General features: G+C 36.2%; 56 protein-coding genes (1 of these 56 running past the window's edge). 9 read left to right on the top strand and 47 right to left on the bottom strand.

Annotation, left to right across the window (positions count from 1 at the left end; genetic code table 11):
• Window positions 1-85, bottom strand: the 5' end (the start) of a protein-coding gene (locus IGJ02_RS00280) for a sigma 54-interacting transcriptional regulator (protein WP_430602759.1). 2813 nt of this gene lie to the left of the window's left edge; only the first 85 of its 2898 coding nucleotides appear in the window; the start codon lies at window positions 83-85; its stop codon lies beyond the left edge, outside the window.
• Between the two features lie 264 nt (window positions 86-349).
• Here IGJ02_RS00280 and IGJ02_RS00275 point away from each other — a divergent pair, with 264 nt between their 5' ends.
• Entirely contained in the window at window positions 350-1981 is a 1632-nt protein-coding gene (locus IGJ02_RS00275; protein ID WP_010762085.1) for an ABC-F family ATP-binding cassette domain-containing protein, read from the top strand.
• A gap of 109 nt (window positions 1982-2090) precedes the next feature.
• Here the strand turns inward: IGJ02_RS00275 and IGJ02_RS00270 are convergent, their stop codons facing one another.
• The 14 genes from IGJ02_RS00270 to IGJ02_RS00205 all read right to left on the bottom strand — a co-directional run bounded on the left by IGJ02_RS00270 (window position 2091) and on the right by IGJ02_RS00205 (window position 18162).
• Complete coding sequence (locus IGJ02_RS00270) at window positions 2091-2702, bottom strand: ImmA/IrrE family metallo-endopeptidase (RefSeq protein ID WP_430602758.1); 612 nt, start codon at window positions 2700-2702, stop codon at window positions 2091-2093.
• A 242-nt stretch (window positions 2703-2944) separates the two neighbouring features.
• Window positions 2945-4117, bottom strand: coding sequence for a hypothetical protein (locus IGJ02_RS00265; protein ID WP_430602757.1), 1173 nt, complete (start codon window positions 4115-4117; stop codon window positions 2945-2947).
• On the bottom strand, window positions 4110-4586 hold the full coding sequence (locus IGJ02_RS00260; RefSeq protein WP_430602756.1) for a hypothetical protein: 477 nt from the start codon (window positions 4584-4586) through the stop codon (window positions 4110-4112). The genes IGJ02_RS00265 and IGJ02_RS00260 overlap by 8 nt, the downstream gene beginning before the upstream one ends.
• A complete protein-coding gene (locus IGJ02_RS00255; protein ID WP_430602755.1) occupies window positions 4576-4767 on the bottom strand; it encodes a hypothetical protein in 192 nt (63 codons plus the stop codon). The genes IGJ02_RS00260 and IGJ02_RS00255 overlap by 11 nt, the downstream gene beginning before the upstream one ends.
• Before the next feature lie 4 nt (window positions 4768-4771).
• The gene (locus tag IGJ02_RS00250) at window positions 4772-5428 is read right to left on the bottom strand and encodes a hypothetical protein (RefSeq protein ID WP_010762090.1); all 657 of its coding nucleotides are present in this window, start codon (window positions 5426-5428) and stop codon (window positions 4772-4774) included.
• Window positions 5429-5433: 5 nt separating this feature from the next.
• A complete protein-coding gene (locus IGJ02_RS00245; RefSeq protein ID WP_430602754.1) occupies window positions 5434-8010 on the bottom strand; it encodes a phage tail tip lysozyme in 2577 nt (858 codons plus the stop codon).
• A gap of 4 nt (window positions 8011-8014) precedes the next feature.
• On the bottom strand, window positions 8015-8797 hold the full coding sequence (locus IGJ02_RS00240; RefSeq protein ID WP_430602753.1) for a hypothetical protein: 783 nt from the start codon (window positions 8795-8797) through the stop codon (window positions 8015-8017).
• A 2-nt stretch (window positions 8798-8799) separates the two neighbouring features.
• Complete coding sequence (locus IGJ02_RS00235; RefSeq protein WP_010762093.1) at window positions 8800-9381, bottom strand: hypothetical protein; 582 nt, start codon at window positions 9379-9381, stop codon at window positions 8800-8802.
• 43 nt (window positions 9382-9424) lie between these two features.
• Window positions 9425-10345 carry a hypothetical protein gene (locus IGJ02_RS00230; RefSeq protein ID WP_430602752.1) on the bottom strand — a complete coding sequence of 307 codons (921 nt, stop codon included), beginning with the start codon at window positions 10343-10345 and terminating at the stop codon, window positions 9425-9427.
• A 17-nt stretch (window positions 10346-10362) separates the two neighbouring features.
• Window positions 10363-11280, bottom strand: coding sequence for a hypothetical protein (locus tag IGJ02_RS00225; RefSeq protein WP_430602751.1), 918 nt, complete (start codon window positions 11278-11280; stop codon window positions 10363-10365).
• 16 nt (window positions 11281-11296) lie between these two features.
• Entirely contained in the window at window positions 11297-12379 is a 1083-nt protein-coding gene (locus tag IGJ02_RS00220; protein ID WP_430602750.1) for a hypothetical protein, read from the bottom strand.
• 360 nt (window positions 12380-12739) lie between these two features.
• Window positions 12740-12949 (bottom strand): hypothetical protein, encoded by a 210-nt coding sequence (locus IGJ02_RS00215; RefSeq protein ID WP_430602749.1) that lies wholly within the window; start codon window positions 12947-12949, stop codon window positions 12740-12742.
• A 118-nt stretch (window positions 12950-13067) separates the two neighbouring features.
• Window positions 13068-13562 carry a hypothetical protein gene (locus IGJ02_RS00210; RefSeq protein WP_430602748.1) on the bottom strand — a complete coding sequence of 165 codons (495 nt, stop codon included), beginning with the start codon at window positions 13560-13562 and terminating at the stop codon, window positions 13068-13070.
• Window positions 13563-13683: 121 nt separating this feature from the next.
• The gene (locus IGJ02_RS00205; RefSeq protein ID WP_430602747.1) at window positions 13684-18162 is read right to left on the bottom strand and encodes a hypothetical protein; all 4479 of its coding nucleotides are present in this window, start codon (window positions 18160-18162) and stop codon (window positions 13684-13686) included.
• Between the two features lie 471 nt (window positions 18163-18633).
• Here IGJ02_RS00205 and IGJ02_RS00200 point away from each other — a divergent pair, with 471 nt between their 5' ends.
• Window positions 18634-19350: a hypothetical protein gene (locus IGJ02_RS00200; protein WP_430602746.1), complete on the top strand. Its 717-nt coding sequence runs from the start codon at window positions 18634-18636 to the stop codon at window positions 19348-19350.
• Between the two features lie 90 nt (window positions 19351-19440).
• On the opposite strand, the gene IGJ02_RS00195 is transcribed toward IGJ02_RS00200, so the two are convergent.
• The 11 genes from IGJ02_RS00195 to IGJ02_RS00145 form a co-directional block, all read right to left on the bottom strand.
• Window positions 19441-19662: a hypothetical protein gene (locus IGJ02_RS00195; protein ID WP_174270363.1), complete on the bottom strand. Its 222-nt coding sequence runs from the start codon at window positions 19660-19662 to the stop codon at window positions 19441-19443.
• An 83-nt stretch (window positions 19663-19745) separates the two neighbouring features.
• Complete coding sequence (locus IGJ02_RS00190) at window positions 19746-20303, bottom strand: hypothetical protein (protein WP_430602745.1); 558 nt, start codon at window positions 20301-20303, stop codon at window positions 19746-19748.
• A gap of 143 nt (window positions 20304-20446) precedes the next feature.
• On the bottom strand, window positions 20447-21769 hold the full coding sequence (locus IGJ02_RS00185; protein WP_430602744.1) for a hypothetical protein: 1323 nt from the start codon (window positions 21767-21769) through the stop codon (window positions 20447-20449).
• A 15-nt stretch (window positions 21770-21784) separates the two neighbouring features.
• Entirely contained in the window at window positions 21785-21934 is a 150-nt protein-coding gene (locus tag IGJ02_RS00180) for a hypothetical protein (protein ID WP_010762105.1), read from the bottom strand.
• Between the two features lie 159 nt (window positions 21935-22093).
• Window positions 22094-22336 (bottom strand): hypothetical protein, encoded by a 243-nt coding sequence (locus IGJ02_RS00175; protein WP_430602743.1) that lies wholly within the window; start codon window positions 22334-22336, stop codon window positions 22094-22096.
• A gap of 45 nt (window positions 22337-22381) precedes the next feature.
• Complete coding sequence (locus IGJ02_RS00170) at window positions 22382-22687, bottom strand: hypothetical protein (RefSeq protein ID WP_430602742.1); 306 nt, start codon at window positions 22685-22687, stop codon at window positions 22382-22384.
• Between the two features lie 504 nt (window positions 22688-23191).
• Window positions 23192-23611: a transcriptional regulator gene (locus tag IGJ02_RS00165; protein ID WP_430602741.1), complete on the bottom strand. Its 420-nt coding sequence runs from the start codon at window positions 23609-23611 to the stop codon at window positions 23192-23194.
• 375 nt (window positions 23612-23986) lie between these two features.
• Window positions 23987-24628 carry a DUF421 domain-containing protein gene (locus IGJ02_RS00160; RefSeq protein WP_430602740.1) on the bottom strand — a complete coding sequence of 214 codons (642 nt, stop codon included), beginning with the start codon at window positions 24626-24628 and terminating at the stop codon, window positions 23987-23989.
• 21 nt (window positions 24629-24649) lie between these two features.
• Entirely contained in the window at window positions 24650-25093 is a 444-nt protein-coding gene (locus IGJ02_RS00155) for a DUF3290 domain-containing protein (protein WP_430602739.1), read from the bottom strand.
• 199 nt (window positions 25094-25292) lie between these two features.
• The gene (locus IGJ02_RS00150; RefSeq protein WP_430602738.1) at window positions 25293-26159 is read right to left on the bottom strand and encodes a DegV family protein; all 867 of its coding nucleotides are present in this window, start codon (window positions 26157-26159) and stop codon (window positions 25293-25295) included.
• 161 nt (window positions 26160-26320) lie between these two features.
• Window positions 26321-27613, bottom strand: a complete 1293-nt coding sequence (locus IGJ02_RS00145) for an adenylosuccinate synthase (protein WP_010762112.1) — start codon at window positions 27611-27613, stop codon at window positions 26321-26323.
• 307 nt (window positions 27614-27920) lie between these two features.
• Between IGJ02_RS00145 and IGJ02_RS00140 the strand changes: the two genes are divergently transcribed.
• Complete coding sequence (locus IGJ02_RS00140; RefSeq protein ID WP_010762113.1) at window positions 27921-28403, top strand: AmiS/UreI family transporter; 483 nt, start codon at window positions 27921-27923, stop codon at window positions 28401-28403.
• 60 nt (window positions 28404-28463) lie between these two features.
• On the opposite strand, the gene dnaB is transcribed toward IGJ02_RS00140, so the two are convergent.
• The 6 genes from dnaB to rpsF all read right to left on the bottom strand — a co-directional run bounded on the left by dnaB (window position 28464) and on the right by rpsF (window position 33953).
• Complete coding sequence (gene dnaB / locus IGJ02_RS00135; protein WP_010762114.1) at window positions 28464-29837, bottom strand: replicative DNA helicase; 1374 nt, start codon at window positions 29835-29837, stop codon at window positions 28464-28466.
• A gap of 209 nt (window positions 29838-30046) precedes the next feature.
• Complete coding sequence (gene rplI / locus IGJ02_RS00130; protein ID WP_010762115.1) at window positions 30047-30499, bottom strand: 50S ribosomal protein L9; 453 nt, start codon at window positions 30497-30499, stop codon at window positions 30047-30049.
• Window positions 30500-30598: 99 nt separating this feature from the next.
• Complete coding sequence (locus tag IGJ02_RS00125; RefSeq protein ID WP_010762116.1) at window positions 30599-32575, bottom strand: DHH family phosphoesterase; 1977 nt, start codon at window positions 32573-32575, stop codon at window positions 30599-30601.
• Window positions 32576-32785: 210 nt separating this feature from the next.
• Window positions 32786-33025 (bottom strand): 30S ribosomal protein S18, encoded by a 240-nt coding sequence (gene rpsR / locus IGJ02_RS00120; RefSeq protein ID WP_010762117.1) that lies wholly within the window; start codon window positions 33023-33025, stop codon window positions 32786-32788.
• A gap of 25 nt (window positions 33026-33050) precedes the next feature.
• Window positions 33051-33602 (bottom strand): single-stranded DNA-binding protein, encoded by a 552-nt coding sequence (gene ssb / locus IGJ02_RS00115; protein WP_010762118.1) that lies wholly within the window; start codon window positions 33600-33602, stop codon window positions 33051-33053.
• A gap of 48 nt (window positions 33603-33650) precedes the next feature.
• On the bottom strand, window positions 33651-33953 hold the full coding sequence (gene rpsF, locus IGJ02_RS00110) for a 30S ribosomal protein S6 (RefSeq protein WP_010762119.1): 303 nt from the start codon (window positions 33951-33953) through the stop codon (window positions 33651-33653).
• A 304-nt stretch (window positions 33954-34257) separates the two neighbouring features.
• On the opposite strand from rpsF, the gene IGJ02_RS00105 reads away from it, so the two are divergent.
• Window positions 34258-35787, top strand: a complete 1530-nt coding sequence (locus IGJ02_RS00105; protein ID WP_430602737.1) for an AMP-binding protein — start codon at window positions 34258-34260, stop codon at window positions 35785-35787.
• Between the two features lie 50 nt (window positions 35788-35837).
• Here IGJ02_RS00105 and menC read toward each other — a convergent pair whose 3' ends face one another.
• The 6 genes from menC to menB all read right to left on the bottom strand — a co-directional run bounded on the left by menC (window position 35838) and on the right by menB (window position 43385).
• Window positions 35838-36947, bottom strand: coding sequence for an o-succinylbenzoate synthase (gene menC / locus IGJ02_RS00100; protein ID WP_430602736.1), 1110 nt, complete (start codon window positions 36945-36947; stop codon window positions 35838-35840).
• A 216-nt stretch (window positions 36948-37163) separates the two neighbouring features.
• Window positions 37164-37994, bottom strand: coding sequence for a 2-succinyl-6-hydroxy-2,4-cyclohexadiene-1-carboxylate synthase (menH, locus tag IGJ02_RS00095; RefSeq protein ID WP_010762122.1), 831 nt, complete (start codon window positions 37992-37994; stop codon window positions 37164-37166).
• Window positions 37991-39715, bottom strand: coding sequence for a 2-succinyl-5-enolpyruvyl-6-hydroxy-3-cyclohexene-1-carboxylic-acid synthase (menD, locus tag IGJ02_RS00090; protein WP_430602735.1), 1725 nt, complete (start codon window positions 39713-39715; stop codon window positions 37991-37993). The genes menH and menD overlap by 4 nt, the downstream gene beginning before the upstream one ends.
• A complete protein-coding gene (locus IGJ02_RS00085; protein WP_430602734.1) occupies window positions 39712-41082 on the bottom strand; it encodes an isochorismate synthase in 1371 nt (456 codons plus the stop codon). Before IGJ02_RS00085 ends, menD begins: the two co-directional genes overlap by 4 nt.
• Window positions 41079-42551: an o-succinylbenzoate--CoA ligase gene (locus tag IGJ02_RS00080; RefSeq protein WP_430602733.1), complete on the bottom strand. Its 1473-nt coding sequence runs from the start codon at window positions 42549-42551 to the stop codon at window positions 41079-41081. The genes IGJ02_RS00085 and IGJ02_RS00080 overlap by 4 nt, the downstream gene beginning before the upstream one ends.
• Window positions 42552-42569: 18 nt before the next feature.
• Window positions 42570-43385 (bottom strand): 1,4-dihydroxy-2-naphthoyl-CoA synthase, encoded by an 816-nt coding sequence (gene menB / locus IGJ02_RS00075; RefSeq protein ID WP_010762126.1) that lies wholly within the window; start codon window positions 43383-43385, stop codon window positions 42570-42572.
• A gap of 368 nt (window positions 43386-43753) precedes the next feature.
• On the opposite strand from menB, the gene IGJ02_RS00070 reads away from it, so the two are divergent.
• Entirely contained in the window at window positions 43754-43933 is a 180-nt protein-coding gene (locus IGJ02_RS00070) for a hypothetical protein (RefSeq protein ID WP_034683609.1), read from the top strand.
• Between the two features lie 119 nt (window positions 43934-44052).
• On the opposite strand, the gene IGJ02_RS00065 is transcribed toward IGJ02_RS00070, so the two are convergent.
• Window positions 44053-45570 carry a zinc ABC transporter substrate-binding protein AdcA gene (locus IGJ02_RS00065; protein WP_430602732.1) on the bottom strand — a complete coding sequence of 506 codons (1518 nt, stop codon included), beginning with the start codon at window positions 45568-45570 and terminating at the stop codon, window positions 44053-44055.
• A 255-nt stretch (window positions 45571-45825) separates the two neighbouring features.
• On the bottom strand, window positions 45826-46209 hold the full coding sequence (locus IGJ02_RS00060) for a YccF domain-containing protein (RefSeq protein ID WP_010762128.1): 384 nt from the start codon (window positions 46207-46209) through the stop codon (window positions 45826-45828).
• A 179-nt stretch (window positions 46210-46388) separates the two neighbouring features.
• Between IGJ02_RS00060 and IGJ02_RS00055 the strand changes: the two genes are divergently transcribed.
• Both IGJ02_RS00055 and IGJ02_RS00050 read left to right on the top strand, forming a co-directional pair.
• Window positions 46389-46733 (top strand): hypothetical protein, encoded by a 345-nt coding sequence (locus tag IGJ02_RS00055; RefSeq protein WP_010762129.1) that lies wholly within the window; start codon window positions 46389-46391, stop codon window positions 46731-46733.
• Between the two features lie 19 nt (window positions 46734-46752).
• Complete coding sequence (locus IGJ02_RS00050) at window positions 46753-47124, top strand: PaaI family thioesterase (protein WP_010762130.1); 372 nt, start codon at window positions 46753-46755, stop codon at window positions 47122-47124.
• A gap of 131 nt (window positions 47125-47255) precedes the next feature.
• On the opposite strand, the gene IGJ02_RS00045 is transcribed toward IGJ02_RS00050, so the two are convergent.
• The 5 genes from IGJ02_RS00045 to yaaA all read right to left on the bottom strand — a co-directional run bounded on the left by IGJ02_RS00045 (window position 47256) and on the right by yaaA (window position 53670).
• Entirely contained in the window at window positions 47256-47687 is a 432-nt protein-coding gene (locus IGJ02_RS00045) for a hypothetical protein (RefSeq protein WP_430602731.1), read from the bottom strand.
• Between the two features lie 144 nt (window positions 47688-47831).
• The gene (gene gyrA, locus IGJ02_RS00040) at window positions 47832-50348 is read right to left on the bottom strand and encodes a DNA gyrase subunit A (RefSeq protein WP_430602730.1); all 2517 of its coding nucleotides are present in this window, start codon (window positions 50346-50348) and stop codon (window positions 47832-47834) included.
• A gap of 19 nt (window positions 50349-50367) precedes the next feature.
• A complete protein-coding gene (gene gyrB / locus IGJ02_RS00035) occupies window positions 50368-52317 on the bottom strand; it encodes a DNA topoisomerase (ATP-hydrolyzing) subunit B (protein ID WP_010762133.1) in 1950 nt (649 codons plus the stop codon).
• On the bottom strand, window positions 52314-53441 hold the full coding sequence (gene recF / locus IGJ02_RS00030) for a DNA replication/repair protein RecF (RefSeq protein ID WP_430602729.1): 1128 nt from the start codon (window positions 53439-53441) through the stop codon (window positions 52314-52316). The genes gyrB and recF overlap by 4 nt, the downstream gene beginning before the upstream one ends.
• Complete coding sequence (gene yaaA / locus IGJ02_RS00025; protein ID WP_010762135.1) at window positions 53428-53670, bottom strand: S4 domain-containing protein YaaA; 243 nt, start codon at window positions 53668-53670, stop codon at window positions 53428-53430. Before yaaA ends, recF begins: the two co-directional genes overlap by 14 nt.
• 312 nt (window positions 53671-53982) lie before the next feature.
• Here yaaA and IGJ02_RS00020 point away from each other — a divergent pair, with 312 nt between their 5' ends.
• Complete coding sequence (locus IGJ02_RS00020) at window positions 53983-54291, top strand: PadR family transcriptional regulator (RefSeq protein ID WP_430602728.1); 309 nt, start codon at window positions 53983-53985, stop codon at window positions 54289-54291.
• Between the two features lie 9 nt (window positions 54292-54300).
• Window positions 54301-54903 (top strand): DUF2812 domain-containing protein, encoded by a 603-nt coding sequence (locus IGJ02_RS00015; protein ID WP_430602727.1) that lies wholly within the window; start codon window positions 54301-54303, stop codon window positions 54901-54903.
• A gap of 93 nt (window positions 54904-54996) precedes the next feature.
• On the opposite strand, the gene dnaN is transcribed toward IGJ02_RS00015, so the two are convergent.
• On the bottom strand, window positions 54997-56127 hold the full coding sequence (gene dnaN / locus IGJ02_RS00010; protein ID WP_430602726.1) for a DNA polymerase III subunit beta: 1131 nt from the start codon (window positions 56125-56127) through the stop codon (window positions 54997-54999).
• Window positions 56128-56327: 200 nt separating this feature from the next.
• Entirely contained in the window at window positions 56328-57671 is a 1344-nt protein-coding gene (gene dnaA, locus IGJ02_RS00005; protein WP_010762139.1) for a chromosomal replication initiator protein DnaA, read from the bottom strand.

Raw genomic sequence — 57671 nt, 5'->3', positions numbered from 1 at the left:
GACCGCTTCCTAAAGAGACATCGCTTGATGTGAGATTTTCAGTCTGCTCTTTTACATAAAGATAAATTCGGTCTATACGCTTCATGTCATTACTCCTTCCAATTTAAAAGCGAAATCAATAAATGATACACTAATTTTATGTGTATCATACAGTGTATCGATTCAAAAGTACACTAATAACCTTTTTATTAAAATGTTTCACATGAAACAACGATTTTATAAAAAGGACTCACATTTTAGTAAAAACCATAAGGGATTTCTGAAAAAGTCTGAAATTCCTTGAAAAATATGGGTTTCCTCGCTATAATGCAGAGAGGTTTAACTATTCTATATGAAGTGAGGAAAACAATTGATTACTGTAAATGATGTAAGTTTGCTATTTTCTGACCGCAAACTTTTTGATGATGTAAATATTAAATTCACACCTGGTAACTGTTATGGTTTGATTGGTGCTAATGGTGCCGGTAAATCAACATTCTTAAAGATTTTATCTGGCGATATTCAGCCAACAACTGGAAATGTTGCTTTAGGCCCTGATGAACGTTTGGCTATTTTGAAACAAAATCACTTTGACTTTGAAGAAAATACGGTTTTAGAAACGGTTATCATGGGTCACAAACGTTTGTACGAAGTAATGAAAGAAAAAGATGCTGTCTACATGAAAGAAGATTTCACTGATGAAGATGGGATCAAAGCAGCTGAGCTTGAAGGTGAATTTGCCGAGTTGAATGGTTGGGAAGCTGAACCCGAAGCAGCCGTTTTGCTACAAGGCTTGAACATTCCTGAAAGCTTGCATGACCAAAAGATGAGTGAATTAACAGCTGGTCAAAAAGTGAAAGTATTGCTTGCTCAATCTCTATTTGGTAAACCTGATGTTTTACTACTAGATGAGCCGACCAATGGTTTAGACACTCGTTCAATCAATTGGTTAGAAGAATTCTTGATCAACTTTGAAAATACTGTTATCGTCGTTTCCCATGACCGTCACTTTTTAAATAAAGTATGTACGCACATGGCCGATCTTGATTTCGGTAAAATCAAATTATATGTTGGGAACTATGATTTCTGGTTGGAATCAAGCCAATTAGCGGCAAAATTACAATCAAATGCTAACGCAAAAAAAGAAGAACAAATCAAAGAATTACAAGACTTTATCGCTCGTTTCAGTGCGAACGCATCGAAATCAAAACAAGCAACTTCTCGTAAAAAAATGTTGGATAAAATCACATTAGATGACATTCAACCATCTTCACGTCGTTATCCGTTTGTTGGTTTTACTCCAGATAGAGAAATCGGAAATGATTTACTTCACGTGGAAAATGTCTCTGTGACGATCGATGGTAAGAAGATCTTAGACAACATCTCATTCTCTTTAAATAATGTTGATAAAGTGGCATTCATTGCAGATAATGATATCGTTACAACAACTTTATTCAAAGTAATCATGGGTGAAATCACGCCTGATACAGGTAGCGTACGTTGGGGTGTTACAACAACTCAAGCATACTTACCAAAAGATAACAGCAAAGATTTTGACACTAATTTAACTATTTTAGATTGGTTACGTCAATTTGCAAGTAAAGAAGAAGATGACAATACATTTTTACGTGGATTCTTGGGAAGAATGTTATTCTCAGGTGAAGACGTACTGAAATCAGTTAACGTGCTTTCAGGGGGCGAAAAAGTTCGTGTGATGTTATCTAAATTGATGTTATCTAAATCAAACGTGCTTGTTCTAGATGATCCAACGAATCACTTGGATTTAGAATCAATCACTGCTTTGAATGATGGACTAATGGCATTTACTGGTGCAATTTTATTCGCATCACATGACCACCAATTTATTCAAACATTAGCAAATCGCATCATCGCTGTTTCTGACAAAGGTGTTGTCGATCGTGCGGATACAACGTATGACGAATTCTTAGAAAATAAGGATGTTCAAAAACAATTAGATGAATTGTTTTCTGGTGAATATTAATTTTTAAAATGCCTATAAAGAGGATGGAACAAACTCTATGTCCTCTTTATGGCTTTTTTGTTATTTTAAAGAACTTAAACCAACTGTTGCGGCTATTTTAATCAATAGTCTAATTCATTTGCAAATTGGACTGCGGATGTCCTTCTTTTGCCATTGAATACACTTTAGCAGATTTAAAAGAATCCCATAAATTGGCTTGCCTCATTAAAATCAAACGACTAGTAAGAGCTTCCTCTGATAGTCCAAAAGTAGTAGATATCTGAGAAATATTCCACCCTTTTTCTAATGAGTAAAATAACACACTATCTGGAATCAAAATCATAGATGCACCTATATTTGCTTGAAATTCGTGCAGTTCCTGATGATGCCATTGCTTCATGTTCTTTGCTGTATCAAAAAAAAGCTGATTTTTGCCATCCATGTGGAACAAATAATGAATGATCTCATGACTTATCGCGAAATTTTTACTTTTTTCATCTAGCTCTTGATTAAATCCAATTGTAGTTTCTAATCGATCTTGAATGAGTAGTCCGGCAATCGGCCCACTTGCGATATCATTAAATTTAAATCCTCTAATCGTCACACCTTGAGATTGTACCAGCTCCCATATTTGAGAATACTTATACTCCTCACAGCTTATCCCATTATCTAACATAAACGTTGAAATATAATCATTTAGTTTAACAGAAAAATCAACATATTCTTTCATATATTTGAACATCTACCATCCCACCTTTTTTTATTTTTCTCCTTGTGCTTTGTAGAATACACATTCTCACGTTTATACGCTCCTTTTTGTAAACTAATCGTAATACATTTGTAATGTTTCTGTAATCAGACCTAAGACCTATTTTTTTGTCTCTATCCTGATTATCAAATTTTTAAAATCAGCTACAATTCAATCTAAAAAAGGCTTCCTTAACTCATATACGTCCAAAAATTTATTCAACTTTCCACTCAGTTTTATACTGCTACATAAGTCAAATTGATGAAATGAGTGTTTCCAACACGAAAGTTATAAGCTGAACCAATTCCAACATCCGATGTATTGACCAATATGATATCACCATTTTTTTCAATAATGATTGCAGTATTGGCATAAATTGCTGTACTAGGGTTTTCTGTCACCATGTTCACAGCGACTCTAGATCTTGGGAATAACTCTGGATTCGCTATTTTTCCAATTTTAAATTTATCATTTCTTGAAAATGAAAAAGCTTTGATACTCGTCAAATTCACACTAAAGAAGACCGTTTTCCCTTGTTTAATAATGTTTTTATCCACAATATTGAAATAATTTGTTTCTTCAAACGTTACAGAAGTTGACTGATCATCATATTCAGGATTTCCACTCGTTTCAGCCCTCAACAGCTTAAGTAACGGCAACAAATCTAGGGTGTAAAATAATTCATTGATCCCATCTTTTATATAATAAAATTGAACCTTCATTTGTGTGTTGCTGGTTCTGTCAAAGAATAGTGTTCCTTCAAGACTTGTTTCATGCTTGACCAAAGGAATTTGTGCATCATTGAAAATTACTTTATAATTTTGCACATCATCTTTTACAGCTATGCTAAACGTAAGCTGATTATCTTCTAAACTTTTAAGCTCGTAATACACGTTAGGATAGGCGAAACTTTTGACCCACTTGCCTTCTTTTCGCGCATACATATGGCCATCTCGAGGTGCTTCTGGAAATACTGAAGAAAGTACTCCGCTCTCACTGATAGTAATAGTCTTTCCATCTGGTTTTACGATTCCCGGTGTTTCATTTGTTGCAATCGTGATTTTGGGTATTTCAACGTGATCTTTGGCTAGTTTGATAACTTTTTCTGTGTTTAGGTTGGCTGTAACACTATAGGTCCCACTGCCGCTTAATTCTAAATAGCCATCTGTATTATTGATTTGCGTAGGGCGAGAATTGCCGACACCTTCTCCGCTATTAATTGGCGTAAATTGTTTTCCGTCATGTGTTAGTACCCATAATGAGTCATCTGGTAAAATATAGGCATGATCACGATTTGGTTGTTTGATTTCTGATAAATTGTTTACAGGAACTTCCCAGTCTCCAAAGTCACAAAACTCCGGAACAGACGGTTGTTTTTCATTATCGTTACAAATTTTTGGTTTAACCATTGTTTTTTCCTCCTTTAATAATGTCTGCAAAACATGCTGCGCATTCTGTTACTTCGACGCCTAAAAATTGTGTTAAGGCTTTGATAAATCGTTTATTTTTGGCTAAGGCTGCTGATAGTAATGCTTCATCCTGATTACTTGCTTGCCAGGCTTCAAATGCTGTCATCATTGCAATAGACAAATGTTTTACGGTACACCATTTTTCTTTATCACCGCGACTTCCATATAAGTCAAAAAGATAGAGCATATCTGTCCGCCTTAATTCAGCTAAAGTCGTGATTTCTTCTTTATATTCGGTAATTTTTTGTAGCTGTGCCTCAAGTTCTGTTTCTAGATCAATCAAGCCATTTTCTAATTCTGACACTCTTTTTTCCAATAAGGTTTTAGCATGCATTTCAGCACTTGCAATTTGAACAAAGCTCCTAATTAGATCTTCTGCGATACCATCTGTTGAATGTTTATTTTCCATATTCATCCTCTTTTCTCTGATATTTTGCGATTTCTCTTAACATGAGATATTTACTTTTTTGTTGTTCATAGAAAATCGAGTCACTTTCGACTTTAAAAAGACTGATGACCGTTTGATAATCTTTAGGATGTTGTTGTAAATGACTCTTCATCTTTTGCGCTTGCTGCTCATATTTATTCATATCCTCACCTGTTCACATGGGAATATTTCAAATAATTCACTAAAGTTGCATTGAAAACCCCAGTCCCTTTCAGCTCTACTTTTTTATAACCTGGTGTCAAAATCGCTCCTCGTTGCCAAGTCGGCATAAACCCAACCGCTTTGAGTAAATCATAGTTAGACAATCCTTTAACAGGAAAAACACCTTCTCCATCAATCCATGCCCCATTATATTGCGCTTTCAAATAAGGAGTAACATCGATGCCTTCGATCCAAACTTCAAAATCAGATACGCTACTGGTAAATAAAGAGACACCTGCACTTAGCGAATGATTATGAGGTACGGTTGTATGTTGGTGAGGATTTGGACTGACTGCACTTTGGTTTACAGTTAAACTTGTCTCGTTGACTTGAACAGCTGTGGAACCCGTTGCACCACCAGCACCAATCGGCATAGCAAATGGTTGGATAATAATTTTAAATTCAAACCGCTCGTAATAAATCAAATCGGGACTAACTGAGATATAAAAAGTGGCAGGATGATTGGTATCACCCTGCCTTGTAAACTCCATCCCATAAATATCAACTACTTGGTTTCGTCGTTGAAGCTGACCTTGTTTGCTTTCGCTCGTCCGATCAGCAATTCGTTCAGCCATTTTGTTTAAGGCTGAATCATATGTCATTTTCACTACTGACCACTCTCCCTGTCTACTTTTAAGAATTTTTCTAAGACAACACTGTTCGTTTCTACACCACTTTGGTCGATTAAGTAGTTTATGCTAGTAATGTAAAACCAGTCATCCATTTGTAGGATTTTTTTCATATAATTGGAACATTCCTCCACCATCAATAATTGATTATCATAAAGCAAACGAACTTTATCGCCTACATTGATTTCTTCTGGCAACTCTTCCACTGTCAATTCGATTTGATAGGTACGTCTGGACTGTTTCAATTTTTTTACTGCTGCATCATAGGCTGTTTTAGCCGCTTTAGCTCGATCTTCATCTGTGATCGTCTCTTCGTTTGTATTAAATGGGGCTAAATCGTTGAATGAAAAAGCTCCTTCAATCACTTTAGCGGATTCTAACGCTATACTCTCTGTATCGATCACTGAATATTCAATATTGCCGTTCGGAGCTAATTTTGAAAACTGAATATAATCATAGCCTCGCTCATTGTTGATCCCTTTTCTCAAAATCACGACTGGAAATTTAGGATCTTGGCTGGCTTTATTTTCATATATTTCTCTAAGACTCATGCTCGACATCCCGGAATCTGATTTTTCACCGTACACGGTGGCAATATTGATAACATGATCAAAACTATGAGCAATTGTCGGCTCAGCAATGATGCGGATATTTTGCTTGCTACTTGGTTTTGTAGAAAATAGGTAGGATTTCTTTTCTCCGAAAGAACCAATTTCCAGCGCACGGCCAAAATGAAACCCGACACGCCAAAAAAGATCTGGCGTCAACTCACACGTTTTCGTCAAACCTTCTAATTTATTCTGTCGACTGTAGACATAATCGATCACACGCATCGCTGAATCTTGTCTATAATTCACATTCCAGCCTGGATAACGAAAATCTAGCGTGCTATAAATATCATTAACTGTTCGATTTTTAGCAGCTAAATTGGTCGAAATTTGTCGGTACTCCCATTCAGAAATTACATGCGCTAAATCGATCGATAACGTTTCATTCTCCTTATCTAAGGTATAACCGGTCACGATTCCATGAAAGACTTTTTTATTGATATATAGCTTCATCTCCTCACGACCATTGATCCATTTGGTATACTCTATCGGCAAAACGATTTGAGTGGTCGGCACATACATCAATTCATTACTCCAACTAAGTGTGTTAAGAATTTTAGTCCCTCGTTTGATGACTTTACCACCTTCTAATATTTCAAAAAAGAATTTAGTATTGCTTTTAGCATAAGGATCGATTTCAACATCAAATGCTTGTTCAAAAATGATGATTTGGTCAAAAATCAATTCATCCGTTGCACTTCCATTTGTACGAATTCCTTTGACATAAACCGCAGTTCCATTAGGTACTTTAAGCTTGACCTCAAAACCAGAATTTTCAACTCCGATCACTTTGGGATACGCCTCTTTCACATCGGGACGGTCAATGGGTGTAGCTTTGATACGCCCTAATTCTTGATCCGTTTCAGCATTGATGAATGCGATATATTCTTCTCCTTTATCTGAGCTAAAATGCCAGCCGGAAGCGTGTATTTCTCCTTCTTTGATTCCTAAAAAATCCAATGTCCCTACGTTCGTCATTGTTTCGAATGTCTCAAAATCGCCTAGATCAGACGGTAATTGATTCAAAAAATGATGCCAACGTTGCGCTGCATCTACTCTTCTTTGAAAATGTTCTGTCCCAGCTCGTTCAAAATTTTTAAGAAAAGCCAGTGTCGCTTGTTCAACATCTGCAGCATTCTTAAAGCCTTCCACAGATTTAGGCTCAACAACACCGATCCATTGACCATTGAACATACACCAATCAATCAAACGAGTTTGAACTTCCACACTGGTATAGTTTCCGTTGATTCCTGCATGAGCTAGTAAACGCTGAACGTATTCTCGACCACTAGCAGTTGGACTGCCCACTAATGGATACGCGGAACCATCCCATTGAACAAGTCCATAGGCTGGTCCGCCATGAGATTGATCTGTGTCAGGATTCATTGATCCACCTGTTTCAACATCGATATTTCCCAATAAACCAGCGATCGAAATCATATTATAGCCAGATTTATTTAGCAACTGTGCAATCGACCAAGCTCTCCGTTCTTCTTCTGACGTTATTTCTGGTGCAGGAGTGGAACCGCTAGAACCTTTGGGATTGCGGTAAAAAGTCGTTGGCGGATTACCATTATAACTAAGTCTGGATGCGTGATTGTCGATTGAGATTCCATTAGCAAACGCATTACAATGAATAATAGAGGTGTTATCAACAAATATTCCTGCATGTCCCTCATCACCACCAGAAGCGCCTCTTACGCCCCATATAAAAACATCTCCCCGCTGTGGATTACTTACTTGCTGCCATCCAATGCCTTCGAGATGCCCAAATAGAGTATCTGTATTTCCCATCGTGCCGACAGCAAATACGCCAGCTGCAATCAAGGCATAATAAACAGCTGAACTACAATCATAACTATTTGGACCTAACCTAGCCCCTTGACTGTAGGATACTTTTCCTTTGCGTTGATCCATCCAATTAATTGCTGTTTCAATGCTTGACATCTATTTACCCCCCTATTTTACTTTGTGCTTTCCATGTTCCGCCTTTGCGAATTTGATTGGCACTTTTATTTGGTTTCCCATCATCGCTGAATAACGTTTTTGGAACATCGACCCATTTACCTGATTTTCGAATCTGCCAAAACCCGCCTGTGTTATCAAGAGACTTCCAAGTACCCTTTTTTCGAATCGCCATCGGTCGGTAGTCAGCAATGATATCTTTAAATCGGATATAGCTATATTCAAGGGGAAATGTATCGTCCCCATAAATAGTTATTTTCAGCCAAGTAATCCCTGTTGCATCAAATGTATTTCTTGTAACATCGTTGTACCACGTTCCTCCAGAACTATTAGGAGAATGGGGATTGTTCCAGCCATCCATCGCATATAAAGGCTGCGTTCCATAATATCTTTGTTTCAACGTTTCAGTAAATGCATGCGTATATGATGCACTCGCTGGATCTTCTGTCTGCACAGATGTTTTGGCCACGATCAGCTGCCAGTCATACTCTGTTGCTAAATTTCCTGCATAAACATAGGGTGTATAGATCCCTGTTGTTGCTCTAGTTCCATAAGCTACCAATGAGAGCCGCAATCTATACAGATTACCATTAACATTTTCAGCCGTAATCCCTTCCCCATGCCCACTTGTTTTAGGAAACCCTGGCGGATTTCCCGGCATCGCTTGAAACTGTGCTGCTGTCGGCGCCCCAGCGATATAAACATCTCCTGGAACACCAGGATCATGTCCCCAGCTTCCTCGAATCGGAGCATATTTCTTTTCCGCCATAATTACTCACCTTCTCTTAATTCTACTTTTAGTTCTTCTTTCAATTCAGCTTTCAACTGTTTCAACAATGCTGTATTGATTCCGCCAGCCAAATCATTTTCAGTTGATTTATTATTTGTTCTAATGTAGTGAGCACCATCAGGAGACCCACCAAATAAATTGATATTCCCACCAGCAATCCCTTTACCAGGGATAAAACCACCTTCAAGACCGCCTTCCCAAACACCGATTTCTTTTAATTTTTCGATGATTTTCAATAATGCATCCAGCATTTTCTCAATCAAATCCCACTGTCCGCAATCAGAACAGATCAATGCTTTGTTCATCAATCGTTGATTATTTAAAAAATCCAGAATAAAATCTTTAATATCACACATATCAACTGCTGGTAATTCTTCTCCTAAATAGCCTAATAAACAATCATTCATGTTATTTAAATCTTGACAGTTATTGTGTAATAGGGGTAATTTAGGATTCAATCCTGTGTTTTTCTGTAGGCTTTTACACTCTTTTTCTCTAATCCCATGTAAAACAAATTCTGGGCTCGTTGTTTTTAATTCTTCGCACGCTTGGCAATCTGTCATTTTCTTTCATCCTCTCTTCTTCCTCTTTCATAGCATCAAATCTCTACACATATGGCGAAACGGGTGCTTTATTTTTATTAGCAAACTGAATTTTCACATTCGCACGATCATCCAGTGGGCTTGATATACTATCGTTAAAGACTTCAAGAAATTGAATCCAACCACTGTCGCCTCCAGGTGGAAGAACACCTTTCATCCCGATATTGATCGTTTGATTGATTGCCCAAGTCCTATCCTCTGTCGTGTTATGTTTCACCTGAAATATGCGGGCTTCTTTATCACTTTTAACATATAGGTTGATCACAAATTCATTTACAGCACTAACATGTTCCGACTTATATGTACAGTCATTCACTGTTACACTGCGTACTTGCCATTTCGCAGTTAAACCACTTTCTTGTCCCATCCCAAAATTGACCTTACCCGTCACGCGGCCTCGCCCCAATCTTGTAGTGTAGGAACTATTTAGCCAATCTGTCCAGTTAAAAACAAAATTTCCTGTACTTCTATCAATCGAAACACTCATTTCTGGCGTGGAATAATCAATTGTGTAAGTAGCATTTACTTCCCAATTTTGAGCAGCTAGAGCATCTAAAGCTGCCTCAACTTTTGCCATTTTTGCCCATAATTTATTGATAGAGTCTTCCAGTTCATGAATTTTGAGCCATTGCCCACAGTCACTGCAAACCATTGCTTTATTCATCAACTGTAGGTTGGTCATTAATTGATCCATAAATTCTTTCCAATCACATACACTCTGATCTGCTAAAGTAGCTTTTAAAGCCCCAAGCAGACAGTCGTTAAGATCATTTAAATCCTCACAGTTGGTGTGAAGAACGTCTAGATCAGGATTTAACCCTGTATCTTTCTTCAAGCTATTGCATTCTTTTTCTGTAATACCATTTATGATAAAATTCGCTGCATAGTCTTTTAAATTGTCACATGCTGTACAATAATCAGCCATTCTTTTCATCTCCTTTTCTAAATATAAGGTGGAACGGATGTCAGATTTTTATTGGAAAATCTAACTTGCCCATCCACAATACTGCTTAACACTTTTCCTTGATCTTTAAAGGTAAAAATTTGTAACCAGCCGCTATTTTGTCCAGAGCCTAAAACTCCTTTTAAATTGATAGGGATTGTTTTATTGATCTTATCCGTGAACGTTTCCAAGCTATTATGAGGACGCTCATATTCTAGGGTTCCACCTGAAATTGTTGGTACATAAAACTTAATGATGAATTCTAAGCTTCTGACATTCAATGATTGATATGTTACAGTATCCAAGGTCACACTTCTAACTTGCCATTTCGCATTCATCCCATTTTCTTGAGTCATGCCAAAATTGATTCTTCCGGTAAGTTTTCCTCGCCCCATTGGATTGGTGATAACAGAACCGTTCATATCCCAATCAGTCCAGTTAAATTCAAAATATCCTGATCGATCAATATGAATCTTTAATTCTGGTACTTCAGATTGCACTAAACGACGCACATCAACTTCCCATTTTTGGGCAGCTAATGCATCTAATGCTGCTTCGACTTTCGCCATTTTTGCCCATAATTTATTGATTGAATCTTCAATTTCATGAAGTTTTGCCCATTGCCCACATTCACTACAGATCATGGCTTTTTGAATCGTGTATAAATTGTTCGTTAGTTCTTTCATGTACTCTTTCCAGTCACAAACAGTATACGCAGGTAATTTGTCTTGTAACGAATGGAGTAAGCAATCCAACATATCATTAAGGTCTTCGCAATTTTTATGCAATTCTTTCAAACCTGGGTTTAAGCCCGTATCTTTTTGTAGGCTTTTACATTCTTTATCTGTGATGCCGTTCTTCACAAAATTCGGTGCATATTCTTTTAGAGCGCCGCAAGCTGTACAATAATCAGACATGTATTTCCCTCCTTTTTTAAATCGTTAATCTGTCAACTTTGACGTACACACAGGTCATTTCACAGCAATTATTTGTTTCGACGATGATGCCGTTCGTTCCATGATGAACACTGAAACCAAATGTACTGCCACTTGGTATCACTAATTGATTGATGTTGATGGCTTTTTCTGAACAGCACTGATCTTCGAGATAGTATATTTCACCACTAGCCGTCAAGGTCAATTTACCGTTATACTCGCCTAAAATTTGCATTGTGTTACCATTCAAGGTAATCACTGGATCTTTCATCGCTCCGATCAACGTGATGGTGAGCTTGTCACTATCCATGATCGTGTCACTGTAAAACTGTCCTGCAATAATATCTTTACATGGCTCTGCCTTACAGATTTTATGTCCAAGCATTTTTTCTTCAGACCAAATCTTTTTCCCTGCCTCACAGTTATAAATGATTTGATAAGTATCACCACATTGGCTATAAAAAGCATTTGCGACGTCTTTTTTCAGTTCGCAAAGTGAGTTATCTCCAGTTAGAAAATCACATTCACAGACGCATTTTGGACACGGTTCATGTTTGGTTTGGGTGCACGAAATACAACAATCTTGGCACTCATCGACTTCTTGAAAATCTAAACAGTCCATAAAATTACACGCTACATATGGTTTTAAGAAAACTTTTTTCGTGTCTGCTTTATGCCAAATTCCTTCGTATAAGACAAGATCGATATCAATATTGACAACATGTCGTTCCATTGAATAGGACTCACTGAAATCTTTGATAAAGGCATTCGTCCATAAAAGTTGTTCACCTTCAATAGCCCATAACTTGCCTGCTTTGACGATGTTCATGAAGACATAGTCTTTGTAAAATTTCTTTTGATCACAACTCAATTTTCGCGTATCGAGTTTTAGCGTCATGCTTAGTGATTGCTCCAGAGAAAACTGTTGCTTGGCTTTAAAATTGGCATAGCTGCCATGACCGAAGCTGTATTCTGTTGTACCAGTTTTAAAACCGCCGCTGAGATCCGCTGATTGCAGCATTTCGTAGTTGTCGATTACGAGATCGTTGAATTGGATGTATTTTCTGTTTAATATTGTCATGATTTACTCCCTTCTTTGAGGTTGGTTAGTTGTATAAAAAAGAACAAGAGCTAAATAAAGCTCTTGTTCTTTTTTATTATTTTATTTATTTTTTTGATAGTACCATTGAACGAATTCTAGAATTTCTTTGTCGGAATAATCTAGGTTTTTGAGGACTTCGGCTAAAGCATTAATATCGGTATTTTAATATGATGACTCTACTAACCTTCCTTTGCTCACATCATAATGCAATGTCTCTTTTTTCTCACCGTCTACATTCCCTTTAAGAACAAGAGATGATTCAAGAACTTCATTGGTTTTATTACCAATTACAAAATCTAGCTCAAAATAATCATAGTCTATTCCTTTCTCTCTAGTAAACTATAGAATCTCACTGTATTGGTTAATTTCTACAGCTTTTTCTTCTAAATCTTCTGCCATTTTTTGATTTTCATTGTCAACTGTCTCTTCTGTAGTTTTTTCTACTGATGATGGACTAACTGATTTTTCCTCAGTATTATTACTGGAACCACATCCTGCAAGACCCATTATTAACCCTAATACCACAACACTTAATTTTATTTTTTTCATTTTTCTCCTCCAAATGTAACAAATATAACTATGGTAGTTTATTTCTTTAAAGTATACTTTTTTTCAGAGATAGAAAAAGAACAGAAGCTTAGTCTAGCTCTTGTTCTTAATTATCACTTTATTTATTATCATAATGATACCATTGGGCAAATTCTACGAGGTCTTTATCAGAGCAATCTATACTTTTTAGGACTTCTGCTAAAGCATCAATATCTGTATTATCTCCAGATGATTCTACCATTCTGCCTTTACTTACTTCATAAATTAAACCATCTTTTTCTTTCCCATCGATATTTCCCTTAAGGGTCAGTCTAACATCTAGGATTTCCCTTCTACTTGAAGCAAATGTAAATGTCATTTCAAAATAATCATAATCTATGCCCTTTTCTCTTATCAAACTCAAATAGTTGCCATAAGATTTAATATCTACACCCTGCTCCTCTAATTTTTCAGCTAGTTGATTCATCTTTTCAGCTTCTTTGGCCGATGTATCTTCTGTAGTCTGTTCTATAGAAGAATCTGTTGATTTTTTCTCTGAGCTTTTATTAGAGCCACAACCTACAAGACTCATGGATACACCCATTACTAGCAGTGATAGAACTATCTTTTTCATTATTTTCCTCCTAATGTAATAAATAACGTCCAATTATAGTTTAACATAGATTTTATATAGAATAAATTCTTTTTCCAAAAAAATCATTTAAACAAGAGGTAATTAACTATCTTATATCATTTTATCTCAAATATCGGCTAGCTCGCTTCATCATATAATCAGCATTTCCACCGACTACATTTTGTGTTACTCTGTTTGCGTTATTAGTTGTATGACTGATGTTATTGACAACTGTTGAAACAGCTGGCACAAGCATAGATGGGGTAGTAAATCTGTTCGTCAATGCATTAAATGCTCCTTTAACATCAAGATTATTTACTCTATTCATAAAATCAAGTCCAAAGGTTTTGACGGCAGCTCTCCGCTGGACAAATTCGCCAGGAGTCAGCATCGCCGGTATTGTGTCTGTCCCTTGTTTTTTAAATATACTAGTCAATCCTCCAGAAGCCAGATAGTCAGGAACGATACCTCCTGTTGCTCGTTTAAGTGGATTTACCGTTTCTACTTTAACATATATTCCTTCTATAGCAGTCTTAAATCCTTCTACTAAAGAATTTCCTAAATTTGTACCTATATTTCTAAAATTAGATGCCGCCGCAGAATCTTTTGAATTCAGTCCACTAATTACAGCATCTATTTCTTTAGGAATATTTTGAATTGCTTTGATAAGCCCTTCTGTTAGATTAGTTGTATATGAATCCCCGATTTTTTTAAAGGTTTCTATGTGCCCATTAAGAGCAGTGATAAGGTCTGTAAATGCTGTACCTATTGTTCCAGTTGGATTGATTTCATTGTACTTTGCCATGATATTTGTTGCAAATCCATTACCAAAATCTGAAAATTTTGGTAATAAGTTATTCAATGTATCTGCTAACTTTGTAAATGCATCTGCACTACTAGTAATTTTTTCAGCATCATTATTTACTTTTTTATCAATGACAAAGAGACTAAGTTTTTCTAAACACTCTTTAACTGCTGTTATTTTCTCTTCAAATTCAACTGAATTTAAAAGAGGAACATTTTGTATTTTCGTTATTAAATCATTGATTTTTTGAACTTTATTAAGAGCAGCTTTCATATCTTCTTCAAAAGTATCTGTTCCTTGTTGTACAACTGGTTGCGGCCCTAAACTATTATTCTGTCCTAATTGATTGTTAATTTTAATCCTATCCTCGGCTAACGTCATAAAATTAGTATTATCTGTAGTAGCTGAACCATTTGAACCTGAGGTATTACTTAACGTGAACTTATCAACAGCCTTCATAGCTTCAACAATCTGGCCCATTGTTTTTTCAAACTTTGCTGTGCTTCCTTCATCGAAATTAAAATTCAAAGCTTTTGCAAACTGATCTCCCATTAAATTTAGCTGTGTTAATTTATTCACTGCATTTGTAATGATAGACAATTGTTCATCCAAATTCTCTAATGTTAGAGACTCACCATTTTCATCTGTAGGTGAAAAATCGGTAAGTAATACCTTACGAATCGTATCTTGCATGAGTTTTACTCTGTCTTCGAATGTTGCAAAACTTCCTTCATCAAACTTAAAATCAAGAGCATCTTTAAGTTGAGTTCCCAGTTCATTTAATTTCGTCAACTTATTGATTGCTTGCTGAATATCCCTTTCCATCGCCCATGTCCAGTCAGGCATATTGCTTCTAGTTCCATTTTCATCTCTAGGTGTAAAGTCGGTACTTAGGATTTCCTTGATTGCTTCTTTGATTCCTTTGATCGTCTCTTTCAGTTTAGTCACTGCGTTTGCATCAAAGGTGAATCCCATAGCTGTTTTCAAATGTTCAATCAATTTACTTAAATATTCAGCCTTTTCAACTGTTGCCTTTAGAGTATCAATGTCCAACTTCATATTAAGATCAATTTTTTCAAAGCCTTTTATGATATCCTGAATGTTTTGTAATTTACTTATAATATCACTAAAACTTAATTCCGTATTTTGGATTTTATCTAGCTGTTCCATGATTCCAACTAAATGAGTTACATAGTTTTTAGCGTCTTCTGCAACACCTGAATCAATATTGTCACCTTTGAAGGCTCGTTTTACATCATCGAACCAACCTTTTGTTTTGGTAAAATATTCAAATGTTTTTTGAATCTCTTCGATTCTATCTTTTAATCCCTCAGGGTCTTTTATCTCAGTCTCTTCAAGCTTTTCAATGGATTTAGCCACATCTGCTAAATTCCCTACAGCTTTTGCTGCATCTTCTCCAATTTTCGTATCGGTTTTTCCTCCACTGAAAAACTGACCCATTTCTTTAAAGAATCCTACTCCTTTTTTCAAGTATTCAAAGACACTTTGAATTTCATTGATTTTCGTTTCAATATTTGCAGGAACTGTAATGTCCTCAAACTTCTGAAGTTCCGTTCCTACTTCTGCAAGTTTGATAACACCTTCTGCTACAACTGCGGTATTTAATGCGCCAACGGCATTTTTGAATAGATCTACCACGTTTCCTAGATTAGCTGCAGTAAAATAACCGATGGCTGTTGCAACAGATTCTATTTTTCCTTTGACGCTTGAGGTGTCGTCTGGGACTTTTTGATCTAACTGATTAAGTGCTTCTGAAACATGCATCAATTCTTCTGCTACTAGAAAGACTGTTGCTAATCCTGCCCCAGCAATCAATGCGCCAACACCTGATGATACTAAAGCACCGACAACGCCGACTAGAACGCTCATGCCTCCGATTGCTATGCCAATATTGGCTAGCTTTGCTGCAACATTGGCAATGTCATCTGGTACTTTTTCATCGATTTGTTTCATTGCTTCAGCTGCTTTTGTGAGGAGCGTTATAATACCCTCGATAGATGCCAACCCAGCCATAGCCATCTCTGGTTTCTTTTCAGCTAACAAGCCGACAACGCCAACAAGAATACCCATTCCTCCGATGGCAGCACCCATAGCTAGAAGTTTTCCACCTAGACTGCCAAAATCACCTGGTACTTTGGCAGCAATTTGTCCCATTGCTTCTGCTGTTTCACCTAATAAGCTACTAAGATCACGAATCATTTTAAAGCCAGCTTTTGCTTCTTTAGGATGATCCTTCGCTAATTTTCCTGCTATCGCTACTAGGACACCCATTCCGCCTATTGCAATGCCCATACTTCCTAAGCGAGAACCCATTTCACCAAAATCGGATGGCACTTTTGTCACAATTTGACTCATCGTTTCTGCTGCTTCTTCTAATAATTTACCGATTTCTCGGATCATTTGAAACCCTTTTTTCGCTTCTTTGGGATTGTCTTTCGCTAATTTCCCAGCGATGGCGATTAAAACACCCATTCCTCCGATCGCGATGCCCATACTTCCTAAACGAGAACCCATCTCTCCAAAGTCTGCTGGCACTTTGGAGACAATTTGACTCATCGTTTCGGCTGCTTCTTCTAATAATTTACCGATTTCTCGGATCATTTGGAAGCCTTTTTTCGCTTCTTTAGGGTTATCTTGAGCTAGTTTGCCTGCGATGGCAATTAAAATACCCATTCCACCGATTGCGATGCCCATGCTTCCTAAACGAGAACCCATTTCTCCAAGATCTGCTGGCACTTTGGCAGCAATTTGACTCATCGTTTCGGCCGTTTCTTCTAATAATTTGCCGATTTCTCGAATCATTTGGAACCCTTTTTTTGCTTCTTTAGGATTATCTTGGGCCAGCTTTCCTGCTATCCCTACTAATATACCCATTCCTACGATGGCGATCCCCATACTTCCTAAACGAGAACCCATTTCTCCAAGATCTGCTGGAACCTTTGTGGCGATTTGACTCATCGTTTCGGCTGCTTCTTCCAGTAGTTTGCCGATTTCTCGAATCATTTGGAACCCTTTTTTCGCTTCTTTGGGATTGTCTTGCGCTAGTTTTCCTGCTATCCCTACTAATACGCCCATTCCTACTATAGCGATTCCCATGTTTCCTAATCGAGCACCCATCGACCCTAAATCTGATGGTACTTTAGCGGCGATTTGGCTCATCGTCTCCGCTGCTTCTTCTAATAGCTTGCCAATGTCTCGAATCGTTTTAAAGCCTGTTTTTGCTACTTTTGCATCACTACTTGCCAATTTGCCAGCTATCGCTACTAATGCTCCCATTCCTACGATGGCGATCCCCATATTTCCTAAACGAGCGCCCATTGATCCTAAATCTGATGGTACTTTTACAGCAATTTGGCTCATGGTCTCCGCTGCGTCTCCCAATAGTTCTCCGATATCTTGAATCGTTTTAAAACCTGTTTGGGCTTTTTTCCCATCGCCACTGGCTAATGCACCAGCTATAACCGCTAAGGTCCCCATTCCTACTATAGCGATGCCCATATTTCCTAATTTCGGCCCAATTTTGCTTAAATCTGATGGCACTTTATCGTTGACTTCTTTGAGCGTTGCTGCCCCTGATTCTATGGATTTAGCCGCATCTTCTATAAAATTGAATCCTTTAAATTCACTTAAGCTTTTTTCAAGTTTTTTAACGCTTGATTGGACTTTGCTTTTCTCTATTTTTAATTGTTTGATTTTACTGTCTATTTTAGAAAGCTGCTTTGCGATTTCTTCAGAGTTGGATTTCATATCTATTGATATTTTTTCTATTGCCACTCTGTCGCCTCCTTTCTTATTTTGTTATGTGGATCTTTTTCTGATACTAAACAAAAAAAACATGGCAACAAGCTCATGCTTTTTCTAAATATTATATTTTTTTCTAGTATTCACTTATCACTTCTTTCACAGAATATTTTCTCTAAACTAAAACTAAAGACTTTATATATCTGCGTCTTTACTCACAATAAAAAAATACTGATAGATCTTTTACTATCAACAGATATTGTAACTATTTACTGATAATATCATTCTACAGCAGAATTCAAATCTGAAAGTTCGGAAATTGTTCAGAATATACTTCTTTATAGATTATGTGTACGCTTATCCAAACATGACTAGATTCATCATTAGTTTCTGTTATTTATTTACTTATATTCCAATCAAAAAGTATTATTATTGTATCTATGAGTAACATACTTTCTTTTTAGTTCCTGCAAAATACTTATTTTACAGAAATGAGGATTTAACATGAAAAATTTGAAAATTATAAGCTTCTTTTTGTTAGGCAGTTTAATATTAGCTGCCTGCGAAAACTCTAGTAATACTTCTTCTCCTAACAAACCTATTCAAACTAAACAAACAGAACGCACACAACAAACAACTAGTGAACACTCTGTTAATGAAACAAGTAGTTTAGAAAATCTGAATGCAGCTATGGAAAAACTCAAAACCGGAGACATCACTGAAATTTCTGGCAGTGACTTTATTGTTGGAGAAGATATTGAGCCTGGAAGATACATTATTAAACCCGCTGAAAATGAGCCTGTACAATTCAAAATACATTATAGTAATGGAGAGTCTCAGACTTACTATTTAGGAGTATCTACAAAAGAACTGGCAGCTTTCAAATTATCTAAAAGTGACCGCATTGAGTTAACAGTTAAAAGAATGATATTAGAGGCAGAACTTTTAAATGATCCTCTTCCTAATCTAGCCAAAGGTGAAACTGCTTATACTTCTGGCAATGATGTGGTTGTAGGTGAAGATTTACCTGCAGGACAATATACAATTAAACCTATAGAAAATGAAAAAGTCCAATTTAAAATTTATCATAAAGATGGAAACCCTCAATTATATTATCTAGGAAAATCTACAAAAAATTTAAAAGCTTTTAAATTAGTAGCTGGAGATCGAATTGCGATTACTTCTAAACAAAATATTTTAGAGATGACAAGAACTAAGTAATTTGCTAATAAAGCTAAAAACACACTCTTTCTTTTGAATATAAAAGAAAGAGTGTGTTTTCACTATTCATAACATTTTTCACTGAACCAATTAATCCGCCAAATCATCATTTGTATAAAACAAAACAGCGTACTCTTTTGGTTTCTTCACTTTGCGCTTCGTTTCATTCCCAAGCGATTTCCATTCTAGAAAATTACTATAACTTTCTTCATTCGCATATTGTCCGTAAGCCACTAATAATTCAGCAACGCCCCACTCATCTAAGATAATATTCGGGCGTTGCTTTAACACTTTGGCTACATAATGAGCCATGTACGTGTAAATATTCAAATTCGCAAAAAATGTTTCCGATTCTTTTTCTACCGAAGTCTCATTTTCACATGCTTGTCTGTAGATTAACCGAAAAAAACATCTGCTTCATTAAAGACTTCTGGATGATTTTCCATGATTTTGTTTAGGTTTTCGATCACAGAGAATGGCAGCATATACTCGCCCATCTGGTCGTCGATTCCTAAGAATGTTGCAACTAAATTGTAGATAGCTAAATGAATTTCATCACCTGCACCTACAAAAACAGATAACAATTCTTCTTTGCTAAAGTCTTCCATATCGCCATTTTCCTTCAACTTATTGAAAAATGGGATAATTTTCATGATCGCATCAACAATTCTTAAATCTGAACGTGGTGTGATCGTGATATCTTCAAACGCAACGCTGAAAACATAATACGATCCGACCTCTTTAGCGCCTTCCGGTTTTTGTTCAAAATGAGTTTGAGGGACACGAAATCTCACGCTATAGTCCGCTTTTTTCACTTCGGTTTTATTTGCATCACCGATCACTGACACCTCTTGATCTTTTACCACCGCAAAAGGGGTATCATTTTCATTCGTTTTTTTCAAATTATTGCTGATTGCTAAAAAATCAGCGGCTTTCATGCCTTTTTCTTCCATCTCTGTTCCTCCTAATTTTAAAAGCTGAAAGAGCTTGGTCAGCCTTGACTGGAAAATAGGAAAGAATAACTGAGGTAGTTTTTGCCTCATTTATTTTTTCTCTTTTTCCCGAAAGGCTAGCTCTTGAAGCTAAATGATTTTTATTACTCTGCTACACGGTACATTTCAAAGAAGTTACCATTTTTATCGCGTTGTACTGAAATTGTAAACTCAAAAGTAGTTTCTTCGTTATTCACAGTTCCAGGGAATGACGTAATCAAGACGTTGTTATAAACATAGTTTTGTTTCACACCATCTGTTTGTTCTTGTGTAAATGACATACGCACACGACGTGCATCTAAGACATCTTCATTTCCAACAAAGTGCTCTACATCAACTTTTTTCGGATAACTGATCACTAGATCTTTTCCTACTAATGATTTATGGAATAAGATTTTTCCATCTGCTAAAACGATAAATTGTTTTTCGTTGATTTCAACTACTGCTGGTGTGTTAACGCGATTCAATAGTGATTCTGTAACATTACAGCTGTCGGCAATCGCAGCTGATGTAAAGGCACATTCGTCCATATTCATATCTGCAAGTTGAACATAGCCGTAATCCACGCCATCGATCGTAGTAGCAGAAACTGCTTTTTCAGCTGTTTGAATCAACCAGCCGCTTGTCAATGTTCCTTTAGACATCAAAGGGTTCAATTTCCAATAGTTCGCAGTTGCACTCTTACCAGTTAATGTTCTTTCAATTGCAATACTTGTTGCATCGTAGCCTGCACCAAAACAGCTTGCTTCAACTGGGTCAACGGTTAATTCTCCAGCAAATTCATCGATACAGCCGATCTTAACAACATCATTGACTTCAAAATCTTCAATACTGTTATAAACATAGATCGAAGAAAAACCAATCGTTGAAATAATCGAATTTTCTGGTGTTACATCCACATGAATGATAATCCCATTTTCGCCTGCTGCCCAACCTGTACCACTTCCAGCTTCAGGGAGTTTAGATAAATCGATCACTACAGGATGGAACCCGGCACCTTGTACCGTTACTTGTTTTTGATAGATATCTGAATCTGATTGATTTTGATCTGCAATATCAGAAATAGCTGTGTCAACTCTATACGTTCCAGCTGCTGGGAAGTGAAGGTAATACGTGATCACACCCGCTGCGAATTCTGTCGCATCTGCATTGACTGCAAATGAAGCTCCTGATGCAGATCCAGCAGCATTCATAACCGTCAATGTTCCTGAATTTTTGCATCCTTCCGCTAAACAATTAAACATATCTTCTGGTGTGCTATAAACATTGTAAACTGCACTGGTTCCGTTATAATCGATATAATTTTTTGTATTTACTTTTACACAGCTGTCGATATCCGTTAATACGGCAAAATCAACTTCCATTAATTTATTTAATGATTTCATCCCAATTTTAGAAATCAATGTATCATTGCTACATCTTGTCATTTATAATTCCCCCTATTATTGATTATTTTGAACGACACGTGTTGCATCGCGCTCATATCTTCCGCCATTTTTTTGGTTTAATATTTGTAATTTTCTTTGAATAAATACTTGTGCATCAACAGTATCTTTTTTAGCAATTTCTTTTACTTTTTTCTCTTTTGCCATTTTCTTTCCTCCTAATTTTAAAAGCGTAGCAGGCTCATTCAACTCCGAACGAGAAATAGGAAATTAGGACTGAGATGTTTTTTGTCTCATTCATAATTTATCTTTTCTCTGAGGAGTTAGCTTGCGTAGCTAGATAATTTTAAAACGTAGCAGCCTCTTTCAGCCCGCTTTAAACATTTTTACATTCTGTCCATCCAAGCCATACATCTGCTTCAGCAGAAATTCGCCATCTTGCTCCATTACGTTATACACTTCACCTACATAAAAAGTCTTGACCTGTCCGCTAGGTAAAACCATTCGAGCTTCACGCTGAAATGTATGCTTAGACACTTGCCGACTGCCGCAAGACGAACAGCCTGATTTTTCCACTTGATTCTTGATTCCCAGAAATTGGATTTTCATCTTTTCGCCTCCAATTATTGTCTTTTTTTCTTAGTAAACGAAGATTCATTCATCAATAATTTCTATAGCCAAGTAAGAGATTTTTTTTGTGTGACCACCACAGGACTTACAAAATTTTTCTGTATAGTCAACACCTAACGATATTAATTCATTTGCTAATTGCTCCGAATAGGGTCTTTCAATCTTAATAGTTTGTAAGGTCTGGTTAAACACTTCATCATTACCTAATTCATATTTTTCACCAGGACTTAAACGAACATGGCTATAGGCTATCCTGCCATTTTTTTGGTAGGCTACATTTAATGTAGTGACTGTGTCGATTACACTGACCAATTTAAAATACTTACTCATAGGTATCCTCGCTTTTTTCTCTTACCCATACTCTTTTTTATTGATTTGAATCTTCTGTTTACGTGTCCTATACAAATCTCTTTTGATGTGCGATCGTCACATCATGATCTATATAAACGTAGACAAATTTTTTATCCGCTTATTCGATTCTTTGGATATTTGTAAAAATCTATCTGCCGGAATTTTCGGGATTTGTCTCATACGATAACTTGAATTATTACAGCGTGCTTGACTGGAAGTAGACTTATTTTGAGCTTCCGTCAGCCAGTGCTCTCATAACTAGTTTTCGATAAAATCATCTTATACTAAATAGTGTTTCTGAAAATTCGGACATCGTTCATATTTTGTACTTCGTCTGAATGTCAGACAACAAATCCGGACGCATTTTTCTAGGCAAGAATTTATTTATCAAAAAAGATTCAACGATTTATGCTGTTGTTTATTTTTTGATACTATCATCTTACAATGGAAATTTGTTCCAAAAATCCGACTATCGTTCACAGTTTAGATAGTCAAGTGTAACTCTTTTGCGACTTGTAAAAAGAACCAGTCCCGTAATTCAAACGCTTTTGTTCTACCAACAAAAATCAGGCCATTTGTAATCAAACCTTGAATCGTGTATTTTGGCATGCGCCGCATATATAGTTCTTGAATAATCATTTTAGTATCTTCACAACACTCATCCAAAATAGTAGAAACAACACGTTTATTCCTTTCTAGTGCAGCTAATCTTTGATCCTGTTCGATGGTAATCATTAATCGATCTTGAACGTCATAATCTTGTCTACTTCCTTTGATCCCTGCATTTAAGTCACTTTCACGATGAGGATATCTTAATTCCTCTTCACGTTGTTTGATGTATTCTTCAATCCTTGGGTAATCTCCTAAAATATCCTTAATGTAGTTAAATGTTGATTTTCTCATCTTTTTTCCTCCTTTTAATCTTCTCATCTTCGCTATTGCTACCAACACAGCGACTCCTTTTTTTTGACTATCATTGAATAAAAAGTTAAAACGAACTATTTCTAGCCAATACGATCATTCGATCCCATCGTAAATATGTCTAATCAAACGTTTTTTTTGTTTGATAAAATAATCTTACTGTAAATTACTGCTTTTTTTCTTTTAAAATCCTGTCAATTTCCTCCCATATGATTTTATCTACTACTTTAGATCAAAAAAACAGACGTAGTCAGAAATATTTTTGAAAGTTAAGCTCTCAAAAATACTTGTGATTAACGTCTGTTCTATATGTAATCGATCATTTCAATTTGTTGATTAATTAAGATTCTTTCCCTATTACGTATTTTTTTCATACCCATATAATTTTAGTTTACCTGAAAGATACTCACCTAAGTAAATTTCATTAACGCCTTTGTAATCTTCATTTTGCACTTGCTCCGATAACCAATCAATGTCTTTATCGATCAATTCCAATACGTCATAATTTGCCTGACCATCTACAATAATCGGATATCTAATATTTTCATCTCCGAATTCTATGATCGTTAATTGACCATTTTGTTCTAAGACGGCTCTTTTTACATTTTCAACTTCATAAATAGCATTAGCTCTTAATTTAAACATTAATTCATTAGCTGAAATACCGCATCTTAAACACTCACTCACATCAACCTTTCCATCTTTGATCAATGTAATTGGTCTGCCATCCACAATATACTTCACATATCGATTGTGTTCTTTCGCAAACTTAACAGTCAATACAAGCAACGTCCAAATAATCAGAACTAAAACAAACTGTAAAACACCAATTGAATCATTGTAGATCACACCCCCGATAATTCCCCCAAGGACATAATTTTGAACTTGATCCATTGCAGAAGATGGTGCTAGGTTCCCTTTTCCCATTAAATTGATTTGAATAATTAAACAAATAATCCCCAAGCCAAGTTTGATAATGATTGGGCTATAAACTTGCATGATATCTTCCTTTCTATTCTATTATTTCGTAATTGAAATTTCTGGATTCATCAAATATGCTTCTTCTAAGATGTAAGAGTTTTGATCTCCACTTAATGTTGTTTTATAATAGCTATCTTCAATTTTTACAAGTGTTCCATCAACTAACTGAGTTGAATTTACAAGAACTTCTTCTTTATCAACACCTTTTTCTCTTGATATCTGTTTCACAAAATTGACCATTTGAGATGATTGTGAATTTTTGCTTTGATTTTGTGTGTAATCAGAATACTGTACACCCAGTAAGAACAGTAGTAGCAAAAATGTGATAATACTCAAATCACGGTATTTAGTTTGAATACGATGACGCATATACAAACTAAAGGCAATGATTAAGACGATCAAAGCACCAAAAATAAAGAAATATTTGATATAATCGTTTAAATTTGATTGTGTCTCTAAATAGTCTATACCGTAAAAATTCAATAAAAACTCCTCCAAAAAATTAGTCTATAGAATATGTAGTAGTATATCATGTTTTAAAAATCAAAAGTAATAAAATACTTACTTACCTAGCCTAAGATCCATTGCTAAACCTATGCAAAATATAGAGGTTGAAACAAAAGTAACAAGTACTTTTATGCCAACCTCCTGTTTTTTATTTAACTATAAACCAATCACCAATTTATCTCTTTTTCCCTCTAGAAAAGACCGCGATACAACCGTTTCCTGTATGGCTAGTAATGGTTGGTCCCAGCGGATGTAAACGGATCTCTTTGACTTGGATTTTTTCTTCGATCATCTCTTTAACTTTCTCCGCACTTTCCAAATCACCAGCATAAGCTATAAATACCGTTTGTTTTAACGGTTCGATCATTCCTTGAACGGTCTCATCAGCTAGCTTCTTCAATGCTTTACCGCGACCGCGGACTTTTCCAATATTTTGCAGTTTCCCTTGTTCATCTACTACAATAATTGGTTTAACATTCATTAATCCACCGATTGCTGCTGCGGCTTTTGAGATTCTACCACCACGCTCTAGATGCTTTAGATCATCTACAGTGACCCAAGAATGAACTGTCATTTTATTTTCAGATAACCACAATAAAATATCTTCTAAAGAATGACCATCTTCTTTCAATTGAATCACTTCACTGACTAGTAACCCTTCGCCTAAACTAGCTGCTTTTGTATCAATTACATAAATCTCTGCATCACTGTATTCTTCCTTCAATATGTCAACAGCCTGCATCGCACTTTGATAAGAGCCACTCAGCCCAGAAGAAAAAGCTAAGTACAATATCGGCGTTTTCTTTTCTACAAATGGTCTAAAAAATTCAATATAGCGACCCACATTTACTTGAGAAGTAGTCGGCATGCCGCCTGTTTTTATTTCTTGTAAAAACCAATCATAGTCAAACGTTGTCCCTAAATCATCGACCAGTTCTTTTCCATTTAATTGAATGGTCATACTAATAAAATCAACATCATTGGCTTCTAAATATGTATATGGTAAATCACAACATGAATCTGTCATTAATTTAAATGTCATTTTTAAATCCTCCCTAACTGTTTTTCTATTTTAACATATAATTATTGGATACTCATGCTTTATTAAAATCAAACCCGACTAAAAAAGACCGTATTTTGGATAAAAATGACTAAAAAAACGAGAGACATTTTAGTACGTTGTCTCTCGTTTGCTTCTTAGATTTAAATTTGTGCCCAAACGCTTTCTAATACATTTGTTTGATTACGGTCTGGACCTACTGAGAATGTTGAAATACGCACGCCAACTAATTCAGAAATACGGTGCACATAGTTTCTTGCATTTGCTGGAAGATCAGCTAATGTTTTGCATCCTGTAATGTCTTCTGACCAGCCTGGCAGCTCTTCATAGACTGGTTTACAGCGGCTCAATTCTTTCAAGCTAGCTGGATAATGATAAATCAACTCACCATCTAATTCATAGGCTGTACAGATTTTGACCGTGTCTAAACCACTTAAAACATCAATCGAATTCAATGATAAATTCGTAATACCTGATACGCGTTTAGAGTGACGCATCACAACAGTATCAAACCAGCCCACACGACGTGGACGACCTGTTGTTGTACCATATTCTTTCCCAACTCTGCGAATTGTTTCTCCTGTTTCGTCAAACAATTCTGTAGGGAATGGGCCATCGCCAACACGTGATGTGTAAGCTTTACAAACGCCAACGACTTTATTGATCTTAGAAGGGCCAACACCGCTTCCGATCGTAACGCCTCCAGCAACTGGATTTGATGATGTAACGAAAGGATAGGTTCCTTGGTCGATATCCAACATAACACCTTGTGCGCCTTCAAATAATACGCGTTTACCTGCATCTAATGCATCATTTAAAATAACAGAAGTGTCTGTTACGTATTGTTTGATTTGTTGGCCGTACTCATAATATTCTTCGAAAATATCTTCAAAAGCAATTGGTTCGCTATCGAACATTTTTACAAATTGACGGTTTTTTTCTTCTAGATTGATTTTCAAGCGTTCTTCAAAAATCTCTTTATCTAGTAAATCTGCTACACGAATCCCTACACGAGCTGCTTTATCCATGTATGCAGGACCAATCCCTTTGATTGTTGTACCAATTTTATTTTCGCCTTTAGCATCTTCTTGCAATTGATCCAATTGGATATGATAAGGTAAAATCACATGGGCACGGTCAGAAATACGTAAATTATCTGTTGTGACATTATTATCTTTTAAATAAGCCAGTTCTTTTACTAAAGATTTTGGATTAACTACAACGCCATTTCCGATTACGCTGATCTTGTCTTTGTAAAAGATACCTGAAGGAATCAAGTGTAGTTTATAAGTAACACCATCAAATTTAATGGTATGACCTGCATTATCTCCGCCTTGATAACGTGCGATGACCTCAGCATTCTCACTTAAAAAATCCGTGATCTTTCCTTTTCCTTCATCGCCCCACTGCGTTCCGACTACTACAACTGATGACATTCGAACACCTCGTTCTAAATTATTTTGTCCTGATTCATTGTACCAAGAAAGCAGAACGCTTTCAAGGAAAAATCGAATATTATCATTTTAGAAAAACAAAAAACACTTAAAACACGAACATTAACTAGTATTAAAAAAAACATTAGATAAAAAAGCGAATAATATTTACTTGTACTGGGAATGAAAGGAAGTTGGCTCATTCTTTTTGAAGCCCGTTATCTAAAAATAATAAATTTCACATTTCTTTTTCTAGGAAACTAACGTAAAATATAATACGCAATTTATTTTAAATAGGAGGGTTTTTATTTTGTTGGGTGTTGTTTTATTATTTGTTGGAATTACATTGATTAGTAACGGTTATTGCGGGTTAGCAGGAGTAGATGGTAAATCGACTGCCTTTTTGAACTTGTTTACAGGAAGTGTTACGTTCATAGTCAATACGACTTTTTTATTGCGTGGTGACTACTTTTCTGCTGGCACTGGTTTTTTATTTGCATGTACGAATCTCTTGATGGGGGTTATCTACTTGTTTGATTTGGATTGGCGGGCATATGGTATTTTCGGTTTATTTGTTGCTGTAAATGCCATTCCTTGTGCCTACCTTTCATATGTTAGCGGTGATTGGCGTTTTGCCATCATTTGGATATTATGGGGAATTCTCTGGTTTTCTGGATTTTTACAAAATGTTCTAGCACTTCCAATCGGGAAATATGTTTTGTATTTAGCGATTTTTGAAGGAATTGTTACTGCTTGGATTCCAGGATTTTTGATGATAACAGAATTATGGTAAATAAAAAAAAACAGCTATAGCCGGAATAAATACCTGCTTGTAGCTGTTTTTATTTAATGGTTAAAAGTCATCTGGCCTTTGGGATAGCGAAGCAAATTTATTGAACTCTTTAATAAATAATAATTCGACCGTTCCTCGGGCACCACTTCTATTTTTCTCAATAATTACTTCAATAACATTATCGATTTCAGGTTCCTCACGATTACCGTCTTCCCCCTCTTCACCACGATCATAATAATCATCACGGTAAAGGAAAGCCACGATATCCGCATCTTGTTCAATAGATCCAGACTCACGAATATCACTAAGTACTGGTCGTTTATCCTGACGTTGTTCTACGCCACGGGATAATTGAGATAATGCAATAACTGGAACTTTTAACTCTTTCGCCAATTTTTTTAATTGACGGGAAATTTCAGAGACTTCTTGTTGACGACTCTCGCGGCCGGTTCCTTCGATCAGTTGTAGGTAATCGATCAATATCAACCCAAGATTGCCACGTTCTTGTGCTAATTTGCGGCATTTTGCTCGAATTTCTGTAATTTTAATCCCCGGAGTGTCATCGATATAAATTTGGGCTCTGGACAAACTTCCCATCGCAATAATTAGATTTTGCCATTCTTCTTCTGATAATTGACCTGTCCGCAAGTGCCCAGCTTCTATTGAACCTTCCGCACAAAGCATCCGGTTAACAAGCGATTCAGCACCCATTTCCAAACTGAAAATAGCAACAGATCGGTCAGTTTTAGTCCCAATATTTTGGGCTATATTTAAAGCAAAGGCGGTTTTCCCTACGGCAGGACGAGCTGCTAAAATAATCAATTCTTCTGCTTGTAGTCCGGCTGTCATTTTATCTAAAGCTGGATAACCAGTAGGTAAACCAGTAATTTCTTCATCATTTTGATACAATTGGTCTATATTTGCTATCGAGGTATTCAATACATCTGCGATCGATAAGAAGCCACTTCTGTTTCTTTTTTCTGAAACTTCTAAAATACTGCGTTCTGCATCATCCAGAATCGTCTCAACATCTTCGCCTTGTTCAAATCCTTTTGTAACAATCTCTGTGGCAGTTTGAATCAGGTTGCGAAGCAGTGATTTTTGTTCAACGATTTTAGCATAATAAACAATGTTAGCAGCTGTTGGCACAGCTAAAGCTAAGTCAGATAAGTAGCTTAAGCCACCTACATCTTCAAGTAAATTTTCTTGCTCCAAGCGATCTTTGATCGTAATAACATCAATCGCTTCATTTCGATCATTCAAAGTAAGCATAGTCTGAAAAATCAATTGATGATTACGGCGATAAAAATCTTTTGGCTCTATGTACTCTAACGCATCGATAATAACCTCAGCATCTAAAAAAACCGACCCTAAAACGGCCTGCTCTGCTTCCATACTTTGTGGCGGTACTCGATCTTGCCATACTTCATTCATTTTTTTCTCTCCTATAGCTAAAATTACGCTTTTCAGTCTTTCTATTTTAACAAGAAACAACTGAAATGTACAATGACAATATCGAATCGTTTCTTCTTAAGAATAAGCAAAAAGTGATTGAGGCATAACTCTTCGAGTCATATCCCAATCACATGGAATCCTTATAAACAGGGAGAACTGGAACAACTTTGCTCCAACCTCTTTTCTAATTATTCTTCTACTACCTGAACTTTAATCGTTGCAGTGACTTCATGATGTAATTTCACTGGAACTTTTGTAAAACCTAGTGAACGAATTGGTTGTGATAGTTCTAGCTTACGTTTGTCTAATTTGACCTTATATTGCTTGTTTAAGGCCTCCGCAATTTGTTTTGAAGGAATAGATCCAAAAAGACGTCCATCTTCTCCAGCCTTCGCTTTAAGCTCTACAATAGTTTCTTCTTTTTCTAAGAAATCCTGCATTTTTTTAGCTTCTGCTAATAGTTCAGCTTCGTGTTTATCTTGTGCTTTTTTTTGTCCAGCTAACGCACTGATACTGCCTTTATTTGCCTCTTGCGCATAACCATTTTTAATTAGAAAGTTTTGTGCATATCCTGTTGGTACTTCTTTTACTTCCCCTTTTTTTCCTTTACCTTTGACATCTTGTAAAAAAATAACTTTCATACTATTATTCCTCCTCATTTTAAAAGCATAATAAGCTTATTCAGCATTGAAATAAATATAGGAAAACAAACTTGTGATGCTTTTTTCCAGAAGACTAGCTTATGGAGCTGGATCATACATCACATCTATATTTTGCTGAATCACTTTCAATAACTGCTCTTTTACTTCAGCTACCGTTACATTCGTTAATTGTACCGCAGCGTTAGTGAAATGACCACCTCCGCCCAAATTTTCCATGATTAGTTGGACGTTTATTGACCCATTACTACGTGCGCTAATCCCAATTTGCTTATCGGTTCGTTTGGTTATCACAAATGCAGCATTGATTCCTACCATTGATAATAACGTATCTGCTGTTTTCGCCGCAGTAACACTATCATATTCCTTCTCTTCACTGCCTGTCACAATAACCGTATCTGGTGTGACGTACTCACTTTGGGCAATTAAACTGTTCATCTCCAAATAACTGGTTAAATCTGAGCTTAATAGATATTGTACTAAAGATGAATCGGCCCCACAAGTTCTTAAATAACTAGCCACATCAAAGGTACGTGCTGTAGTACGAACACTAAAGCTTTTTGTATCGACAACAATCCCAGCAAGTAAGAGTGTTGCTTCAAATTTATCCAACTGTTTTTGCGTATTACTTTGATATTCAATTAATTCAGTCACTAGCTCTGAAGCAGATGATGCAGAAGACTCAATATAAGAAAGTAATGGCTTAACTGGAAATTCATCCCCACGTCGATGATGATCTATAATCACAACTTTATCAAACTGTTCATATAGTTCTTGTGAAATTGAAAGTGAAGGCTTATGGTAATCTACCATAATCAATAAACTGCTATCCGTTTTTCTTTTCATTGCTTCTTTTGGTGTGATAATTTGTTTTGCTAATTCAGGATACTTTTCTAGCTCAGCCATAACTCGATCAACATCAGGTATACTTTCAGTTTTCTCTAAAACAACCCAGGCGTCCTTATTATGAAATTTAGCTAATCTTGCCATACCAAATGCTGAACCGATTGCATCCATATCGGGAAAACGATGTCCCATAATATAAACATCTGAGGACTCTGCTAAAATTCCCTGGATGGCAGTACTCATAGCACGAGACCGAACACGTGTTCTTTTGGCAACTGACGCTGTTCTACCTCCATAAAAAATTGGTTTAGCATTGTCTTTAGCTTCTTTCACAACAACTTGATCTCCACCTCTAACCAGTGCTGTATCTAGGTTCGTTTGAGCTGTGTTACCCGTCTGGCTTAAAGTTTCTCCACCATAAGAAATTCCCATACTTAATGTAATCGCTATCTCTCTTGTACTAGATTCTTTTCTAATTTTATCTAAAATTTGAAATTTCGATTCCATCATCTTTTTTACATCTTCCAACTGTGCAATAAAGAAGTAACGTTCTGCATTCAATCTTTTATAAAAAACTTGATACTCATCCATCCAATCAGAGACCATTGTAGTAATAAAACTGTTCAAATAGGAAATTTCTTTTTCATCCATACTATCTGTAATATCATCATAATTATCAACTGAGACAATACCAATAGCGGTCTGCATTTCTAATTTTTCATGATATAAGTTACTTTCTTCTGTAATATCTTTAAACGTAATCGTGTTTTGTTTTGTATCAATATTGAAGCGATAAACATGATCCCCAACTTTAAATATATCTTTCCCTTTTTCTGCTAACGTTACATATGTTTGTATTAATTCAGGACTGATCAGAGTTTGACCATCTTTCCGAAAAATACTCTCTGCAAATGGGTTCAACCATTTTGCTTCTTTTGTATCAACATCATAATTAATAATCCCAACAGACACTTCATTAAATGCATAATCCAATGATTTTTCTGCAATCGTACTGGCTTCTCTAATTTTCTCCGTATTAGATATCTCAATTTTCTTGATTAAATTAAAGATTCTATTTATCAATATGAGATTGAGTACAAGCAAACCAGCTATAGCAATATATTTATTAGATACAAAGAAAAATATAAGTACTTCTAATAAAAAGAGAACGAATACAGAACCCAAAATCCGTTTCATTCTAATTTTTCTCATTATAAAGGCTCCTCCGTGTTCTACAGATAATACTATTTTAGCATAAAAAAAGGATTTCTGCGAATGCTGAAATGTTTCACGTGAAACATTTCAGTATCTCTATATAGCTTATTTTGAGTTATATAATATAAAAGCTTCGTTCCATTTTATCAATAAATTAAATAAAAAAAGAACCAAAGAAACTAGTTCTTTGATTCTCATAATTCTATATTATTGCTCTTCACCAACAAATGGTAATAAGCCCATGATACGTGCGCGTTTGATTGCAATTGTTAATTTGCGTTGGTTCTTAGCACCAGTACCTGTTACACGACGTGGCAAAATTTTCCCACGTTCAGAAATGAATTTTTTTAATAATTCGATATCTTTATAATCAATATATTCAATATGGTTAGCAGCGATATAATCGACTTTACGACGTTTACGTCCGCCTCTTCTTTGTTGTGCCATTCTTATTCCCTCCTATCAAATTCGTTTAGAATGGTAAATCATCATCTGAAATGTCAATAGTAGAACCTGTTCCAGCAAATGGATCAGAATCTCTATCAAAATCAGGCATACCGTTATTGCTAGACTGAGAGGATGATTGATTAAAATTGTTTTGCCCTGAAAAATTATTATTCTGTGGTTGTTGGAAACTTCCGCCACCAGCATTATAACTTGGTGTCGAATCTGATCCTTCTGTTGTTTGTCTTTGTTCTGATGCAGAACGAGACTCTAACAACTGGAAATTCTCACATACAACTTCGGTCACGTAAACACGTTGACCTTGTTGATTTTCGTAATTTCTAGTTTGAATACGACCAGTTACGCCTAATAATGTACCTTTACGCGCATAGTTTGCCATTGTTTCAGCAGGTTTACGCCAAATCACACAGTTAATAAAATCTGCTTCGCGATTTCCATTTGCATTCGTAAAGTTACGGTTTACTGCTAAAGTAAATGTCGCAACTGCTGAACCACTAGATGTATATCGCAAATCGGGATCTTTTGTTAGTCTTCCAACTAATACAACGTTGTTAATCATTTAAACATCTCCTTTCGTCAATCCAAATGTTTCACGTGAAACATTTGGTTATGCTTCTTCCTTGATAATCATGTGACGGATAATATCGTCATTGATTTTAGCAAGACGATCAAATTCATTGATTGCTCCTGCAGTTGATGGAGAAGATACTTTAACGATATGATAGATGCCTTCACGGAATCCGTTCATTTCATATGCTAAGCGGCGTTTTTCCCAATCTTTTGATTCGATAACTTCTGCTCCGTTATCTTTCAAAATTGTGTCGAAACGTTCTACTAAAGCAGTTTTTGCTTCTTCATCAATGTTCGGACGAATAATATACATAACTTCATAATTCGTAACTTGACTCATTGATTTTCACCTCCCTATGGACTTTAGGCTCTTAGATTGCTAAGAGCAAGGAGAGTTATCTAAAATATATAGACTACTCACAATGTTTCATTATACAGCTAAAAGCTGATAAAATCAAGTGTTATTAGCAATTTTTGATCTTTTTTTTGCAATCATTTTTTCTCTCATGTCTTACTTTAATATACGTATAAATCCGCTAGTTTCACTTTTTACTTATAATTCAGGTTATTTATTTTTCGTGGTATACTATCCTTGTTCGAAATTACACAAATAATTTTATGTCGTTTGAAAGGATGCTGTTACATTGAATCAATTGTTAGAATACCAACCGCTCAACTTGTACACGAATTATCTTGAGGCTACACGTAATAACCCAGAAACTGCCATTATTCATGATGAATCTTTGCCGGCTTTTCCTGAACTTGGAACTAGCTACACTTATCAATTAAGTCACGAGGCAATTTTAAACCGCGCTTATCAACTAGCTAGTTTAGGTGTGAAAGCTGAAGATAAAATCATTATTTTCAAAAGCTCAAAATTCGATACGTATTTGTTGGCAGTGGCTGCTTCTTATTTAGGTGCTGTTCCAGCGATGATTTCTTATCATTTTCCAGCTGAAACAATTGAAGTCTTTGTCGATCGTTTAGAAGATCCGTTTATCCTGTTTGATGAAGAAACAGAAGAGAAAATTAGGAACGTAAAAAATAGTGCTCCTGAAAAACAGATTTCAGTCGCAGCACTTTTACAAGCTCCTGCTAACAAGGTACCCCAAGTAGAATTACCTAAAGATATGATTGCTTATATGACACACACATCTGGAACAACTGGAATTCCTAAATTGATTTGTCACTCTGCTAATTCTATGGGCTGGCGTACAAAGTGGCAAAAAACGATTTTCACAAAAATTGCCGATAAGAAACTTGTTGGATTTCATATTTCACCAGTCCATTCTCGTTTTAATATTGGAATCTCTTCTTTGATGGCAATGGGGTTTCCGATGATGCCATTATCGATCTCAAATAGCGAATCCGTTTCAAAAATGCTTTCAGAGCATCAACCGATCGCTGTTGAAACACACCCTAACAATTTCGTTCAGTGGACATCTTTGGCAAAAAGACAGCCTGAAGCTTTTGCAAGTGTTCGTTATTATCACTCTACTTTTGATGCTATCAACAATGCTACAATGGCAAGTTTTTTAAAAGCTTCAGAGAAGAATGATCCAATTTTCCTTCAAGTGTATGGGCAAAGTGAATGTGGCCCAATGATCTTGAAAGCTCATACTTTAGACTCTCTTAAAACGTCCGACGCTCGTGATATGGGGGTTGGTTTAGAAGGATTGACTGAAGCACGAATTGCAGATAAAGAAGGCAATGTTTTACCTGCTATGACAGATGGACATATCCAATTTTTATCTAAAGGGCGTGCACTAACTTACTATAAAGAAGATGAACGTTTCCAATCAACTGTTTTTGGCCCTTGGTGGGACAGCGGTGATTATGGTTTTATGGATGAAAATGGTCATTTATTCCTTAAAGACCGTCAAGTAGATTTGATTGATAAAATTGATAGTAATTTGGCGATCGAGGATCATTTGTTAGATGCGCTTGATTTTCTTCAAGAAGTAATCATTGTTAGAGCGAAAGATAATTCTCCTCAACCAATTTTAGCTGTTGATCCAAAACAAGGGATGGATTGGGATGCTTGGTGGGAACAAGTGACTGATTTACCACATTTAAATAAACCGATTATTATGGAGTGGGACGAAATTCCTCGTACAGCTACGATGAAAGTCCAACGATTACAGATTGAGAAAGCTTTGAAAGAAAATAAATAGCATTAACTAAAAAGAATCACAGACTATTTAATTCCAGTCTGTGATTCTTTTTAGTTAGTAAATAATGTATCATAAACACCATGTTTTAATAATGAATCTCGGGATAGACAAACACCTATTCCTACTCCATCTGGCACTCTAATTTCACCCTGTTTCATTTCAATAGGCTCTGTCAAAATATCTTCATAGTAATAACGTTCAGAAGCAGAAATATCTCCTGGAAAAGTGAAGATTTTTTGAGAAGCAAATTGTAAATTCAACGCTCTCCCTATACCAGATTCAAACATTCCCCCCAACCAAACAAGCAGCTCTTTTTCTTTACAGAAATCGGCTATTTTCATAGCTTCTGTAATCCCACCTACTCTAGGAATCTTTAAATTGATACTTCGACAACTCCCCAAAGAATAAGCTAATTCACAATCTTTAAGCGATCGAATGTTTTCATCTAAACAAATATCGGTCTTTATTTCTTTTTGTAATTGTGCGTGATCCAGAAAATCATTCGCCGCAAAGGGCTGTTCGATCATTGCTAAATTATACGTATCTAATTGCTTTAGGTGCGGAATATCCTTAATAGTATAGGCTGAATTGGCATCGACCATCAACAGAATATCAGGAAATTTTTGTCGAATAGCTTCGATTGGTTTTAAATCATAACCTGGACGTATTTTCAATTTGATCCTTTTATATCCAAGATCAATATACTTTGTAATTTGATCTGTTAATTTTGTTAGATCAGTTTGAATCCCAATACTAACACCAACTGGAATCTGTGTTCTGGTATCATTAAAATACGTTTTCAGACTCTTGTTGCTACGTTTGGCATATAAGTCCCAGATTGCTGTTTCAAGGCTAGATTTAGCCATTTGATTGCCCTTTACTTCCTCAAATAGCACGGAGACTTCCTTAGGATGTTGAATATCTGCATTTATCAATAACGGAATCAAATGTTTTTCAATGATAATTCTAGCTGTATCGATTGTCTCTTCTATGTAATCTGGCTGTTCAAAAGGAACCAATTCTCCTATACCTTGATTACCCAATTCATCTGTCACTAATAAAATATCAAAAGCTTTCTCTGTTAAACGACCATAACTTGTTTCAAATGGACTCTTTAAAGGCAGTCGAACACGATAACGATCGATACGGTGAATTTCCAACTTAGTTTCCTCCTTTTAAAAACGGAACAAGCTGTTTTGCTCTGATAAAAAAATAAGATCATCTGCAGGCAACATTCTTTTCCTCAAACAGATTTTATCTTTTTTCCGAAGAACTAGCTTGTGCACTAACAAGTATAACAAACAGGATAATCCTGTAAGTAAATTAAAAAATTAACCCTGAGTTCCTCTTTGTTTTACTGAAAATTTCCTATTTTCTTAAGGATTGATTTTGTAGCTAGCTAAAAACGTATAAACGACTTTCTCAACTATCTCTGGTTTTTCCAAATGAATACAGTGACCAGCATCTTTTGCGATTTCAATAGATATATTGGGGTGATTTTTCTGCATACTTTGGGCGATGTGTTGAAATTTAGCATCTAATTCTCCTACTATCAATAACATGGGTGCTTTTATCTTGTCCAACTCTTGCCAAAAATCAGGTTGAACCCCAGTCCCCATAAACCATAAACTACAGGCCAATCCAAAAGCTTGTTGAGATAACCGCTCTTGACGAAGCGTTCTCTGAACTTTAGTTGATAATCGCTTTTGACTATCAAAAAGAGACAGATTCTCCCACTTATCAACAAAGGCTTCAATAGAGTGACTCATAATAAAACCAGCTAGATGTTCATCAGCACATTTGCGCATCATTCGTTCTGACATGCTCTTTAAACCCGGAGAACCACTCTCTAAGATCAGTTGATGAATCTTTTGAGGAAATAGACAGGTGAATCCTAAAGCCACTCTAGCGCCCATTGAATAGCCTAATAAAGAAAACTCAACTATACCTAACCCTTCGGTCAATAATGCAATATCTTGACACAAGCAATCCATTTGATAACGATATGGATGGACATAGCAATCCGTTTTGCCATGGCCAATCAAATCAATTGCTAAAATATTGAGTCCATTTTCTTTTTGAAAAACTGGTACAAAGGTCTGACTAGTGCCTGTAAACCCATGAAGACAAACCAATGTTGGTCGGTTTTCTTCATAGGGTGAAATCCATTCATAATAATATTTTACGCCATTTATAGTCGTATTCATTTGTTTTTCCCAAATTTTTCTTTTAATCCTGCAACCACTTTTTCGTATAGTTGAACATTTTCCTGACGGTCACCAACAACTTCAATTATTTGGAATTTTGGCTGTTTCTGGGTGGCATCCAATAATAACGCTAACTGTTCCAAACTCTCAGCTTTTATATATTTTGCATTATATAATTGAGCAACTAAAGAAAAGTCTAAATCAATCGGCGTTCCAAAAATAGGTTCAAAATCAGCCACTTCTAACTGACGTTGTGAAAGAAAAGAGAAAATACCACCGCCATTGTTGTTCAATAAAACAATTGTCAAAGGCAGATTATAGCGTTTAGCTAATAGTAGACCATTCATATCATGATACATCGCTAAATCACCAATCAACAAGACATTTTGACGATCTGGATTAGTCGCACACATTCCTAAAGCCGTTGAAACAATACCATCAATACCATTGATTCCTCGATTACCAAATAACTGGTAATGATTTGCTTCCGCCGTTGAAAAACGATCTAAAAAGCGAATCGCATTACTGTTCGAAACAAACAACTGACCGTTTTCTGCCATTTTTTTATGAACAAGAATACTTGCTGTTGTTTCATTTAATGTGTTCATGTCGCTAAGTTCATTTAATTGTTGTTCCGTTGTTAATTGCCAATCAATCCACTGATTACACCACGAATCCACTGTTTTAACTTTAACCTTTTCTATGATTGCTCGAGCAAAAGTTTGTTCTTCTGCCTGGATGGCAACTTGAGTTTGTTTTAATTGATCCTGCCAGTCACCCACTTCATCAACAAAGTAGATTGTTGTCGCATCATCGAGTGATTGTAGCCAGAACATCGTATTTTTAGAGATAGGCAACATACCAAAGCGGACCACTACTTCTGGTCGTTGGGACATTTCAACTTCTTGGATAAAAAGATCCGCATAGTTCATGATCAAAGGACTAGTTTTACCACATGATGTGATATTTGCTAGTGGATCACTAATGATCGGCCAATTTAAGGTTTCTGCTAATTTTATAAATACTTCAGCTTCTTTTGGCGTATGACTTCCACCAATAACTAAAACACCTTTTTTTTCTTGCCAAGCATCAACACATTCAAGCAGTTGCTCTTCTGACAATTGCTTTTTACCTACTAATATTTCAGTTGCCTTTTCAATAATCAACGTTCGATCTAAATCTGGTAGTAAAGGTTCTCGCAGCGGAAAGTTCAAATGAATAGGACCTTTGGGTATTTGGCACGCAGTATCTGTAGCACGCATTCCTTGCCAATAAGCATAATCCAGCATCGTTTTAGTTCCTTCTGGAATTGCCATTTCTATAAATTCTTTTACATGGTTTTGAAATAAATGGAATTGATCCATTGCTTGAGGTGCCCCTACTTGTCGTAATTCATGCGGCCGATCTGTTGTTAAAATGATCAATGGAATATGACTAGCATTTGCTTCGCAAATCGCTGGATAATAATTTGCTGCGGCCGTTCCTGATGTACACAATAACACAACTGGTTTGAGACTAGTTTTACTTAATCCTAAGGCAAAAAAGGCCGCAGATCGTTCATCAACTTCAATGAAGGTTTCGATTTTTTCTTGTCGATGCAACAATAATGCTAATGGTGTAGAACGAGAACCAGGACTTATCACAGCTTGCTCTACCCCGCTGCTGATCATCCCTTCAACAAAGGTTTGTAAATAATTTGTCATATCACTTTGATTTGTCATGATTCGTCCCCCCCTATTCCTCTTAACATCGGTTGAAATTTGATTTTCGTCTCTATTCGCTCTTGTTCTGCTACAGAGTCTTTCACAATCCCACAACCCGCGTATAAGTAACCGACATTATCAGAAAATACTGCTGAACGAATCCCAACCGCAAATTCTCCTACATCTTCTTTAATAGCGACCCAGCCGATTGGAGCGCCATATAAACCTCGATCTAACCGTTCATGTTCTTTAAGCCATGCCAAAGCTAATTCCTTCGGTTCACCGCCTAATGCGGGTGTTGGATGTAACTGTTGAATGCCTTTTAAGAAACGATACTCTTTTTGTCGCTGTCCTTCAATCGGTAGATGTAAATGCTGAATATCGCGATTCTTTAGTAATTCTGGTTTCTGAACTTGTATAGAAGTCCCTGTCATTTTTTCTAATTCTTTGATGATTCTATCTACAACAATTTTATGCTCTTGTTTATTCTTCATATCATTCAATAAATAGTTACCTAGCGCATCATCTTCTGTCTCCGTTGTTCCACGTGAAACAGAACCTGCGATACTGGCCGTTGAAAAAGTCTTTGTAGAAGCTTTCAATAAGCGCTCCGGCGTAGCCCCAATAAAGACATGTTCATTCGATTCAAACACAAAAAAGTACGTATTAGTTTGCTGTTGTTGAAGATTCTTTAAAATGACCTCTGCCTGAAATGGACGGTCGCTTTTCACTTCCATCCTTCTTGCCAAAACAACTTTCTCTAAGGGACCTGCTTCTCTTAATTTTGCTACCGTTTCATCAACTACCGTCATCCATTCGGACACAGCGATTTCTTCTGCTTTTATTTTGGTAGTATCTTTTTCTTCTATCGCCTGAGTATCCATTATTTCTGCGAATTGAGATGTGAGTTCCAACCACTTTTGCTGTACTATTTCTTTATTTTCTGCACTGAAATTCAGCGTAAGATACTGTTTTCCAGCGGTTTCTGTAAGTAAAAAAGTCGGTAAATAAAACAGCCCTTGTTCCATCATTCCCCAGTCATTTTGCTTAGAATGCTTGCTATCAAAAGCAAATCCTCCAAATAAAATAGCCCCTGTTCCAGAAACAGAACAATTTTGATAAATTTTATCTTTTTCTCCTAAAATAAATGCATCTACTTGTTCAAATGAAGCTTGATCATGCACTAATTCTTTTTCTTTACCGAAACCGACTAGCGTAAAATTTTTATCAGGTGTTTGCCAATAAAAACGTTTCCCTTTAAATGCTTTTTGCCCCTTCTCAAAAGAAGTACGCAAAGAAACTGTATTTTCATTTATTTCTTTGACCCAACTAAATTGACGATAGCCATCTTCATAAGCTTGTTCTAATTCTTTAGGAATGCTCATTTGCTTAAAAAAGCCTCCCTTTCTCTTGTTGTTAAGCGGTGTTTCGCTAATTTCCCACTAGCTGTTTTAGGCAGTGAATGGCACAAATAAATTCGTTTAGGTAGTTTATATTTTGCTAAATAATGTTTGGCAAATGTATTGATTCTTTCTGTTGTGATCGTTGATTCTCCAACAATGTAAGCTACTGGAACAGCGCCCCATTTTGCATCGGCTTCACCAACTACGGCAACTTCTTTTACCCCAGGAAACTCTTGAATTACATGTTCAATTTCTGTGGGGTAAATATTTTCGCCGCCTGAAATAATCAACTCACTTAAACGGCTCACTAAATACAGATAACCTTCTTCATCTAAATACCCCATATCACCCGTTTTAAACCAGCCATCTACTGTCCATTTTACCGTTTGCCATTGTTCACCATTTAAATACGCACGAACGACATTCTTTCCTTTTAATAGAATCTCTCCAACTTCATTCGGAGCCACTCGTTTTTCTTGTTCATCAACGATCTTGATTGCCATCCCCATCAATGGTTTACCAGCAGAACCAATTTTATTTCCCGCATCTTTAAAGCTTAGTGCCACGACTTGAGAGCAGGTTTCGGTCATTCCATATGATTGAATCACAGGAATACCATAGCTTTCACATTTTTCCAACGCTTTGGGAGAAATCGGTCCACCACCAAGTAACATTGCTTTAAAAGCTGAGCTATAGCCCTTCTTAGGATAATTTTCCAGTAATTCTTGCAGCATAATCGCCACAACAGAAATCACGGTCCCCCGACCTTCGGCTAAATCATTTGTGACTATTTTTGCATCAAATTTATGATATAAACGGAAACTGCACCCCAGCACTAATTGACGAATAATGATCGACAAACCGCTAATGTGAAATAACGGTACTGGACACAGCCAACAATCTTCATCTGTAATGTTCATATTTTCTTGCGTTGCCATAGCACTAGCCAAATGATTACTAAAACACTGCACGACACCTTTAGGATTTCCTGTCGTACCTGATGTGTACATGATTGAAGCCGTAGCTTTAAGTTGATAGATGGAGTCTATTTCTGTTTCTACAACTGCTTCAGTACCTTCTGGCTCTATCATTTCAATTAGTGTTAATTGATCCAATTCAGTAAAAAATGGCAAACTTTCAGTAGAAACCACCACCAGTTTCACCTTTGAATCGGTCAATTGGTAGTGGAGTTCCTGTAAGCTTAAATGTGTATTTAATAAAACTAGCTCTTTACCTAATTCCCACAAAGCTAAAATTGAAAAATACATTTCTTTTGAATTACGGCTAAATAGAGCAACTCGTTTTTCTTTATTTGGTATCTTTAACGAAAACGATGCTGTCCATTGCTTGACCTCTTGAGCAACCTCAGCAAATGTCCAGGCTTCATCCTGCCAATAAAAAGCAGGGTGATCAGGTCTTTCATTCACTTGTTTTTGCAGCCAACTACTCATTTTTTTCACCCTTTTATTTTATGGAAATTTAGGGAATTGGTCGAAATCAGGGTCACGTTTTTCTTTAAAAGAATCGCGTCCTTCTTTGGCTTCATCCATTGTGTAATAAAGTAACGTTGCATCTCCTGCTAATTGCTGAATCCCAGCTAATCCATCTGTATCAGCATTTAAAGAAGCTTTGATCATGCGCAATGCAAGAGGGCTTTTCTTCAGCATTTCTTCTGCCCACTCCATTGTAACATCTTCAACATCTGCCAAAGGTACCACTGTATTGATCCAGCCCATATCCAAGGCTTCTTCAGCTGAATACTGTTTACATAGGAACCACACTTCTTTTGCTTTTTTATGACCAACCACACGAGCTAAATAACCAGAACCATAGCCGCCATCAAAACTACCTACATTTGGTCCAGTTTGGCCAAATTTAGCGTTATCCGCTGCAATCGTTAGATCACATACAAGTTGAAGTACATTTCCGCCGCCGATTGAATATCCTTTGACCATTGCAATAACAGGTTTTGGAATCACACGAATCAAACGTTGTAAATCTAATACATTTAAACGAGGAACACTATCTTCCCCTACATAGCCACCATGACCGCGAACTTTTTGGTCTCCGCCAGAACAAAATGCTTTGTCTCCTGCACCAGTTAAAATAATGACGCCAACATCTTGTTTATCACGGCTAATGTTGAATGCATCAATCATTTCCATAACGGTTTTTGGTGTAAAGGCATTATGCACCTGAGGACGATTAATCGTGATTTTCGCTACTTTTCCTTCTTGTTCAAATAAAATTTCATCGTATTCTTTGATCGTTGTCCAGTTTCTCATTAGGAAACCTCCTTATAATTTTAAAAGCGTAGTGGGCTCGTCCAGCCTCGACTGGAAAATAGGAAATTATGACTGAGGTGCTTTTTGCCTCATTCATAATTTGTCTTTTTCCCGAGAGGCTAGCCTACGTAGCTAGATAACATAAAAGCGGATCGGGCTCGTTCAGCCTTGACAGGAAAATAGGAAAAATTGACTGAGGTGCTTTTTGCCTCATTCCATTTTTATCTTTTTCCCGAAAGGCTAGCCCGTGAAGCTAGATAGTTTAAAAGCTGAGCAGGCTCATTCAGCCTCGACAGGAAAGTAGGAAACTATAACTAAGGTGCTTTTTGCCTCATTTATAGTTTATCTTTTTTCCGAAGAGCTAGCTTGTGCAGCTAGATAATTTAAAAGCTGAGCAGATTGTTTTCAATGTTTCTATTATACACAAATATAGAAAATTTAGAATGATAGACGGTTTAGAGGGTGGTGAAATTGAATGGAAATTTACTAGACAAAATATAATGGTTATAAAGAAAATTAAAAAAAATCAAGCATTTAAAGTGGAGTAGTATCTCGTTCTGCATTGCCGTTTTGCAATTTGATTTAGAAAAACAACTAAACATAAACCCACCAAAAATCTCAACTAGTTGATTTTTGATGGGTTTAAATTTAACGATTTACATCACTATCAATGCGCTAACATCTCCTGTGCTATCTCAAATCCAGTCATACCAACAGGATAATAAGTCGGCCAATTATCCATTTCTTCCAATAACTTTTGTTGGCTTTCATTACCAAAATAAATATGGAAATGTGCTGCTTTTGACGGTGCGATTCCATGATCTGAAAATTGAACATACTTATACGGCGTGTCTTCTGTGGCTTCAAATAAATAGCGAACCCCACGATTTCCTGCTTTATACGTTAAGATTTCTTTGCCTGCGTATTTGTATTTCGATGAATACTTCTTATCCCCTACTATAAACGTCATAGCATCCTTGCTAATATCAATTCGATCCACGTCTGTTTGATACCCTTTTTGATAATAGGCTTTGTATTCTTCTGCCGTCATTTTTTTCGTTAGTTTTTCTTTATAATCAAATACTTGATCAAACGTGCCGTCTTCTAAATAAGGAAACACCGATTGCCACTCACCTACATAATCAGAAAGGGCACGATCTTTAACGTTCTTGTCCTCAAAATAACCATTTGAGACCGTCTTGTTTACGGCAGTTTCAGTTAGTTCTTTTTTAGGGGTAACGTCTGTTGATTTTACCAATGCTTCCAAATTCTCTTTCATCACGCTAATATATGTTTTTCCAGCTTTCATATCTTCATTGGTAAGGCCTTCTAACGGATTTAATACAAGTAATTCAACACCTGTCTCGTTTGCTAAGGTTTTCGCTACTCGGTCATTTGCGTTTTCTTCAAAATAGATATAGTTGATTCCTGTTTCTTCAACTAATTTTTTCAGTTCTGCAATCCGAGAAGGCTGTGGTTCTTGATCAGGAGAAATTCCTGCAATTGGTATTTGTTTTAAATTATAATCCAAAGCTAGGTATGAAAAAGCTGTATGTTGGGTGATAAAATTCTTTTGTTTGGCATTCGCTAATTTTGTTTCATATAGCTCATTAAGCTCCGTTAATTGTTCGATATAATCAGCTGCATTTTTAGTAAATGTCGCTTTTTGTTCTGGAAAAAGTTTAATCAAACCATCTCTGATCGTTTCAACTTCTTTGATCGCTCGAAAAGGACTCAACCATAAATGAGGATCATACGCATGGGAATGTCCATCGTGATTTTCTTCTGCTGAATGATCGTGATCTTCACTACCAGGTAAAAGAACCATACCTTCACTTGCTTTGATACTCTTCACATTTTTTAGTGATTTCTCCATCTTAGGAACCCACGTTTCCATGTATTCACTATTGTAAACAAAGGCATCTGCGTCTTGTAGTTTAGCGATTTCTTTTGCAGAAGGTTCATAATCATGGGCTTCCGTTCCGGCAGGCACCATTAAACTAACTTCTCCAATGTCTCCAACAATATTTCTTGTAAATTCATACATTGGATAAAAAGAGGTAACAATCATTAGCTGTTTGTTATTTTTATTCTCTTTTATTTCCGTTTTCGGTTTGGTACAAGCTGTTAAAATAACTCCTAGTAACAATAGTCCTGTGATAATTAGTTTTAACTTTTTTTTCATTTCTGATCTCCTCAATCATTTTATTTATGATGCACCGCACCTTACAAATAATTACTAGTGCGAAAAACGCATTTGTTAAAGAATTTAATTGTTCATTTGACCGCTCCTTTCCGATTCGCGTTCTACAAAACGTAACGATTACGTTTTAACCACATGAGAATATAACAATATTTTTTATCGTTGTCAAGATACAAATAAAAGACCAAGAAAAAAACAATTACGCTTTTTTCTTGGTCTTTATCTACTTTTTTAATATTATTCCATATAAACACTATTTGTAGGCACTACCTGTGCTCCAAAGGGCATCAACGCAAGCTTAGCTAGTTTAAATGACTGCATCCCAAATGGAATTCCAATGATTGTCACGCATAAAATAATGCCACTGACACAATGACCTACCGCTAACCAAAAGCCACTAAAAACCAGCCAAAGAATATTCACTAAAAATGAGGTAGTACTTGTGCTGTACACAACTTTTTTACCGAAGGGCCAAAAACTTAGACCTGCCAGTTTAAAACACTGTAATCCGATTGGAATCCCCACAATCGTAATGCACCAAAGAATTCCTGCTAAAAGCCAAGTCAATCCTCCAAAAAATCCACCAAAGATAAACCAAATAATATTTCCTAGACAACCCATCTTAACTCCTCCTATTTCTACTTTAATTAGATAAAAATAGATTATACTACAAAAATAGAAAACAAACTCCTACTAAAAGCATAAATTTACCAAATTATATAAAATCACTTGTGAACAATCAATAACTTAGTTACTATCGTAAGTATGAATCATTCTTTTACTAAGAAGGAGAGGATTTTATGAGTACAGCAATTGTAGTTTATCAAAGTACACCCATGCTTGGAAAAAATAAATTTCCCAATGGTAATATTCTAGGGATGTTTAAACAAAATAAACTAGTAACAACGTTAAATAGAGCCCTCGAAAAGGAGGGTAGTCACTGGTTAGCTGTTTTAGACAACTCTATAGCTGATATCGACGTTATTGCTCAAAAAGCTGATGCCATTATTTGTGTACCTGGATTGCAAAAGCAGTTTGATATCAAGAATTATCCTAAAGAAAAAGTGTTTTATTTTGATTCTTTACGTTATCATGAATTAAATCTAGATAAAGTTCTCAAATTTCTAGAGTCGATTGAACAATAATATGAAAGGATTGATTGGTATGCATTTATTAGACTATTTGAATGTTAAAACAACTGAACTAACTAAAGAAAAAGTAGTTTTAACAATGAAAATAGAAGATTTCCATAAACAGCCTTATGGAATTTTACATGGAGGAATGAATGGTATTTTGATTGAAACAGCCTGTAGTTTAGGTGCGAATGAACAGCTAGATGAGAATTCTTATGCAGTCGGTATTGATCTTCAAATCAATCACTTAAAAGGTGTTTCTGATGGTACATTAACAGTAATTGCAACTGCTGATCGAATCGGACAAGCAGTTCAAGTTTGGGAAGGAAAAATTTTTAACACCTCAGATGAGCTGACAGCAGTTGGTCGCTGTACATTGATGAGTCGCAAAATGGATACATAAATAGAGGTTCGGCAAAACGTAAAAATAGTTTTGTCAAACCTCTTTATTTGTTTCTAATTCGTTGAATGCTTATTATGAAGGATTCAAAAATAAATAAAGAGACACTTTTTAAACGATCATTTAACTTTTTGCTAAATGATCTCCCCTGTGATAACTTTTAGCTTCATTAGCAAAGAAGACATCACTTCTAATTCCCTTTGATCCACTTCTGAATATTTTTGATTCATAATTTTTTCTCTTTCTTTTTTTACAACTAAATACATCAAGTTCAACTCTTCTGAGGTTAAATTTGATAAATAAACATGATTCGGCTCAGAGTAAGCAAATGCTTCTATTTCAAATGTTTCCGGATTCCGCTTTAGGCTCGTTCTGATCTGAAAACCATTTGAGAAGGTGATCATCTCAACATAAAGATACTCTGAAAAAGTAATCGGTCTACGTTCATAAATTGTTGTTTTTCCTCCAAATATTTCTAATATATTTTCAAGAAAGTTAGATAATGCCGTTCCAATATTTAATTGCTTTGAAAAAGTTTTAGATAATAATAATTTTTCTTGTGTCATATTTTTTACCTCTCACTTCTTATTACCCTTATTATAATCATACTTTTTTTCAAAACAAAGCAAAACGATATTATGTTTTTTTTGAATATAAAAAAGATGCAAAAAAAGAACACCTCAGCTTTCCACTGAAATGTTCTTTTTTATTTATTCTTCTGTTGTCTCTATGTCTGATGTATCAGTTTCAACAACTGTCGTTTCTACACTCTCAACTTCTTCAACGATTTCATCTGGCTCTGGCTCTACAACTGCCATCGTCACAACTTTTGCGTCATCTTCCATTCTCATCAAACGAACACCTAATGTGGCACGCCCTGTTTGAGAAACTGAATCGACATTGAAACGAATAATGACACCTTTATTGGTGATCACTAGAATATCTTCATCACCACGAACAGTCGTAAGCCCTGCTAGTGGCCCATTTTTCGCTGTAATGTTGGCTGTCTTGATTCCTTTACCGCCACGGCCCTTCACAGGGTACTCAGAGGCTTTTGTACGCTTGCCGTAACCATTTTCCGTCAACACTAGAACTTCCGTGTCAGCGTCGAGTAGAGAGGCTCCTACGACGTAATCATCTTCTCTTAGACGAATACCACGCACACCAGATGCTGTACGTCCCATATCACGGACTGCTGTTTCAGCAAATGTCACAGAATAACCATTATGGGTTCCGATGATCATGTTTTGTTCGCCATTCGTTAAAACAACATTGACTAGCTCATCATCTTCTTTTAGACCGATTGCGATCAAACCATTGCTTCTAATGTTAGAGAATGCTTTGACTGCTGTACGTTTAACAGTCCCTTTACGAGTCGTGAAGAATAGATAATGTCCTTCTTCTGCTTGTCCTTCAACAGCGATGATTGCTTGGATCTTCTCACTAGAGTCGATACCTAACATATTGATTACAGGAATTCCTTTAGCTGTTCTGCCATATTCAGGAATTTCATATCCTTTAGCACGATAGACTTTACCGTTATTCGTGAAGAATAATAACGTATCATGGGTTGAACAAGAAACAAGATTTTTCACGAAATCATCATCATGAACACCCATTCCCTGAACACCACGACCACCACGGCGTTGTGCTCTAAATTCACTATTTGCCATTCGTTTGATGTAGCCATTGTTCGTCAAAGTAATCACGACTTCGGCTTCTTCGATCAAGTCTTCATCTTCTAAACTTAGAACTTCACCGACTAATAGTTCTGTACGGCGAGCGTCACCGTATTTATCATGAATCTCACCTAACTCTGTTTTGATGATTTCAACTACACGTTCTGGTCGAGCTAAAATATCATTCAAATCAGCAATAAATTTCAATAATTCTTGATACTCATTTTCGATCTTATCACGTTCTAAACCTGTTAAACGGCGTAAACGCATATCTAAAATCGCTTGTGCTTGACGATCTGAAAATTCAAAACGTTCAATCAAAGAAGCTTTTGCTTCATCATCTGCTTTTGAGTTTCGAATAATTGCGATGATCTCATCAATGTGATCTAACGCAATTCGTAACCCTTCTAAGATATGAGCACGCGCTTCAGCTTTTTTCTTATCAAATTCTGTACGACGTGTAATAACTTCTTTTTGATGCTCTATATAATTTTCAAGAATTTCTTTCAAGCTCAAAATCTTAGGAATCCCTTTTTCGATTGCCAACATATTAAAACCAAAAGAGGTTTGCAATGCTGTCATTTTATAAAGGTTATTCAAGATAACAGAGGCACTGACATCACGACGAACATCAATGACGATCCGCATACCTTCACGAGAAGATTCATCACGTAAATCAGTGATTCCTTCGATTCTTTTTTCACGATGTAATTCTGAAATCCGTTCAATCAAGCGAGCTTTGTTGACCATATACGGCAATTCAGATACTAAGATACGCTCTTTACCGTTTGGCATATCAACGATCTCAACTTTAGCACGAATTGTAATCGATCCTCGACCTGTTTCATAGGCGCGACGGATACCTGATTTACCCATAACTAAACCACCTGTTGGGAAATCTGGTCCAGGTAATACTTCCATCAATTCATTGGTTGTTGCATCGGGATTTTCCATCAATAAACTTGCAGCTTCGATTACTTCCGCTAAATTATGAGGTGGAATATTGGTTGCCATCCCAACAGCGATCCCTGTCGTTCCATTCACTAACAGGTTAGGGAAACGTGCTGGCAGTACATCCGGTTCTTGTTCTGAATCATCATAGTTTCCATGAAAATCGACTGTATTTTTATTGATATCACGTAACATTTCCAACGCAATCTTACTCATTCTAGCTTCGGTATAACGCATGGCAGCAGCACCATCACCATCGACAGAACCGAAGTTCCCGTGTCCATCAACTAACATACTACGGTAGCTAAACGGTTGAGCCATTCGTACCATTGCTTCATAAATGGATGAATCTCCGTGTGGATGGTACTTACCCATAACGTCCCCAACGATACGAGCTGATTTTTTATGTGGTTTGTCTGGTGTTACACCTAACTCATTCATCCCATATAAAATACGGCGATGAACCGGTTTTAACCCATCACGAACATCCGGCAACGCACGCGCCACAATAACGCTCATTGCATAATCAATGAAGGATTCTTTCATTTCACTGGTCAGATTGACGTCTTGAATGTTCTCTTTGATTTCTTCACTCATGAATTTATCTCCTTCTTCATTAAATATCTAGATTCTTCACGTAATGGGCATTTTCTTCAATAAATGCTCGGCGTGGTTCAACACGGTCTCCCATCAACATTTCAAAGATTTGATCGGCTTCGATTGCATCATCAACGCTGACACGTGACATCAAACGTTTTTCAGGGTCCATTGTTGTTTCCCATAATTGATGGTCATCCATCTCTCCAAGACCTTTATAACGTTGAACGCTTGGTTTTGGACTGGCTGGTAGGCTCTCTAAAACTTGAGCTAGTTCTTCCTCAGCATTTTTTCCTGGTTGAACGTAGGTGATATTTTTTCCTTGTTTGACTCCATATAAAGGTGGCTGAGCGATATATACATATCCCGCTTCAACAACCGGACGCATGAAGCGATAGAACAGTGTCAACAACAGTGTACGGATATGTGCACCATCGACATCGGCATCGGTCATGATTACTAATTTGTGATAACGTGCTTTAGATACATCAAAATCAGCACCAAAGCCTGTACCCATCGCTGTAAATAGTGAACGGATTTCTTCATTCGCTAAAATTTTATCCATGCTGGCTTTTTCAACATTCAAGATTTTCCCACGAATTGGTAAAATCGCTTGGAATTCACGGCTACGTCCTTGTTTTGCTGAACCGCCGGCTGAATCTCCTTCGACGATGAAGATTTCGCATTTTTCAGGATCTTTACTTGAACAATCGGCTAATTTACCAGGTAAATTACTGATCTCAAGTGCTCCTTTACGACGCGTTACTTCACGTGCTCGTTTAGCAGCCATACGGGCTTTAGAAGCAAGTAGGCCTTTTTCAACGATTTGTTTCCCAACAGTTGGGTTTTCCATCAAGAATTTATTGAAATACTCAGAGAATAAACGGTCTGTAACAGTCCGAACTTCTGAATTTCCTAATTTTGTTTTCGTTTGTCCTTCAAATTGTGGTTCTGGATGTTTGATAGAAATAACCGCTGTTAATCCTTCACGAACATCTTCCCCTGTTAGGTTTTCGTCATTTTCTTTCATGATCTTTTGTTTACGGGCGTAATCATTGATTACACGTGTTAATGACGTTTTGAAACCTGATTCATGGGTTCCGCCTTCATACGTATGAATGTTGTTGGCGAAACTTAGTAAGTTAGTATGGTAGCCATCTGTGTATTGCATAGAGACTTCAACGATGATATCTTGCTGTTCCCCTTCAATGAAAACTGGTTCTGGGAACAAAACATCTTTATTTGCATTCAAATGCTCTACGTAACTCTTGATTCCACCTTCGTAATGATACTCTTTCAAGACTGGTTTTTCTTCACGTTTATCTTCAATAGAAATTTTTAGCCCTTTATTCAAGAACGCTAACTCTCTAACACGTGTTGCTAATTTATCAAAGATAAAGACAGTTGTCTCTGTAAAAATTTCTGGATCTGGAACAAAATGGACAGTCGTTCCATGACGATCTGTGTCACCAATCACTTTCAAATCATCTTTTACAGCACCTTGGTGGAATTCTTGATAATAAATTTTACCTTCTTTGTAGACTTTTACATCTAACGTTGTTGATAGAGCATTCACAACGGAAGAACCTACCCCGTGAAGTCCGCCGGAAACTTTGTATCCGCCACCGCCGAATTTTCCTCCAGCATGAAGTACGGTAAAGACTGTTTCTACCGCTGGTCTGCCTGTTTTGGCTTGAATACCGACAGGAATCCCACGTCCATCATCGACAACGGTAATACTGTTATCTTCCTCAATTACTACTTGGATACTTGATGCAAAGCCTGCCAAAGCCTCATCGATCGAATTATCAACGATCTCCCAAACTAAGTGATGCAAACCTTCCGAACTCGTTGATCCTATGTACATACCAGGACGTTTACGAACCGCTTCAAGACCTTCTAATACCTGAATCTGACTGGCATCATATTCTTGTGCACGTTCTTTCATGTTTTTTTCTTCTTCTGTCATATAGATGCTTCCCTCTCTATCTCTCCCTGATGAACATAAAAAATATCTGGTTCAACAGTTAATTTATTGTTTAAATGATCCAAACTTGTCGTTGTTAAAAAAGTCTGAACCTTTCCTTCAATCGTTTCTAGCAGGTGCAATTGTCGTTCATTATCTAACTCACTCATGACATCATCCAATAACAACACAGGATATTCGCCTGTTTCTGAATACATTAAATCAATTTCCGCAAGCTTTACGCTAAGAGCCGTGGTTCTTTGTTGACCTTGTGAACCATATGTCTGGACGTTTTGTCCATTTACATTAAAAATCAGATCATCTCGATGAGGACCTAAAAAAGTATTTGCCTTAAACAATTCGCGTTTCCGATTGTCAAGAAGGCTCTGCAGCAGTTGCTTTTGGATCTCTTCTAGTGAAATATTTTCTTTGTCTAACGGGATACTTGAAAAATAGTCGATCGCTAATTCTTCTTTTTCATGGCTGATTTTTTTGTGCAGTAAATTCGCCCAATGCTCTAATTTTTTGATAAATTCTAGGCGAGCAAACAAAACCTTACCACCAAATTCCGCCAATTGTTCTGTCAAAATATCTAAATAAACAAGATCTGACTGTTTTTTTTCAGCTAACTGCTTTAAATATTGATTACGTTGTTTTAAGACAGACTGATATTGAACCAAATCATATAGATAAATCGGATTGACCTGACCTAATTCCATGTCGATAAACTTACGACGTAATTGTGGTGAGCCTTTAACTAACGATAAATCTTCTGGCGCAAATAAAATGACATTTAGTTGACCGATATATGAACTCAAACGCTTCTGTTCAATATGATTGACTTTTGTCTTGCGGCCTTTGTTAGAAATAATGATCTCAAGCGGCACCGTTCCTGTCTTTTTTTCAATAACTCCGCTGATTCTTGCTGAATCGGAATCCCAATGAACCAATTCTTTCTCGTTACTGGTTCTGTGACTGCGAGTCATTGCTAAAACATAAATACTTTCCAAGAGGTTTGTCTTGCCTTGTGCGTTTTCCCCTAGAAAAATATTTAACGTTTTAGGAAAATCTAAGGTCAGCCCATCATAATTACGATAATGCTGCACCTCGATTTCATTCAGTCTCATCGACTGCCTCGCCTTTTTTGACCATAAAAAAAGTACCTTCTTCAGGTATCTCGAGCATCATACCAGCATATAATTTTCTACCGCGGCGATTCTCTAATTCCCCATCTACGAAAACACTATTTTCGGCTAAATACCATTTGGCAGCACCGCCACTGCTGATAACGTCGGCTTCTTTTAAGACTTGACCTAGTGTCATGTAATCAGTTTCTAAAACAATCGTCTTTTTCAAAATGCATCCCTCTTTTTTATCTTCACTTTTACTCTTATATTATACTCTTTTTTACGTCAAAAAACAAATTTATCCGTCTAATTTTCTTTCTAAGCAATTTTGAATGCAATCGATAAAAAATATTCTATCGATTAAAAAAGGCTTAAAATGCATTTTAAGGAGAAATTTGTAAGTTTTGTCTCTTAAAATTTTTTTCAGTGTTTCTCATTTAAGGATTTTTTTGAAAAATAATTGACTTATACAGTCTAACGATATACAATCTAATTGTACAGTCACACTGTATACAATAATTTTATAAAAGGTGTACGCTAAATGACTATCAATAAGATTTTACCTCTAACAGAAACAACTTTTTATATTATGATGTCACTCATTGAACCTTCTCATGGATATGCCATCATGCAAAAAGTAGAAGAAATAAGCAATGGTCGAGTACGCATTGCAGCTGGCACAATGTATGGCGCAACAGAGAATTTATTAAAACAAAAGCTAATTTGTGAGGTTCCTGGAGAAGATAAACGTCGGCGCGTATACAAATTAACAACTGCTGGCAAAAAAGTTTTAAAGCTTGAAGTCGAACGGTTAAAAGAATTAGTAATACTTGCTGACAATTTATTATAGGAGGAACAAATGAAAAAGTTAAAATTATTCATTGATATAAAAAAAGAAGAACAGTATTTAAAGGAAATGGCTGAACAAGGTTGGGCTCTGGTAAAATATAACGTTTGGGGTATCTATACATTTGAAAAGATAGCGCCAAAAACGCTGAATTACAGAATTGACTATCAGACATTCAAAAAGAAAGCTGATTATATTGCGTATCTGACTTTATTTGAAGATAGTGGTTGGCAGCATATCAGTGGTACAAAGAGTAGTGGTTTTCAATTTTTTGTACCCTTAAACAGTAACAATCAAGATTTAGATATATTTTCAGATGCTTCGTCAAGTAATGAACGGTATAAACGTTTATATGATCAAGCTATTCTATGGGCGACATTGATGATTCTTTATTTCTTTCTGTTGCAGCCTTCATTTGAAAATATCTCTTCATGGTATTTGACTTCAAGTATTTGGGCATATACTGGTTTTCAATTGTTTGGAATGATCCTTGTGCAAACATTCTTTTTGAGCCTTCAGATAATGCCTATGATGTTTTTTATGTTTGGTGCTGTCTACTTTACAATTATGGGAACCAAAGCAAAAAAACTTATAAAGAAATATGAGACTGGATAATATCCCTATCTTGATCTTAGCTACGATAAACATAAAAATGTGTGAGTGAAAAACTGAAATTTAGTTTTTCACTCACACGTTTTTTTAAATTTTTTAATTTGTACGAACTGGCGTAATCAATTGAATAAAGTCTAAATCAGTTTCTGTTGGTTCTAAGGTAAATGGACGAATCGCAGAAATAAATTTAACTGTAATGCTCATATCTCCAAATGCACGTAAGGCATCTTTCATATAATCTGGGTTGAAAGAAATTTCCAATGGATCACCTGTTACTTTTTCGTAATTTAATGGTTCTTCCACTTTACCAATTTCTGGAGAATTTCCATAAAGAACAACCGAATCAGAAGCAATAGCTAAACGAACAATATTATTACGACCTTCATGTGACAATAAAGATGCACGATCGATGGCTGATAAAAGTTCGGGAACATAAAAATCAATTTCAGTATTAAAGCTTGTTGGAATCAAACGATTTGTATCAGGATAATTTCCTTCTAACAAACGAGAATAGAAATACATATTTTGTGTTTTGAATAATACTTGATTTTCCATGATACTGATTTCGACCATTTCTTCTTCATTTGTAAATGAACGAGAAAGTTCAGTCAGACTTTTTCCTGGAATTACAATATTGAAATTTTCAGCTGCTTGTTCAATTGGGATGATTCGTTGACTCAAACGATGTGAATCTGTTGCTACAGCTAATAATTTTTGATTTTCTAAAATAAAGTGAACACCCGTTAAAATTGGACGACTTTCATGAAGAGAAACTGCGAAACCTGTTTCATTGATAATTTTTGTCAACAGGTGCACTGGTAATTGAATTTGGTTTTTAGCATCAATTACAGGAAGATGTGGATAATTATCTGCATCTAATCCGTTAACTGTAAAATCAGCTTTTCCGGATGTGATTGCTACTTGGTTGTTGTCTAACACTTCTAAAGTAAACATATCTTCTGGTAATTTACGGATGATTTCTCCAAAAAAACGTGCTTGTAAAACAATACTTCCTGTTGATTCGATTGTCATTTGAGCTTTTTCGTCTTCTTTACTTAGGAAACTTTCAATAGAGATATCTGCGTTACTACCTGTTAGGGATAATCCTTCGTCAGTTAAAACGATTTTTACACCTGTTAAAATTGGAATAGTAGTTTTAGAAGAAATCGCTCTTTGAACGGTTTGTAATTCTTGTAAGAATGTATTTCTTTTTACGGTTAATTTCATAATGATTGAACTCCTTTTTAATTGATTTTAAAAGCATAAATTTTTGCTAAGACAGTTTTGTATTTATATATAAATAAATAATAAAAGTAGTAGGTCCTGTTAATTCTGTGGAAAAGTCAGGAAATGAAATAAAACAGAAGTTTTCCACCTGTGCATAACTTGTGGAAAACTTTTTGCTTTTTCACTTTTTTATCCACAGGCTATGAATTAAGCAAGTTTTTGATTTCCCCAACTTCTTTTTGAATTGTCGGATCTTTTTCCATTAATTGTTGGATCTTTTCGTGAGCATGGATCACCGTAGTATGATCTTTTCCGCCAAACTCGGCACCGATTTTTGGTAGAGAATTTTCGGTCATCTCCCTAGAAAGGTACATCGAGATCTGTCTAGGAACAACAATTGATTTCACACGTTTTTTGCCTTTTAAATCTTTTAATTGGATATGGTAATACTTTGCCACTTCTTCTTGGATTTGTAAAATCGATAGATGATTTTGACTGCCGACAGATTTTAAAGATTTTAATGCATCAGCAGCTAGACTTGTTGTAATATCCTCACCATTAATCGTAGCAAATGCTTGAACTCGGACTAGAGCGCCTTCTAATTCACGAATATTGGAATCGATTTGACCGGCAATGTAACTAAGCGTATCATCAGGAATTTCCAAGCGTTCTGCATCGGCTTTTTTACGTAAAATGGCAATTCGAGTCTCTAAATCAGGCGGCGTGATATCTACAGATAAGCCCCAAGCAAAACGAGAAACTAACCGTTCAGGTAGTTTTGGAATATCGTTAGGTGGTCGATCACTTGTCAGTACGATTTGTTTGTTTTCGTTATACAAATCGTTAAAGGTGTGGAAAAATTCTTCCAATGTTGCTTCTTTTTCGGCTAAAAATTGAATATCATCGACAAGTAGAAGATCAACATTTCGGTATTCTTTTCTAAATTGTTCTGAATTCTTGGTTTGGATTGAATTGATAAACTCATTTGTAAATGTTTCGCTACTGACGTACTTTACTTTAGCATCTGGTTGGTTTTGCAGCATTTGATGACCGATAGCATGCATTAAATGTGTTTTTCCTAAACCAACACCGCCATAAAAGAATAACGGATTATAGATAGAACCAGGATCTTCTGCTACAACTAAGGCTGCAGCGTGAGCCATTTGGTTCCCTTTTCCGATAACGAATGTGTCAAAAGAATACTTTGGATTCAACAAAGCTTTTTTCCCATGTTCAGCAATTTTTTCTTGCGTAACAGGGGCTTTTTTCTCTTCTGTGACAGGCATCGTTTCTTTTTCACCAGTAATAACAAAATGAGGCATCACTTCAGCACCAGTCAATTTAAAGCCGGTTTCAACGATTTTTGCGGCTAAATTCTTTTCCCAATAGTCTTTATGAACAGCAGAAGGAACTTCTAACCATAATTGGTTATTCTCCAACTTTAGCGGTTGCGTTGTTTTTATCCAAGCGTCAAAACTTGGCGCAGATAAAACAGATTGGTAAGTATCTTCCAGATCTTTCCAGAAACTTTCCATATCGGGCAT

It is taken from the genome of Enterococcus sp. DIV0724b (assembly GCF_050531475.1).
GTDB lineage: Bacteria > Bacillota > Bacilli > Lactobacillales > Enterococcaceae > Enterococcus_L > Enterococcus_L haemoperoxidus.
The sequence above is the reverse complement of the archived record's forward strand: the minus strand, read 5'-3'. Positions and strand labels throughout refer to the sequence as shown.

Coding starts and splice junctions, on each gene's coding strand:
- IGJ02_RS00055 (WP_010762129.1), top strand. CDS start 46,389: ATGAGTACAGCAATTGTAGTTTATCAAAGTACACCCATGCTTGGAAAA.
- IGJ02_RS00210 (WP_430602748.1), bottom strand. CDS start 13,562: ATGAAAAAGATAGTTCTATCACTGCTAGTAATGGGTGTATCCATGAGT.
- IGJ02_RS00215 (WP_430602749.1), bottom strand. CDS start 12,949: ATGAAAAAAATAAAATTAAGTGTTGTGGTATTAGGGTTAATAATGGGT.
- IGJ02_RS00080 (WP_430602733.1), bottom strand. CDS start 42,551: ATGAGTAGTTGGCTGCAAAAACAAGTGAATGAAAGACCTGATCACCCT.
- ssb (WP_010762118.1), bottom strand. CDS start 33,602: ATGATTAACAACGTTGTATTAGTTGGAAGACTAACAAAAGATCCCGAT.
- IGJ02_RS00060 (WP_010762128.1), bottom strand. CDS start 46,209: ATGGGTTGTCTAGGAAATATTATTTGGTTTATCTTTGGTGGATTTTTT.
- IGJ02_RS00165 (WP_430602741.1), bottom strand. CDS start 23,611: ATGAGAAAATCAACATTTAACTACATTAAGGATATTTTAGGAGATTAC.
- IGJ02_RS00190 (WP_430602745.1), bottom strand. CDS start 20,303: ATGGAAGAAAAAGGCATGAAAGCCGCTGATTTTTTAGCAATCAGCAAT.
- IGJ02_RS00045 (WP_430602731.1), bottom strand. CDS start 47,687: ATGACACAAGAAAAATTATTATTATCTAAAACTTTTTCAAAGCAATTA.
- IGJ02_RS00235 (WP_010762093.1), bottom strand. CDS start 9,381: ATGACAGATTGCCAAGCGTGCGAAGAATTAAAAACAACGAGCCCAGAA.
- dnaA (WP_010762139.1), bottom strand. CDS start 57,671: ATGCCCGATATGGAAAGTTTCTGGAAAGATCTGGAAGATACTTACCAA.
- IGJ02_RS00265 (WP_430602757.1), bottom strand. CDS start 4,117: ATGGTTAAACCAAAAATTTGTAACGATAATGAAAAACAACCGTCTGTT.
- IGJ02_RS00195 (WP_174270363.1), bottom strand. CDS start 19,662: ATGGCTCATTATGTAGCCAAAGTGTTAAAGCAACGCCCGAATATTATC.
- rpsR (WP_010762117.1), bottom strand. CDS start 33,025: ATGGCACAACAAAGAAGAGGCGGACGTAAACGTCGTAAAGTCGATTAT.
- IGJ02_RS00250 (WP_010762090.1), bottom strand. CDS start 5,428: ATGACATATGATTCAGCCTTAAACAAAATGGCTGAACGAATTGCTGAT.
- IGJ02_RS00230 (WP_430602752.1), bottom strand. CDS start 10,345: ATGGCTGATTATTGTACAGCATGTGACAATTTAAAAGACTATGCAGCG.
- menH (WP_010762122.1), bottom strand. CDS start 37,994: ATGAATACGACTATAAATGGCGTAAAATATTATTATGAATGGATTTCA.
- IGJ02_RS00015 (WP_430602727.1), top strand. CDS start 54,301: ATGAAAAAGTTAAAATTATTCATTGATATAAAAAAAGAAGAACAGTAT.
- gyrB (WP_010762133.1), bottom strand. CDS start 52,317: ATGACAGAAGAAGAAAAAAACATGAAAGAACGTGCACAAGAATATGAT.
- IGJ02_RS00065 (WP_430602732.1), bottom strand. CDS start 45,570: ATGAAAAAAAAGTTAAAACTAATTATCACAGGACTATTGTTACTAGGA.
- IGJ02_RS00255 (WP_430602755.1), bottom strand. CDS start 4,767: ATGAATAAATATGAGCAGCAAGCGCAAAAGATGAAGAGTCATTTACAA.
- IGJ02_RS00225 (WP_430602751.1), bottom strand. CDS start 11,280: ATGTCTGATTATTGTACAGCTTGCGGCGCTCTAAAAGAATATGCACCG.
- rpsF (WP_010762119.1), bottom strand. CDS start 33,953: ATGAGTCAAGTTACGAATTATGAAGTTATGTATATTATTCGTCCGAAC.
- IGJ02_RS00150 (WP_430602738.1), bottom strand. CDS start 26,159: ATGACATTTAAATTAATGACAGATTCATGTTGTGATTTACCATATACA.
- dnaB (WP_010762114.1), bottom strand. CDS start 29,837: ATGAATGAAGTATGGCAAGATCGAGTACCGCCACAAAGTATGGAAGCA.
- IGJ02_RS00180 (WP_010762105.1), bottom strand. CDS start 21,934: ATGGCAAAAGAGAAAAAAGTAAAAGAAATTGCTAAAAAAGATACTGTT.
- rplI (WP_010762115.1), bottom strand. CDS start 30,499: ATGAAAGTTATTTTTTTACAAGATGTCAAAGGTAAAGGAAAAAAAGGG.
- IGJ02_RS00240 (WP_430602753.1), bottom strand. CDS start 8,797: ATGGCGGAAAAGAAATATGCTCCGATTCGAGGAAGCTGGGGACATGAT.
- IGJ02_RS00145 (WP_010762112.1), bottom strand. CDS start 27,613: ATGTCATCAGTTGTAGTAGTCGGAACGCAGTGGGGCGATGAAGGAAAA.
- recF (WP_430602729.1), bottom strand. CDS start 53,441: ATGAGACTGAATGAAATCGAGGTGCAGCATTATCGTAATTATGATGGG.
- IGJ02_RS00160 (WP_430602740.1), bottom strand. CDS start 24,628: ATGCAAGTTTATAGCCCAATCATTATCAAACTTGGCTTGGGGATTATT.
- IGJ02_RS00050 (WP_010762130.1), top strand. CDS start 46,753: ATGCATTTATTAGACTATTTGAATGTTAAAACAACTGAACTAACTAAA.
- IGJ02_RS00175 (WP_430602743.1), bottom strand. CDS start 22,336: ATGAAAATCCAATTTCTGGGAATCAAGAATCAAGTGGAAAAATCAGGC.
- IGJ02_RS00270 (WP_430602758.1), bottom strand. CDS start 2,702: ATGTTCAAATATATGAAAGAATATGTTGATTTTTCTGTTAAACTAAAT.
- IGJ02_RS00260 (WP_430602756.1), bottom strand. CDS start 4,586: ATGGAAAATAAACATTCAACAGATGGTATCGCAGAAGATCTAATTAGG.
- dnaN (WP_430602726.1), bottom strand. CDS start 56,127: ATGAAATTAACCGTAAAAAGAAATACATTCTTACAAGAATTACAAACC.
- IGJ02_RS00185 (WP_430602744.1), bottom strand. CDS start 21,769: ATGACAAGATGTAGCAATGATACATTGATTTCTAAAATTGGGATGAAA.
- menD (WP_430602735.1), bottom strand. CDS start 39,715: ATGACAAATCAAAGTGATATGACAAATTATTTACAAACCTTTGTTGAA.
- IGJ02_RS00085 (WP_430602734.1), bottom strand. CDS start 41,082: ATGAGCATTCCTAAAGAATTAGAACAAGCTTATGAAGATGGCTATCGT.
- IGJ02_RS00220 (WP_430602750.1), bottom strand. CDS start 12,379: ATGACAATATTAAACAGAAAATACATCCAATTCAACGATCTCGTAATC.
- IGJ02_RS00020 (WP_430602728.1), top strand. CDS start 53,983: ATGACTATCAATAAGATTTTACCTCTAACAGAAACAACTTTTTATATT.
- IGJ02_RS00125 (WP_010762116.1), bottom strand. CDS start 32,575: ATGAGAAAAATTAGAATGAAACGGATTTTGGGTTCTGTATTCGTTCTC.
- IGJ02_RS00245 (WP_430602754.1), bottom strand. CDS start 8,010: ATGTCAAGCATTGAAACAGCAATTAATTGGATGGATCAACGCAAAGGA.
- gyrA (WP_430602730.1), bottom strand. CDS start 50,348: ATGAGTGAAGAAATCAAAGAGAACATTCAAGACGTCAATCTGACCAGT.
- IGJ02_RS00170 (WP_430602742.1), bottom strand. CDS start 22,687: ATGAGTAAGTATTTTAAATTGGTCAGTGTAATCGACACAGTCACTACA.
- menB (WP_010762126.1), bottom strand. CDS start 43,385: ATGAGAAACTGGACAACGATCAAAGAATACGATGAAATTTTATTTGAA.
- IGJ02_RS00200 (WP_430602746.1), top strand. CDS start 18,634: ATGAAAAATTTGAAAATTATAAGCTTCTTTTTGTTAGGCAGTTTAATA.